This window comes from Pseudomonas sp. CCI4.2, from assembly GCF_034350045.1.
Lineage (GTDB): Bacteria > Pseudomonadota > Gammaproteobacteria > Pseudomonadales > Pseudomonadaceae > Aquipseudomonas.
Genome location: NZ_CP133781.1, coordinates 737,053 through 794,723 on the forward strand (window position 1 = coordinate 737,053; position 57,671 = coordinate 794,723).

44 protein-coding genes and 1 riboswitch (2 of these 45 only partly in view) are annotated in these 57,671 nt (G+C 56.6%); of the genes, 13 read left to right on the forward strand and 31 right to left on the reverse strand.

The window, feature by feature from the left end:
- Nucleotides 1-454: the 5' portion of a flagellar motor stator protein MotA gene (motA, locus tag RHM65_RS03285; RefSeq protein WP_322167370.1), read on the reverse strand. 398 nt of this gene lie to the left of the window's left edge; 454 of the gene's 852 nt are visible here — the first part of the coding sequence; its start codon is at nucleotides 452-454; the stop codon falls past the left edge of the window.
- Between the two features lie 207 nt (nucleotides 455-661).
- Between motA and RHM65_RS03290 the strand changes: the two genes are divergently transcribed.
- From RHM65_RS03290 to RHM65_RS03305, 4 genes are all read left to right on the forward strand, one after another.
- Nucleotides 662-2,197 carry an HDOD domain-containing protein gene (locus tag RHM65_RS03290; protein ID WP_322167369.1) on the forward strand — a complete coding sequence of 512 codons (1,536 nt, stop codon included), beginning with the start codon at nucleotides 662-664 and terminating at the stop codon, nucleotides 2,195-2,197.
- 183 nt (nucleotides 2,198-2,380) lie between these two features.
- Nucleotides 2,381-3,196 carry a thiosulfate sulfurtransferase gene (gene rhdA, locus RHM65_RS03295; protein ID WP_322167368.1) on the forward strand — a complete coding sequence of 272 codons (816 nt, stop codon included), beginning with the start codon at nucleotides 2,381-2,383 and terminating at the stop codon, nucleotides 3,194-3,196.
- A 50-nt stretch (nucleotides 3,197-3,246) separates the two neighbouring features.
- Nucleotides 3,247-4,110, forward strand: coding sequence for an archaetidylserine decarboxylase (gene asd, locus RHM65_RS03300; RefSeq protein ID WP_322167367.1), 864 nt, complete (start codon nucleotides 3,247-3,249; stop codon nucleotides 4,108-4,110).
- A 186-nt stretch (nucleotides 4,111-4,296) separates the two neighbouring features.
- A complete protein-coding gene (locus RHM65_RS03305; protein WP_322167366.1) occupies nucleotides 4,297-6,084 on the forward strand; it encodes a molecular chaperone in 1,788 nt (595 codons plus the stop codon).
- Nucleotides 6,085-6,121: 37 nt separating this feature from the next.
- On the opposite strand, the gene serB is transcribed toward RHM65_RS03305, so the two are convergent.
- Nucleotides 6,122-7,336, reverse strand: a complete 1,215-nt coding sequence (gene serB, locus RHM65_RS03310; RefSeq protein ID WP_322167364.1) for a phosphoserine phosphatase SerB — start codon at nucleotides 7,334-7,336, stop codon at nucleotides 6,122-6,124.
- A gap of 130 nt (nucleotides 7,337-7,466) precedes the next feature.
- On the opposite strand from serB, the gene RHM65_RS03315 reads away from it, so the two are divergent.
- A complete protein-coding gene (locus tag RHM65_RS03315) occupies nucleotides 7,467-9,026 on the forward strand; it encodes an AhpA/YtjB family protein (RefSeq protein ID WP_322167363.1) in 1,560 nt (519 codons plus the stop codon).
- A gap of 186 nt (nucleotides 9,027-9,212) precedes the next feature.
- Here the strand turns inward: RHM65_RS03315 and RHM65_RS03320 are convergent, their stop codons facing one another.
- From RHM65_RS03320 to RHM65_RS03375, 12 genes are all read right to left on the reverse strand, one after another.
- Complete coding sequence (locus RHM65_RS03320; RefSeq protein ID WP_322167362.1) at nucleotides 9,213-9,917, reverse strand: PqiC family protein; 705 nt, start codon at nucleotides 9,915-9,917, stop codon at nucleotides 9,213-9,215.
- Between the two features lie 181 nt (nucleotides 9,918-10,098).
- Nucleotides 10,099-12,357, reverse strand: a complete 2,259-nt coding sequence (gene parC, locus RHM65_RS03325) for a DNA topoisomerase IV subunit A (RefSeq protein WP_322167361.1) — start codon at nucleotides 12,355-12,357, stop codon at nucleotides 10,099-10,101.
- 7 nt (nucleotides 12,358-12,364) lie between these two features.
- Nucleotides 12,365-12,889: a retropepsin-like aspartic protease family protein gene (locus RHM65_RS03330; RefSeq protein ID WP_322167360.1), complete on the reverse strand. Its 525-nt coding sequence runs from the start codon at nucleotides 12,887-12,889 to the stop codon at nucleotides 12,365-12,367.
- Nucleotides 12,886-13,863, reverse strand: coding sequence for an esterase-like activity of phytase family protein (locus tag RHM65_RS03335; RefSeq protein ID WP_322167359.1), 978 nt, complete (start codon nucleotides 13,861-13,863; stop codon nucleotides 12,886-12,888). The genes RHM65_RS03330 and RHM65_RS03335 overlap by 4 nt, the downstream gene beginning before the upstream one ends.
- Complete coding sequence (gene parE / locus RHM65_RS03340; protein ID WP_322167358.1) at nucleotides 13,863-15,767, reverse strand: DNA topoisomerase IV subunit B; 1,905 nt, start codon at nucleotides 15,765-15,767, stop codon at nucleotides 13,863-13,865. The genes RHM65_RS03335 and parE overlap by 1 nt, the downstream gene beginning before the upstream one ends.
- Nucleotides 15,768-15,853: 86 nt before the next feature.
- The gene (locus tag RHM65_RS03345; RefSeq protein WP_322184241.1) at nucleotides 15,854-16,459 is read right to left on the reverse strand and encodes a YqiA/YcfP family alpha/beta fold hydrolase; all 606 of its coding nucleotides are present in this window, start codon (nucleotides 16,457-16,459) and stop codon (nucleotides 15,854-15,856) included.
- 106 nt (nucleotides 16,460-16,565) lie between these two features.
- Nucleotides 16,566-17,375 carry a 3',5'-cyclic-AMP phosphodiesterase gene (gene cpdA, locus RHM65_RS03350; protein ID WP_322167356.1) on the reverse strand — a complete coding sequence of 270 codons (810 nt, stop codon included), beginning with the start codon at nucleotides 17,373-17,375 and terminating at the stop codon, nucleotides 16,566-16,568.
- A gap of 1,634 nt (nucleotides 17,376-19,009) precedes the next feature.
- Complete coding sequence (locus RHM65_RS03355) at nucleotides 19,010-19,396, reverse strand: hypothetical protein (protein ID WP_322167354.1); 387 nt, start codon at nucleotides 19,394-19,396, stop codon at nucleotides 19,010-19,012.
- On the reverse strand, nucleotides 19,393-20,865 hold the full coding sequence (locus RHM65_RS03360) for a hypothetical protein (protein ID WP_322184243.1): 1,473 nt from the start codon (nucleotides 20,863-20,865) through the stop codon (nucleotides 19,393-19,395). Before RHM65_RS03360 ends, RHM65_RS03355 begins: the two co-directional genes overlap by 4 nt.
- A complete protein-coding gene (locus RHM65_RS03365; RefSeq protein ID WP_322167352.1) occupies nucleotides 20,862-21,347 on the reverse strand; it encodes an Hcp family type VI secretion system effector in 486 nt (161 codons plus the stop codon). The genes RHM65_RS03360 and RHM65_RS03365 overlap by 4 nt, the downstream gene beginning before the upstream one ends.
- 180 nt (nucleotides 21,348-21,527) lie before the next feature.
- Nucleotides 21,528-21,980, reverse strand: coding sequence for a DUF1249 domain-containing protein (locus RHM65_RS03370; protein ID WP_322167351.1), 453 nt, complete (start codon nucleotides 21,978-21,980; stop codon nucleotides 21,528-21,530).
- A complete protein-coding gene (locus tag RHM65_RS03375) occupies nucleotides 21,971-22,588 on the reverse strand; it encodes an NUDIX domain-containing protein (protein WP_322167350.1) in 618 nt (205 codons plus the stop codon). The genes RHM65_RS03370 and RHM65_RS03375 overlap by 10 nt, the downstream gene beginning before the upstream one ends.
- Nucleotides 22,589-22,794: 206 nt before the next feature.
- Between RHM65_RS03375 and RHM65_RS03380 the strand changes: the two genes are divergently transcribed.
- Complete coding sequence (locus RHM65_RS03380; RefSeq protein ID WP_322167349.1) at nucleotides 22,795-23,544, forward strand: RsiV family protein; 750 nt, start codon at nucleotides 22,795-22,797, stop codon at nucleotides 23,542-23,544.
- On the opposite strand, the gene cytX is transcribed toward RHM65_RS03380, so the two are convergent.
- Nucleotides 23,513-24,805 carry a putative hydroxymethylpyrimidine transporter CytX gene (gene cytX, locus RHM65_RS03385; RefSeq protein WP_322167348.1) on the reverse strand — a complete coding sequence of 431 codons (1,293 nt, stop codon included), beginning with the start codon at nucleotides 24,803-24,805 and terminating at the stop codon, nucleotides 23,513-23,515. The two genes, RHM65_RS03380 and cytX, sit on opposite strands and share 32 nt — an antisense overlap.
- A gap of 144 nt (nucleotides 24,806-24,949) precedes the next feature.
- Complete coding sequence (gene thiC / locus RHM65_RS03390; RefSeq protein WP_322167347.1) at nucleotides 24,950-26,839, reverse strand: phosphomethylpyrimidine synthase ThiC; 1,890 nt, start codon at nucleotides 26,837-26,839, stop codon at nucleotides 24,950-24,952.
- Between the two features lie 156 nt (nucleotides 26,840-26,995).
- A riboswitch (TPP riboswitch) is annotated at nucleotides 26,996-27,100 on the reverse strand.
- A 141-nt stretch (nucleotides 27,101-27,241) separates the two neighbouring features.
- Here thiC and RHM65_RS03395 point away from each other — a divergent pair.
- Nucleotides 27,242-28,681 (forward strand): TolC family outer membrane protein, encoded by a 1,440-nt coding sequence (locus tag RHM65_RS03395; RefSeq protein ID WP_322167346.1) that lies wholly within the window; start codon nucleotides 27,242-27,244, stop codon nucleotides 28,679-28,681.
- A 159-nt stretch (nucleotides 28,682-28,840) separates the two neighbouring features.
- On the opposite strand, the gene waaA is transcribed toward RHM65_RS03395, so the two are convergent.
- Both waaA and RHM65_RS03405 read right to left on the reverse strand, forming a co-directional pair.
- Nucleotides 28,841-30,118, reverse strand: a complete 1,278-nt coding sequence (gene waaA / locus RHM65_RS03400; RefSeq protein ID WP_322167345.1) for a lipid IV(A) 3-deoxy-D-manno-octulosonic acid transferase — start codon at nucleotides 30,116-30,118, stop codon at nucleotides 28,841-28,843.
- A gap of 14 nt (nucleotides 30,119-30,132) precedes the next feature.
- Nucleotides 30,133-31,017 (reverse strand): LysR family transcriptional regulator, encoded by an 885-nt coding sequence (locus RHM65_RS03405; RefSeq protein WP_322167344.1) that lies wholly within the window; start codon nucleotides 31,015-31,017, stop codon nucleotides 30,133-30,135.
- Nucleotides 31,018-31,110: 93 nt separating this feature from the next.
- Here RHM65_RS03405 and RHM65_RS03410 point away from each other — a divergent pair, with 93 nt between their 5' ends.
- Genes RHM65_RS03410 through RHM65_RS03425 form a run of 4 tightly spaced genes read left to right on the forward strand, consistent with a single transcriptional unit; the run spans nucleotide 31,111 to nucleotide 34,477 of the window.
- Nucleotides 31,111-31,443, forward strand: a complete 333-nt coding sequence (locus RHM65_RS03410; RefSeq protein WP_322184245.1) for a multidrug efflux SMR transporter — start codon at nucleotides 31,111-31,113, stop codon at nucleotides 31,441-31,443.
- Nucleotides 31,444-31,493: 50 nt separating this feature from the next.
- Nucleotides 31,494-32,684 carry an NAD(P)/FAD-dependent oxidoreductase gene (locus tag RHM65_RS03415; RefSeq protein WP_322167342.1) on the forward strand — a complete coding sequence of 397 codons (1,191 nt, stop codon included), beginning with the start codon at nucleotides 31,494-31,496 and terminating at the stop codon, nucleotides 32,682-32,684.
- Nucleotides 32,681-33,490: an aldo/keto reductase gene (locus tag RHM65_RS03420; RefSeq protein WP_322167341.1), complete on the forward strand. Its 810-nt coding sequence runs from the start codon at nucleotides 32,681-32,683 to the stop codon at nucleotides 33,488-33,490. Before RHM65_RS03415 ends, RHM65_RS03420 begins: the two co-directional genes overlap by 4 nt.
- A 39-nt stretch (nucleotides 33,491-33,529) precedes the next feature.
- The gene (locus RHM65_RS03425) at nucleotides 33,530-34,477 is read left to right on the forward strand and encodes a metal ABC transporter ATPase (RefSeq protein WP_322167340.1); all 948 of its coding nucleotides are present in this window, start codon (nucleotides 33,530-33,532) and stop codon (nucleotides 34,475-34,477) included.
- Between the two features lie 501 nt (nucleotides 34,478-34,978).
- Here RHM65_RS03425 and hldE read toward each other — a convergent pair.
- Entirely contained in the window at nucleotides 34,979-36,400 is a 1,422-nt protein-coding gene (hldE, locus tag RHM65_RS03430) for a bifunctional D-glycero-beta-D-manno-heptose-7-phosphate kinase/D-glycero-beta-D-manno-heptose 1-phosphate adenylyltransferase HldE (protein ID WP_322167339.1), read from the reverse strand.
- A 219-nt stretch (nucleotides 36,401-36,619) separates the two neighbouring features.
- Complete coding sequence (gene msbA, locus RHM65_RS03435; protein WP_322167338.1) at nucleotides 36,620-38,416, reverse strand: lipid A export permease/ATP-binding protein MsbA; 1,797 nt, start codon at nucleotides 38,414-38,416, stop codon at nucleotides 36,620-36,622.
- Nucleotides 38,417-38,522: 106 nt separating this feature from the next.
- Between msbA and RHM65_RS03440 the strand changes: the two genes are divergently transcribed.
- Entirely contained in the window at nucleotides 38,523-39,173 is a 651-nt protein-coding gene (locus tag RHM65_RS03440) for a toluene tolerance protein (protein WP_322167337.1), read from the forward strand.
- A 3-nt stretch (nucleotides 39,174-39,176) separates the two neighbouring features.
- Here the strand turns inward: RHM65_RS03440 and RHM65_RS03445 are convergent, their stop codons facing one another.
- The 7 genes from RHM65_RS03445 to RHM65_RS03475 all read right to left on the reverse strand — a co-directional run bounded on the left by RHM65_RS03445 (nucleotide 39,177) and on the right by RHM65_RS03475 (nucleotide 47,750).
- Nucleotides 39,177-40,403, reverse strand: a complete 1,227-nt coding sequence (locus tag RHM65_RS03445) for an O-antigen ligase family protein (protein WP_322167336.1) — start codon at nucleotides 40,401-40,403, stop codon at nucleotides 39,177-39,179.
- On the reverse strand, nucleotides 40,400-41,284 hold the full coding sequence (locus RHM65_RS03450; RefSeq protein ID WP_322167335.1) for a glycosyltransferase family A protein: 885 nt from the start codon (nucleotides 41,282-41,284) through the stop codon (nucleotides 40,400-40,402). The genes RHM65_RS03445 and RHM65_RS03450 overlap by 4 nt, the downstream gene beginning before the upstream one ends.
- Nucleotides 41,285-41,580: 296 nt before the next feature.
- A complete protein-coding gene (locus tag RHM65_RS03455; protein ID WP_322167334.1) occupies nucleotides 41,581-42,537 on the reverse strand; it encodes a glycosyltransferase in 957 nt (318 codons plus the stop codon).
- Nucleotides 42,538-42,567: 30 nt separating this feature from the next.
- Nucleotides 42,568-43,974, reverse strand: coding sequence for a PIG-L deacetylase family protein (locus RHM65_RS03460; RefSeq protein WP_322170681.1), 1,407 nt, complete (start codon nucleotides 43,972-43,974; stop codon nucleotides 42,568-42,570).
- Between the two features lie 8 nt (nucleotides 43,975-43,982).
- Entirely contained in the window at nucleotides 43,983-44,879 is an 897-nt protein-coding gene (locus RHM65_RS03465) for an antimicrobial resistance protein Mig-14 (RefSeq protein ID WP_322167333.1), read from the reverse strand.
- Nucleotides 44,879-46,009, reverse strand: a complete 1,131-nt coding sequence (locus RHM65_RS03470) for a glycosyltransferase (protein WP_322167332.1) — start codon at nucleotides 46,007-46,009, stop codon at nucleotides 44,879-44,881. The genes RHM65_RS03465 and RHM65_RS03470 overlap by 1 nt, the downstream gene beginning before the upstream one ends.
- A complete protein-coding gene (locus RHM65_RS03475) occupies nucleotides 45,993-47,750 on the reverse strand; it encodes a carbamoyltransferase (RefSeq protein WP_322167330.1) in 1,758 nt (585 codons plus the stop codon). Before RHM65_RS03475 ends, RHM65_RS03470 begins: the two co-directional genes overlap by 17 nt.
- 223 nt (nucleotides 47,751-47,973) lie before the next feature.
- Between RHM65_RS03475 and RHM65_RS03480 the strand changes: the two genes are divergently transcribed.
- Complete coding sequence (locus tag RHM65_RS03480; RefSeq protein ID WP_322184247.1) at nucleotides 47,974-54,018, forward strand: membrane-targeted effector domain-containing toxin; 6,045 nt, start codon at nucleotides 47,974-47,976, stop codon at nucleotides 54,016-54,018.
- Between the two features lie 64 nt (nucleotides 54,019-54,082).
- Here the strand turns inward: RHM65_RS03480 and RHM65_RS03485 are convergent, their stop codons facing one another.
- The 4 genes from RHM65_RS03485 to RHM65_RS03500 all read right to left on the reverse strand — a co-directional run.
- On the reverse strand, nucleotides 54,083-55,519 hold the full coding sequence (locus RHM65_RS03485; protein ID WP_322167328.1) for a lipopolysaccharide kinase InaA family protein: 1,437 nt from the start codon (nucleotides 55,517-55,519) through the stop codon (nucleotides 54,083-54,085).
- Nucleotides 55,519-56,271 carry a lipopolysaccharide kinase InaA family protein gene (locus tag RHM65_RS03490; protein ID WP_322167327.1) on the reverse strand — a complete coding sequence of 251 codons (753 nt, stop codon included), beginning with the start codon at nucleotides 56,269-56,271 and terminating at the stop codon, nucleotides 55,519-55,521. The genes RHM65_RS03485 and RHM65_RS03490 overlap by 1 nt, the downstream gene beginning before the upstream one ends.
- 63 nt (nucleotides 56,272-56,334) lie before the next feature.
- Nucleotides 56,335-57,141, reverse strand: a complete 807-nt coding sequence (gene rfaP / locus RHM65_RS03495) for a lipopolysaccharide core heptose(I) kinase RfaP (RefSeq protein WP_322167326.1) — start codon at nucleotides 57,139-57,141, stop codon at nucleotides 56,335-56,337.
- Nucleotides 57,138-57,671, reverse strand: the 3' end of a protein-coding gene (locus RHM65_RS03500; RefSeq protein ID WP_322167325.1) for a glycosyltransferase family 4 protein. The gene runs 591 nt beyond the window's last position; only the last 534 of its 1,125 coding nucleotides appear in the window; the start codon falls outside the window, past its right edge; it ends in the stop codon at nucleotides 57,138-57,140. The genes rfaP and RHM65_RS03500 overlap by 4 nt, the downstream gene beginning before the upstream one ends.

Genomic DNA, 57,671 nt, shown 5'->3' on the forward strand with positions numbered 1-57,671 from the left:
TTTGCAGTTCCATGTCGAACAAACCTTCAAGCTCGTGCGGCGCCATATTCCCTGACGACATGATCCGCAGGTAATCGCAGATGTAATCGGTCATACGCGCATCTTTGAGCACGGAGGGATATTTGGCGAAAATCGGACTGGCCGAAGCGTCTTCGATGTCACCTTCAATCGCCATCATGCCTTCGCGGCGGCTTTTGTTGAGAATTTCGTAGACCAGGCCCAGGATTTCCAGATAAAACGTGTGCGAGAAGCGAGAGCTGAACATCTTCAGCGACTTCTTGACCACATGCAGAGTCATGTAGCCGGGGTTGGCCTGGAGGAATGCGCCAAGGGCGGCGCCCCCGATGATCATGACCTCGAAAGGTTGGATCAATGCTCCGATCTTGCCGTGGGACATGACGTATCCGCCGAGAACGCTCGCGAAAACGACAATAATGCCGATAATTTTAGCCATATAGAGAGAGTTCTTACTGAGTCGGGTTCGAGATCATGAGTGGAAGTTCTTGAAACTCTTCTTCTACTTATCGGCGTAAGTGCGCCAGACTATAGCCAGTTCAGGCGAAAAGCCAGTTCGACCCTTGTAGCAGGGTGCTCGCGCTGACATGCCATGCATGCCGCATCCGATAATGTCCTAAACGATTAGCTGTACAGGCCGCCTGCAATGCCACCAGAAACTTCAGCACCGCTTCCCGTTCCGCGCACCCTTGATGCATGGCACAAACAGTTGGACGGGATTCGCCTGCCGGTACCCATTAATAGCCACACTCAAGTGCTGAGTGCGCTCGGTGATAGCCGCCGTTCGCTGCGCGATATCGCCGAGTTGATGCAGGAAAGCCCGTCGCTGGTTCTCAGCGTCTTGCGCGAGGTCAACCATCACAGCATTGGCTTGAGCGAGCCTGCGGAAAGCCTCGAGGTGGCTATTAATCGTCTAGGTCTGAAGCGCACTGAAGAACTGCTGCAACGTTTGCCTGCGCTGGAAATAGAGGATATCTCGCCGAGCTTGCGGCAATTCCAGATGATCAGTCAGCACGCGATGCAGCAAGCCAACGGGCTGTTCGCCGGTCGTCTGGCGCGGCTTTGGCAGGACATTCATTGGGGCAGCCTGCTGTTTTTATCGCCGCTCTGGCCAATGGCCGTTGCACACCCAAAGCTGCTTGAAGAATGGGAGCTGCGGGTGATTCACAAAGGTGAGTCGGCGCGCATTGTCGAAAACGCATTATTCGGCGTAAGCCTGCTCAAGCTGTGCCAAGTGCTCGCAGTGGCCTGGCGGCTGCCAATATGGGTAACTCAGGGCTACAGCGCGCTGATCAACGAACGCCGACTGTTGGTCAAGTCGCTGCATATTGCTCGCGACCACCTTAATCCACTGCGACAACGGCAACGCCTCGACGCTGACCCCGAACTGCGCCGCTGGCTCAACCAGCCTGCCAATACGATCCTGCTCGCCAATGGCATCGCATTGTCTGCACAACAAGCCTGGGACGGTCCGCACAGCCTGCGCTGGCAGATGCTGACCAGCCTGTACCTGCAAGTCTCGCTGGATGACGTGCAGCAACAAGTCCACCAACAAGCGGTACAAAGTGCTCGAAAACACTTCGCGACGGGGCTCTGGCACCCTGCCGAAGCACTCATATGGCCTGCGGACACACGGCGAATTCATCGCGGCCTGTTACCCGCACCGCCGCCTTCGGCCGAAGCGCTGCATTTGTGGCGAAAGTATTGCACTGAGTTACTGGAAGAGCCGAGCCGCTTCAACAATGCCATGCACCTCACAACGCTTGCCCGAGACGCACTGGTGGCCTGCGGCATGCAGCGCCTGATGCTGCTGATGATTGACCGCAATATGACGGTTTTGCGTGTTCAGCAAATTGCCGGCTTGGACAAGGACGCCATGCACCTGACCTTGGACATTGCTGAGAGCACGGTATTGCAACGCTTGCTGGCTCAACCGACCCAGTTGCGTCTGACGCCTGCCAACACCGCTCAATTTTCGGCGCTGCTGCCCGTCAGGCTAAAAAGCCTGTTCACCGGCGAACACTTACTGTTGCGCTCGCTCAGCAGTAATGAGCGGGTGGTCATGCTGGTGTTCGCGGATCAGGGCGGCGGGCCGTTCTCGGAAATCAGCGTCCAAGCATTCGGCAAAACCTCGCAATGCATTGAGCGGGCACTGAGCAGCTTCAGCAGCCGCAAGGCCTGATCGCTTAAATAGCTGACCCTCTGTAGGCGCGAATTTTTTCGCGATGCGGTTTACCTGACATACCGCGTGAACGCCTTCTTCAACACATTGGCTCAACAGGGATTTAGGTCGGCCCCGCGCGGCATCGCAGACGAAGCGGGATCTCGTACGCTACAATTCGCCTCTTTTTTCTGGAGACCTCACATGTCTGAATTCTCTAGCTTGCCGTTAGTCATTGAGCCCTGCGACTTGCTCTCCCGTCTTGACGCGCCAGAGTTGATCCTCGTCGACCTGACCAGCAGCGCTCGCTATGGCGCCGGACATATTCCAGGCGCACGTTTTGTCGACCCAAAACGAACCCAGCAGGGTCAAGCTCCAGCGCCGGGGTTGTTGCCGTCGCACGCCCAACTGGAAGTGTTGTTTGGCGAGCTAGGGCATAATCCCAACGCGGTCTATGTGGTCTACGACGACGAAGGCGGCGGATGGGCCGGACGTTTCATTTGGCTACTGGATGTCATTGGCCACTCGCAGTACCACTATGTGGATGGCGGGCTGCACGCTTGGCTGGGTGAACAACTGCCTCTGTCGACCGAGGTCCCGGCGAACGTCGGCGGCCCTGTCCCTCTGACCTTGCACAGCGAACCCACCGCAACCCGGGAATATTTGCAAAGCCGTTTGGGCGCGACTGATCTGGCTATCTGGGATGCGCGCGGACCCACCGAATACTCTGGCGAAAAAGTCCTTGCGGCCAAAGCTGGCCACGTCCCAGGGGCAGTGAACTTCGAGTGGACTGCTGGCATGGATACGTCGCGCAATTTGCGAATCCGCAAAGACATGCCGCAGATTCTCGAAAAGCTCGGCATTACTCCGGACAAAGAAGTAATTACCCACTGCCAGACCCACCATCGCTCGGGCTTTACCTATCTGGTGGCCAAGGCGCTGGGCTATCCACGCGTAAAAGGCTATGCCGGCTCTTGGGGCGAATGGGGCAACCATCCTGATACCCCGGTCGAGAAATAAAACACGCTGCAGACTGTGGCTATTCATTAAAGAACACGTTAGGAAATGTGATGAAACAGCGTTTGTTTATCTTCAGCCAATATTTGCTGCCGCACCACCTGCTGTCCCGCCTGGCCGGCTGCGTGGCCGAGTGCCGGGTCCGCTGGTTTAAAAATGCCTTCACCGCGTGGTTCGCTCGGCGCTATCAGGTAGACATGTCGCAAGCACTGGTTGAAGACCTGACCGCTTACGACCACTTCAACGACTTCTTCACTCGTGCCTTGAAGCCAGGCGCTCGACCGCTGGATCAAACCTGGGGCGCAATTCTCAGCCCTGCTGATGGTGCCATCAGTCAACTGGGGCCTATTGAGCATGGCCGGATTTTCCAGGCCAAGGGTCACAGCTTCAGCGTACTCGAGCTGTTGGGCGGCGATGCCAGTCTTTCTGCCCCTTTCATGGGCGGCGATTTCGCGACGGTCTATCTGTCACCAAAAGACTACCACCGCGTACACATGCCGCTGGCTGGCACGTTGCGTGAAATGGTTTACGTCCCTGGACGCATCTTCTCGGTCAATCAGACCACAGCCGAAAACGTTCCGGAGTTATTTGCCCGCAACGAGCGCGTCGTCTGCGTGTTCGATACCGAGTGTGGTCCGATGGCCGTCGTCCTGGTGGGCGCGATGATCGTTGCCTCGATCGAAACGGTATGGGCCGGTCTGGTCACACCGCCCAAGCGCGAACTGAAAACAGTGCGCTACGACGAAGCCGCTCGCGCTCCGATTCATTTGGAAAAAGGCGCAGAGCTTGGGCGCTTCAAGCTCGGCTCCACTGCCATCGTGTTGTTTGGGCCAAATCAAATGAAATGGGCCGACCGATTGGGCGCACTCAGTCCGGTGCAGATGGGTCAAGCGTTGGGTCAGGCTACTCAGGCGTGACATCAACTCACTCCCTTAGCGGCCTCACCCCGATAGGCTGGCAGGGCAACCCGCCAGCCGTCATGGATAAATGGCTATCGAAAGCTGTCAGCGCACGCCGATGCTGCTAGAGTCGGTCGTCGGACATGGCTTTGTTCAGAATGAGCAACCGCTCGAGCCATTGCGTGATTGGAGTTTCCCGAGCAAATGAGTAATTCAAGCCTTCATCTGTCGTTGCGCGCACCTACGCCGTCGCCTACGCAGTTGAGCCTGTCGTTTTGTGAACCGACCCCACGCGACTTGAAACGCTGGATTGCCGTCCTGCCCAAAGCCAACCTTGGTGAAACAGCTCGTTTGCTCTATCAGGCGCTGGGCGAACTTAACCATTTGCTAACACCCAGCGAAAATCGCCTGCAACTGCTCGAACTGCTGCGCCCAGAGGTCTATTACGTCTGCAAGAACCTTGAGCGGCACTTCCTCAGCCAGGCCATCGTGCTCGACGAGCGCCCGCGCAAAGTCGCCAACCTGTGCCAGGCACTGCAAAACCAGCTGGCGGCGGGCTACAAACAGATCATCGTACGCATCTCGCCGCGGTTCTCCAAAGACCGCACCACGCTGCTGGCCACAGCGACGCAACGTGCCTTGCACAGCCTCAATGGCACACTGATTCGAGCGAGCCAGTTGTATTGCCCCGTGCCGGAAGGCTTGTGGCTGGAGCTACATCAGATTTATCTGATAGCTCGCCATCATCATTTGCAAAACATTGCGATACCCGACCCTCTTGCCAGCCACACCAAAACGCTGAGCACCGAACAAACTTATGTAGTGGCTGTATTGCTGGGTTGCTCTCGCTGCAATCAAATGCGTCAGCTCAATATTGGTCGGCTCGCTGAGGTCCTGGAGCCTTGGAGCCGTCTGGTAAAACTGCAATCTCCCGCTGAGGCGACCAGCCTGTTCGCTGTGGCGCAGGATGTTGATGCCCCACCGCGCTATAAATCGTTGTATCTCGATCAGCAATTACCGAGTCTGCTGGGTATCAATCCACTGACACTGGCGGCAACCATCAAGGGTTACCTCGATTTACCGGTGGATAAGCGCGCAGGCTCAGAGCTACTGGTACCACACGGTTTCTCTCTCGACCTGCTGCAACACCTCTCGGCGGCGTGGGGCGACGTTTCGGAAAGAACGTTCCAGCGCACCGCGGGCCAAGGTCTTCTCACGCTGTGTATCGGCATGAGTGCGCTGCACTACTACCTTGGCGGACAAAAGTCGTTCAGCGAAATGCTTAAAATTCCTGCTGCCAACAAGGCGGCGCAGTTTCATACCCAACTCTCGATTACCGCGACGCCCGATGTTTGGTCAGCCGCTTTCGACGGCGCCCGCGAATCGTCCGCGCACCCCTACGAAGAAATTGAGTACGAATATGTCGAAGCGGACGGCGGTGATTTAGCATCGAACGCTCAGCATTCATTCCCGACTTTTGCGCTAAGCGTCATCAACCATAGTCCCGGCGGCTATTGTTTGGCGTGGCCTAAAGAAGTACCTAGCCAATTGCAGGCCGGAGAAATGGTCGGCATCCAGGATGGCAGCGGGCAAGGCTGGAGCATCGCCGTCGTGCGCTGGATTCGTCAGGTACGTAGCGGTGGTACGCAAATGGGCATTGAGTTGGTGGCACCCTTTGCCCAGCCCTGCGGCTTGCAATTGATGCGCAACACCGACCCCGCCAGCCCGTATTTGCGCGCGTTATTACTGCCGGAAGTGCGGGCAATCGATCAGCCAGCGACCTTGCTTGCGCCACGATTACCCTTTCAGGAAGGCCTGAGCGTCATGATCAATAACAGCGGCGACGAGCATCGCGCAGCCTTGGGCAAACGCCGCACAGGCACAGGCAGTTTCAACCAGTTCGAATATAAAACCATCGAACTGCCGCGCAAGCCTCAGTCGCTCGAAACCGCACAGGAAGAAGAGTTCGATTCGTTGTGGACATTACTTTGATCGATCATGCGGTGTCGCCAGAACACCGCTGTATTGATCAAACTCGGCCGTCACGATCCCGGAAACCCAGCAAGTAAAGAATCCCGTCCAGGCCCAGTGTCGAGATCGCCTGTTTGGCAGATTGCTTGACTAACGGCTTGGCCCTGAACGCCACGCCGAGACCGGCAATCGCCAGCATCGGCAGGTCATTGGCTCCATCTCCGACGGCAATGGTCTGCTCCAGACTCAAGCCTTCCTTTTGCGCCAATTCACGCAATAGGTCAGCTTTGCGCTGTGCATCGACAATAGGCTCAATGGCCACGCCAGTCACTTTGCCATCGACCACTTCCAGCTCATTTGCAAACACATAGTCGATGCCGAGCTTCGCTTGCAGCTGTTTTGCAAAGTACGTGAAACCACCCGATAAAATCGCCGTTTTGTAGCCCAGTCTTTTGAGCTCCGCGAACAATGTTTCGGCGCCTTCGGTCAGGCGCAACGAGGCGCCGATCTCATCCAGCACACTGACATCCAGCCCCTTGAGCAACGCCAGACGCTCTTTGAAACTGGCGCGAAAATCCAACTCGCCGCGCATCGCACGCTCCGTGATTTCGGACACCAACTCACCGATGCCGGCGGCCTTGGCCAGCTCGTCAATGACTTCGGCTTCGATCAGCGTCGAGTCCATATCAAACACTGCCAGACGCCGGTTACGTCGAAATAAAGAGTCCTGCTGAAAGGCGATGTCGACATTCAGCTCTTGGGCGACGCTCAGAAATTCAGCCTGCATGGCTTTCGGGTCGGCAGGCTCGCCGCGCACCGAAAACTCAATGCAGCCTTTGCCCTTGTCAGCGGGCGTGTCCAACGGCATCCGCCCAGACAGCCGATCGATCTGGTCGATATTCAAGCCGTATTTAGCCGTGATGGAGCTAACGCGCTGCAACTGCTCAGCCGTGACCTTACGTGTCAGCAACGTCACGATATGCCGCGCCTTGCCTTGGCCATCAACCCACTGCGCATAGTCGTCTTCGGACACGGCCGTGAACCGTACCTGCTGATCGAGTTTGTAGGCCGTGAATAAAATATCTTTAAGCACTGACGAACCTTGCTCGGTTCCCGGAATCTCAACCAAGATTCCAAACGACAACGTGTCGTGGATCACCGCCTGACCAATATCAAGAATGTTGACTCCACCCTGGGCAAGTACCCCAGTGATGGCCGCAGTGAGACCAGGACGGTCTTCACCCGTGATGTTTATCAGGACGATTTCGCGCAAGGCGCACCCCCGCAGTGGAAAAAAACCGCATTCTAACCACTTTCAGTGACCATCGGGCACAGCGAGCGCTTTGCCGCTCAAGGGTCGGTCGTTATACTGCCCGGCAACTTCACCAAAAGAGCCGTGCTCAGTGAACCGGCCCACGCCAGTTAAAACCGATAATTTTTTCCTACTGATCTTTCGGGCATTGCGCCACCGCCGTGTACCGCTTGCCTTGCGTATCGCCAGCCATAACGTGATCCTCGTCGCTTTGGCGCTGCTGATCTACGCCTGCGTCATGGGCCTGCAATTCAAGCAGGCCATGCACGAACAGGCGGACGCACTCGGCCAGGCCCTGACAACCCAGACAGCCACTTCCGCCACTGAGTTGCTGGTGTCCAACGACATCCTCAGCCTCAACGTGCTGCTAGGCAACCTGGTGAAAAACCCGCTAGTGGCTCATGCCGCTATTTATAGCGTGGATAACCGCATCCTTGCCGAAGCCGGAAATCGCCCGAAAAACGGACTCCTAGGTGAGTCAGAAGGGTTGTATGAAATCAAGATCACTTTCCAAGATGTGATGGCCGGGCACTTGCGCATCAGTCTGGACATGACTCAATTCCAGCAGCCGATGACCATCAGTTTGCAAAGCATGGGTATTCTCAGCGGAATTTTACTGGCGCTGGCACTGGCACTGAGCTTGCGTCTTGGCCGTTATATTTCCACCCCGCTGCTGCAACTGCGCGTGTGGTTGCGGGACATCGACGAACACACGCCCGCTACTGACCGTCAAGATGAAATCGGTGACTTGGCTCGTCAGCTGCAAGCGTCTTTCGCTCCAGAACCTGCGGAGCCTGAGCCCATACCCGAACCTGAGCACGATGAAAGCGAAGGCCACGATCCGTACATCGAGACGGAAGACGACATTGAGCCCATGTTTGCCAGCGACGATCCGCACGACCGGGACTTTGACGAAGCACCCAAACCGCGCGTGCCGGCCTTAGTGCCTCGGCGTATCGTCGCCGAAGAAGATGAAGAGGACGAAGAAGATCCGTTTGCGGATCTGCGCGACCACTCCACGCCGGCCCCGATGATCAGATCCGCAGTGAAAGCACCTGCTGCGCCGACTCAACCTCAGCACAGTGCGGTCCTGGCGGTGCAGCTTGGCGCTCAAGATCAATTGCGTCGCTTACCCCGCGCACGACTGACCGATTTGCTACAACGCTACCGCGACTGTATTGATCAGGCGGCCTCGCTCTATGAGGGCGAAGTGCAGACGTTGAATGACGGCAGCACACTGATGCTGTTTCACAGCCAAGAAAGCGGTGACGACTACCTGACCAACGCGATTTGCTGCGGCGAACTGCTTCGGGCGCTGAGTCACGCCCTGCAAATAGAAGTCGCTGACAGCGGCATCACACTGCAATTGCAATTGGGGCTGACACTGGGAGATGGCTTGTCCGGCCTCAGCCAAATCGACCTGCTGCTCACCGACACTGCACAAAGCGCGCTGGCCCTTTCGCAACACAGCCGTAATTTGCTGCTGGTTGAACGTAAGATCAATGATGACCCGCTGGTACGCCAGCGCGCCCGCATACGCCCTATCGCCAACCCTGAAGGCGCCTGCTGCGTCGAACGCCTGATGGAACCGTATCCGTCGATGCTCGAACGTCAACTGTCACGAATGCACGAGAGCCGTGGCAAGGTCTAACCGCTTCGTCCGCCTCGCCAACACGTTGGCTCCTACAGATTTGCGTCATGCCTATCCTTTCCCGTAGCGAAGAGGAGCATCTTTTGATTCAACAGGTTATGCGGTGGTTGCCGAAGCGGCAGTGAAAATACTCAGTAAAAAAGCCCGCATCGCTGCGGGCTTTTTTATGGTCATAAATCCGTTCGTTTAGAAGCGGAATATTTCCATGTCAGTACGAATCGGCGAAGCCATTGGCATCTTTGGTTTGTCTTGGTCTTTGTTGTTTCGGACTTGGGCGGGCGCTACTTTCTTCGGCTCGTCTATCGGCTGGTTTGCCAGCGGCTTGACTGCGACGGCCAGTTGATCGGCCAGACGCTGCAATAACACACCTTGAGCTTTCACTTGGGCGGCCGAGCTACCCAAATGCGGCTCTTCCATGTGAATCAGCTTGGTGTCACGAACCTGGCCCTTTCGATCCAGCAAGCGCCATTGAGCGTCGAGAATGGCCGGCTGGTTCACGCCTGAATCAAGCCGGGTGATAGACAGCACCACTTGCACGTCAGGGGTGAAACTGGTGGTGGCCGGGGCCAACACCACGCGCTGGCTGTCGAGTTTCCAAGCCAGTTGCCGCAGAAGCAGTTGATCAATGTCTGAAGACAGACTGCCTGCCCAGCGACCGTCGGTCGATGCGATCAGGCTGCCATCTGGCTGACGCTGCAACAGCGTTTCACGTTGCAGGTAATCGGCCACTGAAACGGGACCCAGTAAAACGGCCACTCCAGCACTTTGTTTAGGTTGACCCGGTTGCCCGGCGTCGAGCTGATAAAGAGACGTAGGTTGCTGAAGGCTGCAACCGACCAGGCCCAGCACGCCGGTCATTAACAATACAAAAGGAAGTCGCAAAAGATTCATCGTCACATCCAGATAGCCGCCACAAGGCGGGTCACAGCCTAAAAAATACTCACAAAAATATGAAGGCACTCAGCCACGCTGGTGACTCAAGACCGCATATCATCCGTGAATATTGACTGTGACTCCAGCGATTATGCGTCGATCTTCGCGTCAAAACGAAGACAAAGCGCCTAAATCGCTTTTATGGCGCGTTTTCTATCAATAACGCATCTACCCGCTGGAATCCGCGAGGCAGCTTGTTCCCGCGACGGCCGCGCTCACCTTTGTAGTGCTCCAGGTCATCAGCCTTGAGCGATAGCGTGCGTTTGCCTGCTTGCAGAACTAATGTTTTGCCTTCGGGTATGACCGCCAGATCCGTCACGTACTCTTCGCGGCTGGCCACACGCTCGCCGAGGATACCGATGATCTTGTTGCCTTTCCCTTTGCCTAACTGCGGCAAATCGGCAACTTTGAAGATCAGCAACCGTCCCTCGGTCGTTACGGCGGCAAGCCAATCCTGCTCGCGATTGGGGACTGGACGAGGAAGGATCACCTTCGCACCCTTCGGCAAACTGAGTAAGGCTTTGCCCGCTTTGTTCTTGGCCTGCAAGTCTTCGCCTTTCACGACGAAGCCATAACCGGCATCAGAAGCAATGACGTACAAGGCATCGTCGTCCGGTAGCAGCACGCACTCAAAGGTCGCGCCCGGTGGCGGCTGCAACTTTCCGGTCAGCGGTTCGCCCTGGCCACGCGCTGAAGGCAGTGTGTGAGCCGCCAACGAATAGCTGCGCCCCGTGGAGTCGATAAATACAGCAAATTGATTGGAGCGCCCAGCCGCAGAGGTTTTGAAACCATCGCCGGCTTTATAGGAAAGCCCTGTGGCATCGATATCGTGGCCTTTAGCGCAACGCACCCAGCCTTTTTCCGACAGCACAACCGTGACCTGCTCGGTCGGCATTAACTCGTTTTCGGACAACGCCTTGGCTTCGGTACGGGAGACAATCGGCGAGCGACGGTTATCGCCATAGGTTTCAGCATCGGCTATCAGTTCATTGCGGACCAGCTTGCGCAGCTTGGTTTCGCTGCCCAACAACGATTGCAGGCGCGCCTGCTCTTTGCGCAATTCGTCTTGCTCGGCCCGCAGCTTCATCTCTTCCAGACGAGCCAACTGACGCAAACGTGTATCAAGAATGTAATCGGCCTGAATTTCAGTCAGCCCAAACCGTGCGATCAACTCGGGCTTAGGATGCTCGGCCGTTCGAATGATGTGAATCACTTCATCCAGGTTCAGGTATGCCGTCAGCAAACCGTCCAACAGGTGCAAGCGACGTTCGACTTTGTCCAGGCGGAACTGTAAGCGCCGACGAACCGTGCCGATACGGAACACCAGCCACTCACTGAGCAACGCTTTCAGGTTTTTGAGCTGGGGTTTGCCGTCCAGGCCGATGATGTTGATGTTAACCCGGTAGCTGGACTCCAGCTCGGTGGTCGCAAACAAGTGCTGCATCAACTCATCGAGTTCGACGCGATTGGAGCGTGGAATGATCACGATCCGGCACGGATGCTCGTGGTCCGACTCGTCGCGCAAGTCGGCAACCATCGGCAGTTTCTTGGCCTGCATCTGCGCGGCGATTTGTTCCAGCACCTTGGCACCGGACACTTGATGCGGCAACGCAGTCACAACGATGTCGCCATCTTCGATGCGATACACCGCCCGCATACGCACCGAGCCTTTGCCGGTTTCGTACATTTTCAGCAGGTCGGCGCGGGGAGTGATGATTTCTGCTTCGGTCGGATAGTCCGGGCCCTTGATGTGCTCGCACAGCTCTTCGATGGTGGCTTTAGGTTCGTCGAGCAAATGGATACAGGCCGACGCGACCTCCCGCAGGTTATGCGGCGGCACGTCAGTGGCCATGCCTACCGCAATACCAGTGGTGCCATTGAGCAGAATATTTGGCAAACGTGCCGGCAACACTGCGGGCTCATCCAGAGTGCCGTCGAAGTTGGGCACCCAATCCGCAGTGCCTTGGCCCAATTCGCTGAGCAACACTTCCGAGTAACGCGACAGACGCGCTTCGGTGTAACGCATGGCGGCGAATGATTTGGGATCATCCGGCGCACCCCAGTTTCCTTGGCCATCAACCAGGGTATAGCGATAACTGAAAGGCTGAGCCATCAGCACCATGGCTTCATAACAAGCGGAGTCACCGTGGGGGTGAAACTTACCGAGTACGTCACCGACGGTACGCGCCGACTTCTTGTGCTTGGAGTCGGCATCAAGGCCCAACTCACTCATTGCGTAGATAATGCGCCGCTGTACGGGCTTCAGGCCGTCGCCGATATGCGGCAAGGCACGGTCCATGATCACGTACATGGAATAGTTGAGGTAGGCCTGTTCGGTGAAGTCGGCCAGTGATCGGCGTTCTACGCCATCCAGGCTGAGGTCAAGGGAATCGCTCATGCAAGCCTCATTTTTGTGTGGTCTGGCGCAGCAGCATGGTGCCGCCGCGCTGGGTAAATTCGAGTTGTTTCATTGCACTCATACCGAGCAGTATCTGTTCGCCGTCAAGGCCGGGCAACACCATGGCACGCACGTCATGCAGGACGATGTCGCCAAGCTGCAAACGTTCCAGCGAAGTCCGGAAGCCCTGAGCCATCCCGTTGGCGGTGCTGGTGGTCACTGGCATGCCGCGCTTCAGGTGCAAGGTGTCCGCCACCTCGGCAGGAATCGCAACGTCGGTGGCGCCGGTATCGAGCAAGAACTCCACGGTCTTGCCATTAATCTGGGCGTTGCCAACGAAGTGGCCCTGAGCATTGCTTTGCAATAAAACCTGGATATAGCCGTCACCATGTTGCGACGTCACGACCGGATTCGGGTTTTCCTGACGCTGTTCCCATACACCAAAATAACGAGTCGCCAAAAACAGCCCAGCGCACCATGCAAGGATCAACAGCACACGACCGGCACGTTTTCCCGGTGGCGACTGGCTCAAGGCTTGGCGCTCCAACCTTCCTTGGGCGCCGCGAACCGCCAGACAATCGGCCGTTTTTCACCGTCTGCCCGCGCACCAAAATTGTTATCGACGCCGATCCACGCGCCCTCTGCATCTATAACCAATGCTTCGGCCAAGCCAAATTTTTGCGCGTAGCGCTTTGCAGGCACCAGCGCGTCGTCAGCGAATGACCAACAGCGCTCGACTGCGCCGGTGTCGAGGTTGCGACGGCACACTTGGTAAGCAGCACGCTCCAGGGTAAATAGCTTCCCTTCGAACAGCGAAATATCAGAGAAATCTTTCGAAACGCTACGACTGCCCATTTGTGCAGGCATGATTTGCTTGCCGCCCTCGCTGAGCATTACGCAACTGCCTTTGCAATCCCAGGCGCCTTGCTCTCGACGAACCGACAGCAGCCCGCGTTTTTCACGCTCGGCTGCAAGCCACAGTTGATCGCCGGCAGGATTGATCGCAATGCCTTCGAAGATTGCATTGAAGTCCTGCAGCAGGCCGCTATCTCGGGCTTGTTGAACCACGCTCTTTGGAAGGTTCAACCAGTTCGGCGCGCCCGTGACCGGCACTTGCAACACAGAGGCATAGCCCTCGCTGACCAGGTATCGATTACCTGCGCCATCACAGGTCACGCCTTCAAAATCCAAACTGCCGCCACGAACCAGCGCCGAGGCTTTGGCCATCGAAACCAGAGTAAATGGCAGACCACTGTCTGGCACCGGCGGCACCAGAATCGCCTGACCTTCTGCTTTCCATACGGCAGCGGACGTGTCGAGGCGGTAGAGCAGCGCATCGTCGCGATCCGACACGGTCCACAACACACCACCGCAAGACGCCAGGCCTGAGAGGTTACCGCCGACCATGCCATCGACCGCATGCTCGGCCAGCATTTTCAGCTGTGGCACAGGGGCTGCAAATACCGGCGACGCGATCAACAGGAGTGCGCTCAACCAACGTCGCATCAAGTCAAAACCTCAGCCAGGTTGCCTTTGGATTCGAGCCAAGTCTTGCGATCACCCGCGCGTTTTTTCGCCAACAGCATGTCCATCATTTCAGACGTTGCCGCGTAGTCATCCAGCGTGAGCTGGACCAAACGACGCGTGTTCGGGTCCATGGTGGTTTCGCGCAATTGCGGCGGGTTCATTTCGCCCAGACCTTTAAAGCGTGTGACCTGAGGCTTGCCGCGCTTCTTCTCCGCCACCAGACGGTCAAGAATCCCGTCACGCTCGGCTTCGTCCAGTGCGTAATAGATTTCTTTGCCGAGGTCGATCCGGTACAGCGGCGGCATTGCCACGTAAACGTGACCGGCGTCGACCAGCGGACGGAAATGCTGAACGAACAACGCACAGAGCAAGGTGGCGATGTGCAGACCATCGGAGTCGGCGTCGGCGAGGATGCAGATTTTTCCGTAACGCAATTGGCTGATATCAGCGACGCCCGGATCGACGCCAATCGCGACGGCAATGTTATGCACTTCCTGGCTGGCCAGTACTTCGCCGCCATCGACTTCCCACGTGTTCAGAATCTTGCCGCGCAACGGCAAAATCGCCTGAAACTCTTTGTCCCGCGCTTGTTTGGCCGAACCGCCCGCAGAATCACCCTCAACCAGAAACAGCTCGGAGCGCATAGGGTCCTGCCCCGCGCAATCAGCCAGTTTGCCCGGCAATGCCGGCCCTTGGGTGACGCGCTTACGCTCGACCTTCTTGCTGGCCTTCAGGCGGCGCCCGGCGTTGTTGATCGCCAGTTCGGCCAGTTGCATGCCCAGCTCGGAGTTGGCGTTAAGCCACAGGCTGAACGCATCTTTGACGACACCGGAAACAAAGGCGGCAGCTTCACGGGACGACAACCGCTCTTTGGTCTGGCCGGAGAATTGCGGCTCCTGCATCTTCATCGACAGAACGAACGCAATCCGTTCCCACACGTCTTCCGGCGCAAGTTTGACGCCACGCGGCAACAGGCTACGAAACTCGCAAAATTCGCGCATCGCATCCAGCAGCCCCTGACGCAGACCGTTGACGTGGGTGCCGCCTTGCTGAGTCGGGATCAGGTTGACGTAGCTTTCTTGAACGCTGTCACCGCCCTCGGGCAACCACAGCAGCGCCCAATCGATGGCTTCTTTATTACCGGCAAAACTGCCGCAAAACGGCACGTCCGGCAGACGCAGGAAATCGCTGACAGCGTCCTCTAGATAGGAGCGCAAGCCGTCTTCGTAATGCCACTCGATTTTCTCGCCAGTGGCTTTGTCTTCGAAACTGACCAACAGGCCCGGACATAGCACCGCTTTCGCCTTGAGCACATGCTTGAGGCGGCTGACGGAAAATTTCGGCGTATCAAAATACTTAGGGTCCGGCGCGAAATAGACGCTGGTACCGGTATTGCGCTTGCCAACGGTCCCTATTACTGCGAGTTCGCTGGCCTTGTAGCCATCGGCGAAGGTCATTTCGTATTCGTTGCCGTCGCGCTTGACCCGCACCCGAACGTGATTCGAGAGCGCGTTGACCACCGAGATCCCTACACCGTGCAAACCGCCGGAGAACTGGTAGTTCTTGTTCGAGAACTTGCCGCCTGCGTGGAGTTTGGTGAGGATCAGCTCGACGCCCGAGACGCCTTCTTCCGGGTGAATGTCCACCGGCATGCCGCGGCCGTCATCGGAGACTTCCAGCGAATTGTCGGCGTGGAGGATGACTTGCACTGATTTTGCGTGCCCGGCGAGGGCTTCATCGACGCTGTTGTCGATGACTTCCTGGGCAAGGTGGTTCGGCCGCGTGGTGTCGGTGTACATGCCCGGACGCTTGCGAACCGGGTCGAGGCCCGAGAGGACTTCGATGGCGTCTGCGTTATAAGAGCTAGCGCTGGGATTGGCCATGGGGTCTCGTCGTCAGTTATTCATTAAAAGTCGGTCGCGTCATCGCGCAAAAACTGGATCTCCTGTAAGAGCCAACTTGTTGGCTCCTACAGGTTTACGTTTACAAGCTCCGGCGCGAAGCCGGCCATTGTCAGCAACACCGGCAAGCACTCGGCGAAGCCTTGAAAGCTGTGATCACCGCCCGCCTGGATACGCAAGGCACAAGCGCGGTAAAACGTCTGGGCGTGGCGGTAGTCGAGGGTCTCGTCACCCGTTTGCAGCCACACTTGAAAACGCTGCGGATCCTGCGGGGGCGGCACTTCCAGTTCGGCCAACGCCGTCACATGGTCGTGGGTCAGCTCCCAACTTTCGCCGCTGTACAGGTTCTGTTGAGTACCGAGGAACCCGTCGAACAACCGATGCGGATTGACCACCGGGTTGATCAGCACTGCCTTGAGACCGTGGCGCTCAGCCAAGTGAGTCGCATAGTAGCCGCCGAGTGAGCTGCCGACCAGCAGCGGCCTGCCCAGCTCGGCAATCGCGGCGTCGAGCTGAGCGATGGCCTGACGTGGATGATGATGCAGTGCAGGCACGCGTAACTGCGCGCCAAGCCCCAAGGACTGCATCAACGTCGATAACTGGCTGGCTTTTGTCGACAGCGGCGAGCTGTTCAAGCCGTGGATATACAGCAATGTTGAGGGTTCGCCAGTCATGTCCGCTCCCTTGCGTTCTTGATCGAAACAAAGACGCAGAGTTTACAGGGACTAACGCCGGATAACTTGCCTTCGGACGTTTCCCGCTAAAAACGGGACATGTCGCTCAATAACCTTCGCCGCCGTAGTCCACCTCAAAATCCAGCCCCTCGACCCGCGAGACTCCGGTTTCAAGCCGGCCGTCGGCGTACAGACGTAGCCAGCGATAGCCCGGCGCCGCAGTGTCGACCTTGAATTCGAGGCTGCCTGGGGCGAATTGAATACAGGTCGAAGGCGATGCCAGCAAACGCACGTTATGCCGCATCTGGTCGTATTCCTGATGCACGTGCCCCCACAGCACTGCCCGCACGTGGGGAAATTGATCAAGCACGGCAAACAGCTTCTCGGGATTACGCAGGCCTATCGGGTCCATCCACTGGCAGCCAATGGGAACCGGATTGTGGTGCAGGCACACCAGATGATGGCGCTCCGGGGCGGCGCTCAACGAGCGGGCCAGCAATTGCAACTGAGCGTCCTGCAAAAAACCGGGTACTGAACCGGGGACGGCGGAATCCAGCAAGGTAATGCGCCAATGGCCGAGATCGGTGATCGGCTCCAGATACTCACTGTGCCGGGCGGCTTCAGCCAACTCCGGTAGCTCGTCGTGATTACCGGGAATCCAGCGAGTGGGTGCCGAAATTTGCGCACTGACTTGGCGAAACGCCTCGTAAGACTCAACGCTACCGTCTTGGGACAAATCACCCGTTGCTATTAGCAAATCAATAGTCGGTTGTTCGGCCAAGACACGCTCGATCACCTTACTCAGGCTGTCGCGGGTGTTCATGCCCAGCAGTTTGCCGTCCGCGTTGGCAAAGAGGTGGCTGTCGGACAGCTGGACTACTAGCACCGACGATGCTTGATGGGATGCGCTCGGCAAAGGCCGTCTCCTTGGGCGGGATTGGGCGATTATGGTCGTAAGCGCGCGGACGGGCAAACCTTGGGGTGAGGAATGGGTCACATTGTGCGTGCGAATTCACTGTCATCGAAACCAACTCCCGCTACCGTTACTCAGCAGTAATCACTTTTTGATAACCTCTTATCCAATAATTATTTATCCTGCAACCACCTAAACCAAGGTATACGGTGCTCATGAATGACCCCGAGCCACCAGCTTTTATTGCACGTTATGGTTTATGCCAACCCAGTTTTTGTCCCGACATCACACTATTATCAAACACCGCACAACCTATTGAATGAAAACTAATGGTGTAGGAGCTATAAGGTTTTCAGCGCCTACCATTTCCCGTCTGTCAAAGTCTCTGTGGCTTGCCAACGAAAGCGTCAATGCAGGCGACCCAGGTTTCAGGTCAACATCAGGGGCGTGACTATGGGCCTCTTCGCAGGCAAGCCTGCTCCCACCGAACCTAAGAGTGCTCGTTTGCTGCGCGACATCGAAGACGTGGCAGCCCCTACAACAGGGTTTGCGTAGCCTTCGAATTGTTTCGATGAGTCGATCTTGCGGACGGCGAGTAAGCAACCGCAAAGCTAGCCACGACCAAACTTGGCATACGCTCCAAATCCAAACATAACCAATAGCAGCCCCCAACCAGCCCACTGCATAACAATCAGTTGGCGCTTCAGATTGGCGGGGAAATTCTTAAGATCCTCGGCGCTAACCGCCCCCCCGCCGAAGAGCCATACCAGGCGTGACCATCATTCCCATTATTAACCCAAAGACATAAAGCCGTCCCCAGAGACCTGTGTGTATGAAAAACACGCGAATCATAACTATTGAACTATTCCTCATATGACCCAGCATCAGGTCCATTTTGGTGTAGGCGAGATACAGCGCTATGGCGATCCAAATAAAAATACCTCCAAAATTTACTAGGCCTACACAAAGGAAAATTTTGTCAGCGGTACTCACATTCATTTATTGACCTCGTAAATCACTTTGCCTGCCGTTTCAACGCCTTTCCAGCAGATCTGTGCTGCAAAGCCCCCTCGCCAATAATTAAAACGCCACATACAAACGCTCCTACCCCGAAAACAAGCCGCGACTGGGTTTGACGCATACTGCAAGCCCTCACACTGCTTATTTTAAATACTAAACAAGATTGAGCTGGGCAACCACCCCTACACCAATCATTACTATTAAGACAACAATAGCGCAACAGTGAAACACTATTAGTCTCCATTTAATATTTGCGGGCAACCCACTGAGATCCTCCGCACTAATACTTCCTCTCTTAATATAAAAGTCGGAAAAGGTAACGAAGCCAGAAATCCCTCCAACTATTAATAGTCGCCCCCACGCCCCCACGCCCCTCCGAAACGTAGAGGCGTTAGAGCTTTGACAGCAGGGCTGTTTCTGAAGCAATCCAACAGCATATCCATTTTCGTATAGGCGATATGTAATGCAACCCCGATACAAATCACAGCTCCACTGAAATCTATTAACCCAACAGTGAGGAATATTTTGTCAGCAGTACCCAAGCTCATTCTGACCTCGTAAATCACTTCGCTTATCGCTTCAACGCGGTTGACGAGGGCGAGTAACTAACCGCAAAGCTAGGCATTACCGAATTTTGCATATGCTGCCAGTGCACACATAACCAAAAGCAGCCCCCAACCAACCCATTGCATCACAATCAGTTTGCGCTTCAGATCGGCAGGAAAATTCTTCAGATCCTCGGCGCTAACCGCCCCCCTCCGAAGAGCCATACCAGGCGTGACCATCATCCCCATTATTACCCCAAAGACATGCATCCGCCCCCAAGGACCCGCGTGTATCAAAAACCTGCGAATCATAACTATCGGACTATTCTTCATGTGGGCCAACATCAGGTCCATTTTGGTGTAGGCGAGATACATCGCTGCGCCAATCCAAGCAAGCATGCTTGCAAAATAAACTAACCAGACACAGAGGTAAATTTTATCGGCGGTACTAATGCTCATTTTCTGACCTCGTAAATCAACTCGCCTGCCTTTTCACCACCCATTCCCCCGAAATACCCTCCGGCGAAAGACCCTCCCCCCACTACCACAAGACCACATGCAAGTGTTCCCACCCCAGCAGTCGGAACCCCGATAGCAAAGCAGATCGCTCCAGTTCCGACGGCGCTTAAAATTCCGCCTGCGACAAAACCGCCTGCAGCCCCGCCGATAAAACCCCCTGTCTCCGTAAACTTCACCTTCTCACACGCCTCAACATCACCCGCCCGGCAAACATCCTGCACTTTCATATAAGAAGCCCCGCCGCTAATAGCAGTGCCCACCCAGCCACCATAATTTATGTACTTGGAGGCTTTGGACACTGCGGCTAAGTGGGTGGCGTATCCAGGGTTCATGTCGTGTGCACCGGCCCGGCCCCAGCGATGCACCAAGCTGCGGCTGGAAATGCCCAAGGCGGTTTTCAGTTTCGGGTGGTCGGGGTAGTCGATGGTATGTTTGGTCAGCGTGGTGAGGTGGGTGTCGAGTTGAGCAAACAGTTGTTTGCGTTCGGCAAAGAACTCGGGGGATCGCAGGTGCCCGTGTTGGTTGAAGGTGCGCTTGTGCAGGTCTTCAATGGCTTTCAGGATTTGTCCTACCGTGTCTATGTTGTCTTTGTAAACCGCCGCGGCCATGCTGGTCCCAATAGAGCCGTACTTGATGAAAGACTCGATTTCATCACGGTGGAGAACCATGAAGTCGGCTTCTTCCGGGCTAAGATCCTCCAATACCTTGTTCACCACGCGTGCCGTTGCCATCAGCCGCGCTTCTTCCTCGGTGCATCGCCCATTATCGGGATCGCTGAGCACAATCATTTGCCCGGCTTTTATCTGATTCAACCCAGGGTTCAGGATCCTGAACTTGGCAATGACCCTGGAACTGGCTGAGGTGAACAATTGCGCTTCCAGTCGTTCAACCGTAGTGCTTCTGGGAACGATGTAGAACCCTGGGTCATGCAGTTCGATGGGTTCCGGCTGCAGCTCTGGAGGAAAAAGCTGGTAACGCTCATATATTGACGTCGGAACCGGCAGGTGGAGGGTGGCCAGGGTCTTTTCATTGGTCACCTTAAGGTGTTGAGCAAAGACATAACGCAGTAAGCGCTCGGGATCAGGTCGCATAGCCGGTTGGGTGAGCCGTGGCACTGGAATGCGTTTGACGCTATTGCTTACGGCACGTTGGCGATCACGCGCCAACGCCTGCGATTGACTCGCAAGGCTGCGGTACTCTTTCAATATGGCGTCGATGCCCTGCGTGGGGGTTTTACGACCGAGTTCAACGTCATCAATAATACGTTTGGCGTAATAGGACACTTCCCGAATAAACAACACGCGCCCATGACCTTGATCAAGGTGTCGGGCGCTGACACTAAGGGCTTGTCCTTGCAGTTGACCTGCTGCTTGGTGGACATCCCAGATATCATCACTGCTGGCGCTCATCGTGGTTCACCCCAAAAGCCATAGCCGCTGGTGGCCGCTCTGAGGTTAGTGTAATTAATCTCACGGAAACGAAAAGCGACGTGCTCTCGCATTTCACCGTCAGATTGAAAGATCACATCAGGCATGTCCTGTGTCAGGTCGACAATGAGTCCACCCTTGATCGATATCGAATAAAACTTCTCCTGCGTACCCGAGGGCGTTGTTTGATAAAAATCAAACGTGCAGTCCAACTCTTCTCTTCGGGTCAGTGCTTGCTCTAATAAGGGAGACGATTTATCGATGTATTTGGAGATAATAATGGGGCCGTGGGTCGAGCTATTGTTATTCTCAAAATTGGCCAGGTTTCGAGTATAAGAAAGCATCATTATTTCGTCGGTATGCGCTGACTGGTATTTGTTGCCGATCGACTCTTTACTGGAGCAGCCTGCCGAAATCAATCCTTGAGCCTTGCCGGTAATTGTTACGTATCCAGGGTTAGCCATAACTACCTCTCCTTTTTGATGGAGGGTAGTTTATTGGAAAGTTTCCCCAGTTGGCTGTAGGACGTTTCTGAAAATCGCACGATGAAAAAATAATAAAGAGTCACTTTAATTGTTTGCTCGAACCCTGTTGCGCAACTTCTTGCGCAACTCAATCAACTATTCTAAACAATCGAAAAACCCTCAACGCACCACTTCAAACTCATGTCCACACGCCAAACAGTGACTCAGCCACTCACCCAAGAACAAATTAAGTTGAGCCTTTTCATCCGGCTGGTGCATGGCTTCGTTGGGGTATGGGTAGATGCCACGAAAACGGCGGGCGTGTTCGGCGCCGATGACTTCGGCCATGCGCGCGTCGTGGTACACCTGAACTTCGAGTTTGGGTACCGGGAGCCACGGCAGGCTGTGTTCCTGACGTACCTGCAAGGTGGTGGTGTAAGGACAGTCGAGGAGGACTTCGACCGCCAGTACGCCAAGCATTTGATCGCCTTGGGTCACGGCGACCCGGCGCGAACGCTGTTGATTGCGCATGTCCGGGAGCAGTCGCATCAAGCGCGCATAGTTTGCCTCGCAGGCAGCTTGCAGCCCGACGAGGTCAACCCTATAGCGCTCGCGCACAAGTCTCACGACCATAGCCCCCTGATTTCAGTTCGGTTCAATGCCAGCCATTGCAAAGCAATAAGCGTAGCGGCATTAAAAATTCGTCCATCGCTTATGGCTTTTAAGGCATCGTCAAACGCCCACACCGATACGCGAATATCCTCACCTTCCGATTCCAGACCGTGCAAACCACCCGCCCCCTCACTGTCGCAATGCCCCAGGTACAGGTGAACGTATTCACTGCTGCCGCCTGGGGATGGAAAGTATTTGGTGATTGGCACCATTTCGCTGAAAACAAGACCAGCTTCCTCTTCTGCCTCGCGGTGGGCAACCTCTTCCGGCTGCTCATCCTTGTCGATCAACCCGGCGACCAATTCAATCAGCCACGGATTGTCGATTTTGCCCAGCACACCGACTCGAAACTGCTCGATCAACACCACTTTGTCGCGCTTGGCGTCGTAGGGCAGCACGCACACCGCATCGTGGCGGACGAACAATTCACGACTGATTTCCTTGCTCATGCCCCCGTTAAAAAGCTCGTGGCGCAGGTGTACACGGTCCAGGCGATAAAACCCCTGATAGCAATTTTCGCGTCGCGTAATCTCTACCGCCGATGGGACGGAGTTGTTCGTGTCAGTCATACATTTCTCGCTACTGAGCCTGAACCGGCTTGGCAACATCCTAACGCGCTCTATCGCCAGATGCAGCCCCCAAACACTGCCATTGAAGCAACCACGGTAGACTAGCAGCCCGCAGACGACATCAAGTTAGCGTAGTGGCGAACTGATGGAGCTGTTTGCAGTCGAAGCACGTCGACCCGCCTTTTTTGTTTTTGCCAAGGATCACCATGTCATTGTTGAGGATCACTACCCTGGCTTGCTTCGCGCTGGCGCTGGGCGCCTGCCAAAGCTTGTTTCAACCCAATTTTCACTCACCGCTCGACGCTCAGCGTGACGCCTCGGAACAGATTAAACCGGGCTGCGCAACGCCGGACTGTCCCTTGGTGAACGTTGACACCGTGCATTTCCCAGACGAACCGAATCTGGACAGCCTGATCCAAAACACGCTGCTGCAGATGGCTCGGAATACGCCTGGGGCTACGCCATTACCGGCATCGCTCAACGCCTATGAACAGCAATTCCTGCAGCAAGCGCCGAACAGCACCAACAGCTATTTGCAGGCCAAAGTACGTGAGCAGCATGACGGTCTGGTGATCATTGAACTGTCCAGCTACCTGGAAAACGGCGGCGAACACGGCACGCCGGGGCGCGCGTTCATTAACTATTCTCGCCCGTTGCACAAGGCCCTGACGCTGCAAGACATGTTAGTGCCTGGTGAGGAAGATGCTTTCTGGCTGACGGCGCAACAAGCGCACAAAGAATGGATGATCAATACCAAAGTCGCTCAGGACCCGGCGTTCGTGCAGGCCTGGCCGTTCCAGAAAACCCCGAACGTCGCGTTGACGTATGGCGGAGTCATCCTGAAATACGGCGTGACGACGATTGCACCGTACGCCATGGGCCACATTGAGCTGAAGATGTCTTACCTTCAGCTCAATGGGATCCTCAAGCCAGAACTGTTCCCGAGCCGCGACTAAATACTCGGCCCAGTAGCAATTGCAACACGCCAGACACCACCAGCGCTGGCAGTGTTGCGCCCACATCCGGGTACAGATTCGCCAGCAGGTGATAAGTGCTGACGCCGCCCAACCACGCCAACAGGCTCATCCCGCGAAAACCGACGGTAGCGGCCTGAAGGCTGCGACGGCGCAGGATGAAGTGATCGACCAAAACCACGCCGAACAACGGCGCGAAGACCGAGCCGATCAGCAGCAAGAAGTTCTGGTATTGCGCCAATGGCGCCAAGCAGGCGATCAAGGTGCAAATCACACCGATACCCAAGGCCAGGTGCTCGACTTTGATCCGCAGCAGAATGCCACTGGAGACCGCTGCCGAGTGAATATCGGCGAAGGCGTTTTCCGATTCGTCGATCAAAATCAACAGCAGCGGAATACCCATCCCGGCACCGGCCAGCGCCAGCAACAGCGGGCTCATCTCACCACTTGGCGCGAATGCCAGGGTGTAGGCCACCCCCAGGCTCATCAGCCAGAAATTACCGATAAAGAAGCCCAACGCCGTACCGCCGAACACGCTTTTGGCGCGCTTGCCGAAGCGCGAATAGTCGGCAATCAACGGTAACCAAGACAATGGCATGGCGATGGCGATGTCGAAACCGACGGCAAACGGCATCGTGCCGTCGCCGGCGTGGGCCCACAACGCGGTCAGATCGGTCTTGGTCAACAAGTTCCAGGTCAGCCAAACGCAGGAGGCCAGCAACAGCCAAATGCCCCACTTGCGCAGGACCTTACGGACGAAGGTCAACGGGCCACTGACGGCCAGAAAGGTCGCCAGCGCGCCAAAAACCAGAGTCCAGAGCAACGGGTTCGCCCACAGGCTGCCGTCGGCAAATGCCCGTGCCCCCAACAAACTGGCGGCATCGCGCATCACGATGATCTCGAAAGCGCCCCAGCCAATCAGTTGCGCCAAGTTCAAAATCGCAGGCAGCGATGCACCGTGGGTGCCGAGGCTGAGCTTAAGCGCCGCCATGGCTGAAAGCCCGGTATCGCTGCCAATTACACCAACGGCAGCCAGCAGCAATACGCCCACTAGGGTGCCGAGAAAAATCGCCAGCATAGAACCTGACATCCCTAGCCCCGGTGCCAACAACGCGCCGGTCTGCAGAACCATCAGGCCAATGCCGAGGGAAAACCACAGGGAAAACAGATCTCGCCCGCCGAACACACGCTTGCCCAGAGGCACAGGAATGTCGGGAGAGTAGGTGTTGGATGCAATAGTCACGGGTGTGATCTCGGAGGAGCGGTTTATCCAAAACCTGTAGGAGCCAACTTGCTGGCGAAGCAAACGACGCGGTCAATTTGAAAAACCGCGCAGTCACCCTCGCCAACAAGTTGGCTGCTACAGGGGATTTTTCATCGGTTCAAATCAAACCTTCTTATACAACTGACTACCTTCCTGCTTGAAGCGCTCGGCCTGCTCACGCAAACCTTCCTGCACGGCAGCGTCCACGGTGTCGATTTTCTGGTTAGCCGCGTAGATGCGCACTTCCTGGGTGATCTTCATCGAGCAGAATTTCGGCCCGCACATGGAGCAGAAGTGCGCGACTTTTGCCGAGTCCTTTGGCAGGGTTTCATCGTGATACGAGCGTGCTGTGTCGGGATCGAGGCCTAGGTTGAACTGGTCTTCCCAACGGAATTCAAACCGGGCCTTGCTCAAGGCGTTGTCGCGGATTTGCGCGCCAGGATGCCCTTTTGCCAAGTCCGCCGCATGGGCCGCGATCTTGTAGGTGATGATCCCGGTCTTGACGTCATCCTTATTCGGCAGACCCAAGTGTTCCTTCGGCGTGACGTAGCAAAGCATCGCGCAACCGAACCAGCCAATCATGGCCGCGCCGATACCTGACGTAATGTGGTCGTAACCCGGAGCAATGTCGGTGGTCAGCGGACCGAGGGTGTAGAACGGCGCCTCGTCACAGCATTCCAACTGTTTGTCCATGTTCTCTTTGATCAACTGCATCGGCACGTGGCCTGGGCCTTCGATCATGGTTTGTACGTCGTGCTTCCAAGCGATTTTGGTCAGTTCGCCGAGGGTTTCCAGCTCGCCAAATTGCGCCGCATCGTTAGCGTCGGCAATGGAACCCGGACGCAGGCCATCGCCCAGCGAGAAGCTGACGTCGTAGGCCTTCATGATTTCGCAGATGTCTTCGAAATGCGTGTACAGGAAGTTTTCCTGGTGATGCGCCAGGCACCACTTGGCCATGATCGAACCACCACGGCTAACGATCCCGGTGACGCGCTTGGCGGTCAGCGGTACATAACGCAACAACACGCCAGCGTGGATGGTGAAGTAATCCACGCCCTGCTCGGCTTGTTCAATCAGCGTGTCGCGGAACAACTCCCAGGTCAGGTCTTCGGCCGCCCCGTCGACTTTTTCCAGCGCCTGATAAATCGGCACGGTGCCGATTGGCACCGGTGAGTTGCGGATGATCCACTCACGGGTTTCGTGAATGTGCTTGCCGGTGGACAAGTCCATGACCGTGTCCGAACCCCAGCGGATGCCCCAGGTCAGCTTGGCCACTTCTTCTTCGATGGAAGAGCCCAGTGCGCTGTTGCCGATGTTGCCGTTAATTTTCACCAGGAAGTTACGGCCGATGATCATCGGCTCCAACTCAACGTGGTTGATGTTGGCCGGAATGATGGCGCGACCACGGGCGATTTCGTCACGGACGAATTCAGCGGTGATGTGTTTTGGCACGCTGGCGCCGAAGCTGTGACCGGCATGTTGCTGAGTCAGCAGGCCGGCCGCGTGGGCTTCTTGCAGCTTCATGTTTTCGCGGATGGCGACGTATTCCATCTCGGCGGTGATGATGCCCTGACGCGCATAGTGCATCTGGCTGACGTTAGCACCTGCTTTGGCCCGACGCGGATTGCGCACATGGGCAAAGCGCAGCTTGGTCAGTTCGACATCGCTGAGACGCTGCTGGCCGAAGTTGGAACTCAACCCCGACAGGCGTTCGGTGTCGTTGCGCGAATCGATCCACGGCGAACGGATGTCAGCCAAGCCTTTGCGCACATCAATGATCACGTTCGGGTCGGTGTATGGGCCTGAGGTGTCATAAATAACCACAGGAGCATTGATCTCGCCGCCGAAATCGGTCGGTGTGACGTCCAGGCTGACTTCGCGCATTGGCACCAGAATGTCTGGGCGCGAGCCTTGAACGTAGATTTTTTGCGAACGGGTAAACGGCTGAACTGATCCTGAATCGACTTGGGCCGATTCACTCAAGTTAGCGGTGTTTTTAAATTTTGAACTCATCACGGGCACTCCAGACGTCATCCAGCGGCGGATTTATTGTCGGAGCAAACCTGAAACGGACGGGTGCACCAAGAACGGTGCTGAGCATAGAAAGGAAGCGCTACTGTTCACTTTATGAACAATCGACCCCGGACGACACTCAAGAGGACTCGCCGGGAGACGAGAAATCTTGTTCCCTACGCAGGCGCTAACCTGATCAGGTTCAACGGGATCCGGATTAACCGATCTCAGCCTCATAGCAAGGCACCCCGACAAGAACGACGCCAGTCTAGTGCAAGAGATGGGCATAACGCCAATAACGTTGAATATCACTCGATAAATGGCCGATATGCAGGATTGTTGCGAACTAAGCCGGGCACTACACTCGCTACGCGATTTATTACTCTCTTTAGGGAACGCCTCATGCTGCGCAAACTTTCACTGGCTCTTGCCGTGTCTTGTGCTTCCAATGGAATGGTCTGGGCTGCTGACGTGCCTTTGCCGACCAAGACGGGTTTGGTCAACGTCTACCAAGAGGCTGTGGATAACAACTCAGACCTGGCGGCCTCACGCGCTAACTACCAAGCGCAAAAAGAAGTGGTGCCCCAGGCTCGCGCCGGATTACTGCCCAACCTGTCTGCCGGCGCTGACGTGCAAACCACTCGCACCCAGATCGATCAGCCCTCGGCGAACTTCACTCGCAGTGGCACGGTGTATCAGGCCACGTTGAGCCAACCCATTTTCCGTGCAGACCGCTGGTACCAGTTTCAAGCCGCGAAAGACGTCAACGAAGAGGCGATCCTGCAGCTTTCCGCTACTGAGCAAAATCTGATTTTGCAAAGCGCTCAAGACTACTTCACGGTTTTGCGCACCGAAGACAATTTGGCCTCGACCAAGGCCGAAGAAGCTGCATTCAAACGTCAGCTTGACCAGTCCAACGAACGTTTCGATGTGGGTCTGTCAGACAAGACCGACGTGCTGCAAGCGCAAGCCAGCTACGACACGGCACGGGCTAATCGCATTGTTGCCAAGCGCCAGGTGGACGATGCGTTCCAGGCGTTGGCGACCTTGACCAATCGCGAATACAACTCCATCGAAGGCATTGTTCACACCTTACCGGTGCTGCCACCAACCCCCAATGACGCCAAGGCATGGGTGGACACGGCATCACAACAAAACTTGAACTTGCTCGCCAGTAACTACGCCGTGACGGCGGCAGAAAAAACCTTGAGCCAACGCAAGGCCGGTCACGCACCGACCGTGGATGCCGTTGCCAGCTACAAGCGTGGCGATAACGATGCGTTCGGTTTCAGCAACCCGAACTTCACCGGCCAAAACTATGGCGGCGACGTTGAGCAACGCAGTATTGCCATCGAGTTGAATGTTCCGATTTACAGCGGTGGCCTGACCAGCTCTCAAGTGCGCGAAGCTTATGCACGGCTGAACCAGAGCGAACAGCAGCGTGAAAGCCTGCGTCGCCAAGTGGTGGAAAACACCCGTAACCTGCACCGCGCGGTAAACACCGATGTTGAGCAGGTCCAGGCGCGCAAGCAGTCGATCATCTCTAACCAGAGCGCACTGGAAGCGACTGAGATTGGCTATCAGGTGGGCACCCGTAACATTGTCGACGTGCTCGACGCCCAACGTCAGCTCTACAGCTCAGTGCGCGATTACAACAACACGCGCTATGACTACATCCTCGACAACCTGCGTTTGAAGCAAGCAGCCGGGACATTGAATCCGGGGGACTTGCAGGACTTGTCCCGGTATTTGAAAGCTGATTACAACCCGGATAAAGACTTCCTGCCGCCGGACTTGGCTAAAGAGTCGGCGAAGAACTTCCAAAAGCCGTCAGAGAAGTGATTGCTGCCTACAACATCATCAACGTCGGACACAGCGCCTTCCCGGTATAGGTCCGACACAGGAACTCAATCTGAGCCAACTGGTTGGCGAGGCGTTTTACCTGACGAACTGCCTCCGTCCTCTCGCCAACAAGTTGGCTCTACAGATATTGGCATGAGCTTACAACCCAGCCACCCGCGCCAGCATGTCCAACAAACGCTGCAACGCGCCTTGGTTGGCATGCATTACCTTCAATCCGGCATCGGCCATTTGCTGGGCTTTCGTGGGTTGGTCGAATAGCTGTTGCACTGCTACTGCCAGCCCTTTCGCATCGCTCACTTCTTGCAACGCCCCGGCAGCGCGAAGCAGTGCGGCGATTTCCAGAAAGTTGAACAGGTGGGGACCGCTTAGCACCGGTTTGGCCAATGCTGCCGGTTCCAGCAGGTTATGCCCGCCATTGGCCACCAGGCTGCCGCCGACAAACGCACAATCAGCGATTGCGTAAAGAAACAGCAACTCGCCCATGGTGTCGCCCAGCAGCACCGAGGTGGTGGAGGTGACGGGCTGCGCGGTCGAGCGACGAACCGTTTCGAACCCTTGCTGCTGACACAAATCGTAAACGCTGTTGAAGCGCTCAAGGTGGCGCGGCACCAGAATCAATAACGCGTCGGGATGGCTGATCAGCAGTTGCCGATGGGCCGCCAACACGGTTTCGTCTTCGCCCGCATGGGTGCTGGCCGCGATCCACGTCGGACGCTGAACGGACTGCCACTGCTCACGCAAATCTGCCGCCCGGATCAACAACTGCGGGTCGATGCTCAAGTCGAACTTGATCGACCCGGTGACTTCAACACACTCCGGTCGTGCGCCTAGATCACGAAAGCGCTGCGCTTCTATTTCAGTCTGCACCGCGAGACCACTCATCTCAGCCAGCATCGGCCGCGTCAACTTGGCGAAACGCCCGTAGCCACGCGCTGAACGCTCGGACAACCGGGCATTAGCCAGCACCACCGGGATTGCGCGCTTGGCACATTGGTGAATATGGTTAGGCCACAGCTCAGTTTCCATGATCACCCCTAACCGAGGCTGGACATGATTCAAAAAGCGCCCCGCAGCCCACGGCAAATCGTAGGGTAAATAACAATGTTGAATCCGGGATTCGCCCGCGAACAAGGCTTTGATCCGCTCCGAGCCAGTGGGCGTCATGCAGGTCACGGTAACCGGCAACTGCGGGTAGCGGGCCAACAGGCTTCGAATCATCGGCGCCGCCGCGATGCTCTCGCCGACGGAAACGGCGTGCACCCAAATTCCGCCGCGCTGCATGGCTGGCAGGCCAAACGAGAAACGCTCGCCGATCCGTTGCGCATAAGCAGGGGCTTTGCGCGCCCGCAGCCAAAGACGCAGGGCTAGCAGCGGCAAGCCTAGGTGAAACAACACGCTATAAAGGACTCTATTCATGGCGGCGGAGTTTATCAGCCAATCGCTTGCAGATGCTGGGCAAAGCTATCGGCCAACCACCTCGCCGCCGGGCCCAGCGGTTCATCCCGGCGCCAGACCATTTCCACCACCAAGGCGGGCGGCGTCCAGTCGCTGATTAGCTCAACCATCAGGTTTTGATAGGCCGGATACTGCACCACATGTCGCGGCAGCCAGGCCCAACCGAGGCCGCGCATGAGCAGCTCGGCCATCACGTAGAAACTGTCAGCGCGCCAGACCTGCGCACTGATCTGTTCGCCGCCGGGGTAGCCGCTTTGCTGGGGCGCGATCAATAGCTGACGGTGGCGACCTAATAGCTGGCGACTCACCCGAGGCTCGCCCGCCAACGGATGCCCCACCGCACACACCGTGACCATCTCGACGCTGCCCAAGACCCGGCGCTCCAGGGCCTGGGGCATCTGTTCGTGGTGAAACAGCAAACCCAAATCCGCTCGACGCTCAACCAGCTTGCGCGCCACATCGCCCTGAGCGCCGCTGGCCAGTTGCATTTCCAGCGTCGGAAATCGTTCGGCCAAGGCTTCGAGACTGTCCAGCACCGGCTGATAAGGCATGGCTTCGTCATGGGCCAAGCGCAAGCGCGCCTCTTGACCGCGCATCAATGCCAGCGCCCGGCCATCGAGGCGCTCGCACTGACGCAGCAACTCTCGCGCCTCTTCCAGCAACGCACCACCGGCCTCGGTCAATCGGGGTTGCCGACCGCTGCTGCGTTCAAATAGAACCACCCCCAAATCGGCTTCCAGCAGCGCGATGGCGCTACTGACCGCTGACTGAGCGCGCTTCATGTCACGGGCTACGGCCGAAAACGAACGCTGCTCGGCGACGCTGACGAACAGACGCATTTGCTCAAGGTTCCATTGCATCGGCGGGCTACCTATCGATTTAGGATATGGGTAATGACTTTACCCCATCTGTTGAACCGCTAGAATGCGCAGCTTATGAAAAGGAGTAACACCATGACCGCCTACTACTATCTGGCCATCGCCATCTGCGCTGAAGTCATAGCCACCGTTTCCATGAAAGCGGTCAAAGGGTTCAGCACGCCTGTGCCGCTGCTATTGGTCATCGTGGGTTATGGCATCGCGTTCTGGATGTTGACGCTAGTGGTTCGCAGCATCCCGGTGGGTGTTGCTTACGCGGTCTGGGCCGGCATGGGAATTGTCATGGTGAGCATCGCGGCGCTGTTCGTTTACGGGCAAAAACTCGATGTGCCGGCGATGTTCGGCATGGGCCTGATTGTGGCCGGTGTGGTGGTGATTCAGCTGTTCTCAAAAACCGCCGGGCATTGAAAACGCGATCCTCTATAATGGCCAGATTCGTCTAGCCACTGAGGTCGCTCATGCCATCTGTGCCCACTCCCTCCATCCTGACCACTGACGTACTGATTGTCGGCGCCGGCGTTGCCGGTCTTTGGCTCAATGCGCGTTTGCGCCGTCAGGGGTTCTCGACTGTTTTGGTGGAAAACGCCAGCCTCGGCGGCGGGCAAAGCACAAAATCCCAAGGGATTATCCACGGCGGTGCCAAATACGCGCTGCATGGCGCCCTGAGTGGCGCATCGGAAGCCATCGCTGACATGCCTCGCCGCTGGCGTGACGCATTGTCGGGAAAAGGCGAGCTTGACCTGTCCAGCGTGCGCCTGCTATCCGATGCCCATTACTTGTGGTCGCCGGGCACTATCGCGGGCAACCTCACCAGCTTCTTCGCCAGCAAAGCCGTGCGGGGTCGCGTTGATCAAGTCACCGGCACTGACTTGCCGCCCGCGCTGCAAAATCCCGCATTTAAAGGCAAGGTCTATCGGCTGGCTGAGCTTGTGATCGACGTGCCCAGCTTGATTGAGCGCCTCGCCGAGTTGTCGGGCGAGAGTTTGCTGGCAGGCGAAAAAATCGAACCGCTGTATGCCGGGCAAGAGTTGACCGGTCTGCGGGTCGATGGCCGTGAGATTCATGCTCAGCGAGTGGTCTTGAGCGCAGGCGCAGGCAATGCCGAGTTGCTCAAGTCGATGGGCGTTACCTTCCCAATCATGCAACGTCGCCCGCTGCACATGGTAATGGTCAAAGGTCCGACGCTGAAACCGCTGTACGCCCACTGCCTCGGCGCCGGACCAAAACCTCGGGTCACGGTCACGACTCATCCAGCAGCTGACGGCCAGTGGGTCTGGTACCTCGGCGGCGACTTGTCGGAAGCTGACGGTGTAGCCCGCGATCCTGCGGCACAAATTGCGGCAGCGAAAAAAGAACTTGGTAATTTGCTGCCGTGGGTCGATTTGAGCCAGGCACAGTGGGCGACCTTGCGTATTGATCGCGCAGAGCCCGCGCAGTCAGGCCTGGTCCGACCAGACAACGCGTACTTGTCTGTGCAGAAAAGCCTGCTGGTGGGTTGGCCCACCAAACTCGCCTTGGCTCCCGATTTTGCAGATCGGGTTTTGGCGGCTTTGGCACGGGACGGGGTTCATCCGACACCGCAGTTACCATTGGTCGGACTGCCAAAACCGCCGATGGCGGTACCGGAGTGGGATCGGCTGCTGCCATGAAAACCTTGCACCCATTCCATCGCCCATTGGGCAGCACGGGGTTGAGTGTTTCTCCTCTGGGTCTGGGCACCGTCAAGCTGGGCCGTAATGAAGGGGTCAAATACCCCAACGGCTTCAAAATTCCGGACGACCGTGAAGCAGAAATGCTGCTTAAACTGGCGCGAGACTTAGGGGTAAACCTGATTGATACGGCCCCGGCCTATGGCACCAGCGAAGAACGGCTCGGTCCGTTGTTGCGTGGGCAGCGTCATGAGTGGGTCATCGTCAGCAAAGTCGGGGAAGAATTCGAAGGTGGTCAGTCACGCCATGATTTCAGCGCCGCCCACACCCGCCTGTCAGTTGAGCGCAGCCTTAAACGCCTTGAAACCGACTTCATCGATTTAGTGCTCGTGCATTCTGACGGCAACGATCTGGCCGTACTCAATGAATCCGGGGTTTATGAAGCACTGGCCGAATTGAAACAACAGGGCAAAATCCGCGGTTATGGGTTCTCCGGCAAAACCGTTGAAGGCGGCTTACTCGCGTTGCGCGAAGGCGATTGCGCCATGGTCACCTACAATCTCAACGAGCAAACTGAAAGGCCGGTTCTGGACTACGCCGCCAGCCATGGAAAAGCCGTTCTGGTGAAGAAAGCGCTGGCCAGCGGGCATGTCTGTCTAAGCCCTGGAATTGACCCGATTCACGCCAGCTTCCAACTGCTGTTTGCGCATCCTGGTGTTGCCAGTGCTATTGTCGGAACGATTAATCCGCTGCACCTGGCCCATAACGTGGCAATTGCTGCCGCCGTGATTCTTGGCCAAACCTGAATCTGGCGACGGCTGACCCCAACGAACGAAGGAGCCGCAATGCCGCGAACGTTGATTCGGAAAAACCCCAGCAACTTTAAAACCCTGCCATTGATTGTCGATGCCACGCCTGAAGGTTTGAGTTACCAGAGCGTCGGCATGCCGTTGAATTTTTCCCAAACACTGCAACGTCGTCGCAAGATCGACGTACCCGATGCCGAACGATTTTCGGTTGAGTTGGCCAATCTCGGGGTCTCAGTGCGGCTGACCCTGAACTGGCAAAACCGTGATTACTGGGTACTGGTCCGCCAGCGTCGGCAAGACCGTGGTGATGTGGTGTTAAAACTGATCTCTGGTTATGTGCCCGCCCACGAGCTTAATCTACCGCTGCACACGGCTATTCAGGAAGTTGCCGAAGAATGCCTGATCGAAACGCCACAAGGCTGGCTAAGCGGACGCTTCGGCGACACGTGGCTGCCAGCGCCCTACGCGTCGGCGCTGCACTACCGTGAGGCCCTGCCCTTTCGGTTGAGTCCGTTGTCTGGGGCGGCAAGACCGGTGCGCTGCGGCAACATGATGTTGATGGAACGCCCGCGCGCCTACGTGCATTTGCCCACTTCATCGCTGCAGCTGATCTATGACATGCGCCTGGAAGTGCCGAAAGACGCTCGCCCGCTCAGCCTATTCCATGTCGATGAAAGCCTGGAAAACGATGAACTGGTAGCGCGCTTGAACCGCAGCAAACCGGACTTGTATTTGATGCCGCTGGAAGACGGCGTGCCCAAAGCAGAGCTGTACACCCTCAAGCGCGACAAACTGCAACCGGCGGGAACTCGTGGTCTGTACCTGGCGGAAAGCTTTGCAGCACAAGAGGGCTGGGTCGTACGGGAAGAGCGGATTCGCTGGAAGGACTGGCTACGACAGCAAGGCATGACCCCGCCGCCGAAAAAGACCGGGCTCAAACGCTTGACCGGTAAATTGATGCAGCTCGCCCGCGGGCATCTGTAATTTGCGCGCCTCTGTGTGCCCCCCCCTGTGGGATCGAATTCATTCATGCCCTGAGGTGGTCCGTCAACGCGTTGTCGAAGCAAACACGGACAACTGTAGGACCTGGCGAAGGCTGCGAAGCCGGTACGACTCGGGGGTTTCATTGACGCGGTTGATAGCAAGCAGCCGCCGATACTGTGGGGAGGCCTGCCTGCGAAGAGGCCCATAATCACGCCGCTAATGTCGACCTGAAACCTGGGTCGCCGGCATTAACGCTTTCGTTGGCAAGCCATCTCCCACAGAGACTTTTGGCAGACACGGAATAGTAGGCACTGAAAATCTGATCGCAGCCTTCGGCAGCTCCTACAGAAAGTTCTGTGTCGCCAGAATCGGTGGGACCGAATTCATCCGGGAAGGCGTCGTGTCAGACACGTACGAGGTCGGATTGAAAATCCACTCCCGAATAAATTCGGTCCCACAGAGCCTCAGTCAAACCACACCAGACCACTAGGAGCCTTCACATCACTGATTGCGGATTTTCTCGACGATTGCCGTGGTTGAGCTGTTGGCAACCAGCCCCAGCACTTTGACCGTACCGCCGTACGCCTGAACGATCTCGGCACCGACGACCTGATCGATGCCGTAATCCCCGCCTTTAACCAACACATCTGGCTTGACCTGAGACAGCAGATGTTCCGGCGTGCCTTCAGGGAAGCTGATCACCCAATCCACCGCGCCCAAGCCTGCCAGCACGGCCATGCGCCGATCGACACTGTTGATTGGTCGGCCCGGCCCTTTCAGGCGGCTGACAGACGCGTCATCGTTGACTGCTACGATCAACCGATCACCCTGAGCGCGTGCTTGCTCGAGATAGGTTACATGCCCTGCATGGAGGATGTCGAAGCAGCCGTTGGTGAACACAATCGACTCTTTGTGCGCGCGCGCATCATCAATCGCAAGCAGCAGTTGCTCGAGGCTGAGAACGCCACGCTCCGACCCTTCTTCACGCTGAATGGCACGACGCAGTTCCGGTGCACTGATGGCCGCTGTACCGAGCTTGCCGACCACGATCCCTGCTGCCAAATTAGCCAGCGCGACGGCGTGAGGCAGATCTTCACCTGCGGCGATGGCAGCCGCCAGGGTCGAAATGACCGTATCGCCGGCACCGGTGACATCGAACACTTCACGGGCACGGGCTGGTAGGTGCAACGCAGGCTGGTCGGGACGTAGCAGGGTCATGCCGTGCTCGCCACGGGTAACCAACAGTGCGCCCAAGTCCAACTCGCTCATCAACTGCGCGCCTTTGGCGACCAATTCAGCCTCGTCAGCGCAATGACCCACGATGGCTTCAAACTCACTGAGGTTCGGCGTGAGTACGCTGGCACCGCGATAAATAGAGAAGTCTTTGCCTTTTGGGTCAGCCAACACCGGAATGCCACGCGCCCGTGCGGCCTGAATCAGCACTTGGTGGTTTTGCAACGCACCTTTGCCGTAGTCGGACAGCACCATGACTTTGATGCCGTCGAGCATGTCTTCGACATCGGCACTCAGCGCCAGCGAGTCAGTGGCGAACGATTCTTCAAAGTCGATCCGCAGCAGTTGCTGGTGACGGCTCATGACCCGCAACTTGACGATGGTCGGCTGATGGGCGATGCGTTGGAAGCGCGCATTCACGCCTGCGCCTTTCAGGCTGTTGGCCAAGCTGTCGGCAGCCTCATCTTCCCCGGTCACGCCAACCAAAGAAGCTGGCGCGCCCAAGGCGGCGATGTTCAGGGCAACGTTGGCGGCACCGCCCGGGCGGTCCTCGATTTGCTCGACTTTGACCACTGGCACGGGCGCCTCAGGTGAAATTCTTGAGGTACCGCCATGCCAATAACGGTCGAGCATGACATCGCCAACCACCAAGACAGGCGCCTGATCAAAACGCGGCATGGACAACTTCATCAAACAACCCGTTACTAGAATGAACAAGAGCGGAATCTTAGCACAGGGTTGGAGAGGGAACTCTAGGTGGCTGAACAGCCGAGGATTCAGGAGACTTAAGGTGTAAGACAATATATCTGTAGGCGCCAACGTGTTGGCGAGGCTGCACACCTGACAACCAAATCGTGAGTCCTTTAGCCAACACGTTGGCTCCTACAGACAAATAGAACCGTTTGAATGCTACGCGATACCCGCAACCACCGGTTCATCAAGCCCCAGAGCATTCAGACGAGCGTAATAGCCGTTCTGAGCCAATAGCTGCGCGTGAGTGCCACGCTCGACGATGCTGCCCTGATCCATGACCAGAATCAGATCGGCCTTCTCGATGGTCGACAAGCGGTGGGCTATGACGAGCGTGGTCCGGCCTTTCATGACCTGATCCAATGCCGCCTGGATATGACGCTCCGATTCGGTATCGAGTGCAGAGGTCGCTTCATCCAGAATCAGCAGCGGTGCATTTTTGAGCAAGGCCCGGGCGATCGCCAAGCGCTGACGCTGCCCACCGGACAGCAACACACCGTTCTCACCCACCTGAGTGTCGAAACCTTCCGGCAGTTGCTCGACAAATTCCAACGCATAAGCATCGGCTGCGGCGGCTTCAATGTCGGCGCGAGGCGCACCTGCCAGATCACCGTAAGCGATGTTATTGGCAATGCTGTCGTTGAACAGCGTGACGTGTTGAGTGACTTGGGCAATGTGCCGACGCAGATTACGCAAGCGATACTCTTCGATTTCTACACCGTCCAGAAAAATTCCGCCGCCACCATGGTGGTAGAAACGTGGAATCAGGCTTGCCAACGTCGACTTGCCGCTGCCCGAACGGCCAACCAGTGCAACCATCTGCCCCGGCGCTGCAGTGAAACTGATGTTGTTCAACACCTGCCGCTCTGTACCGGGATAGGTGAAGCTCAAGTTACGCACTTCAAGGTGGCCGGTCACGCGATCACGCTCGACAGTGCCGAGGTCCACTTCTGGCTCAACGTCCAACTGCTCGAAAATACTTTCTGCGCCGGACAAGCCCTTCTGGATAGTCGAACTGACTTCTGACAACTGGCGAATCGGCTTGGGCAACAAGCCCGCCGCTGTAATGTAAGCCACCAGATCGCCGGGGGTCGCATCGCCACGCAGCAACAACACCAGAAACATCAGCGCCGCCATGGCGGAATAGATGACCAATTGCAGCATCGGCGTATAGATCGCGCTGGTTTTGTTCATTCTCAGTTGCTTATCGGTGTTGCCTTGGCTGGCCTCCCGAAAACGCTCTTCTTCATAACTTTCGCCGCCGAAGCTGCGCACGACGCGGTAACCCTGGATGGTTTCCGAAGCAACGTGGGTAACATCGCCCATCGCAACTTGGATCTTTTTGCTTTGCCGGCGAAATTTCTTGCTAGCGCTGCCAACCATCAATCCAATCACCGGCAAAATCGCCAGCATGACCAAGGTCAGGTGCCAGTTCATCCACAGCAAATAGATGAACAGGAACACCACCGTCAAGCCTTCACGAATCACGGTTTTAATCGCGTCGGTCGCAGCGCCAGTGACCATGGTGACGTTGAAAGTAATGCGTGAAATCAGATGACCCGAGTTATGCGTATCAAAATAGCGATTGGGCAAAACTAACAGCTTATTGAACAACTCGACGCGCAAGTCATGCACCAGACCCAGCGAGACCTTGGCCAGAAAATAGTTACCCAGGTACGAGCCCAAGCCCTGCCAGGCTGCGATCAACACGATCAGCAACGGCACCGCTTGCAACAGCTGTAAGTCACGCAGGTAGGGAACATTGGGAAACAGTGCGGCTTCCGGGTTACTCAGTCCATCGACGAAGTATTTGAGGATGCCCGCCAGCATTGGCTGGGTTGATGCGAATATCACGAAACCGATGATGCTGAGGAAAAAGATGCCGATATAAGGCATGACATAGGTCAGCAGTCGGAAATAGATTTTCATACTGGAGCTTTGTTCTGGCTTGCTCATAGTCATCGGTACAGAAAAGAGAGCCGGAATACTATCACAGCCCGGAGCCATTAAACCCTAGGCCGCCGGCTGGGGTATGATGGCGGCCATTTTTGAAGGAGCCCGCATGCTCGCACTCGCTTACGCTGACTACCAAGCCTTACGCAAAGATGCGGAGGTGATCGAGGCCGATTTCTTCGGAGACAAGGTGCTGCGCCTCGAGGACGGCAACTTCATGAAATTGTTTCGGCGCAAACGGCTGATTTCGTCGGCAGCATTCTTTCCTTATGCCCAACGTTTTTCCGATAACGCAGTGGAGTTAAAGAAGCGCGGCGTGCGCTGCCCGGACATCCTGGCCACCTACCGGGTCGCCACTATTTCCCGTGATGTGGTGCATTACGAACCGTTGCCAGGCTTGACGTTACGGCAAGTCATCGCTGATCCCACAAACTTCAGCGATCCTGTTTTGCTCCAGGCATTTGGACGCTTCGTTGCAAACCTGCACAATCTGGGGATTTATTTTCGCTCGTTGCATCTGGGCAATGTCGTGATGACACCCGACAACGAACTGGGGCTGATCGACATTGCCGACATGCGCACCCTGCGCGGTCCGTTGCGCAAGAGCATGTGCTTGCGCAACTTCCAACATATGCGCCGCTATCGGAACGACCATGAGTGGCTGCTTCAAGAACAAGGCACACATTTCTTTAACAGCTACAGCGCCCACAGCACTCATGGCTGGGAGCGCAGCACCCTTATAGAAAAGCTGGCGTTGTAAGATTCAGACGCGGTCAATCAATGGCCGCTCGCTGACCGGGGTTTTACTCAGGCACAAACTGAGCAGGAACGGCACCCAAACCACCATCCACATCGCTCGCGCCCGCCCGAACAGGGTAAACACATCAAACTGCAAGGCCACCGAGGCGAAGACCCACGCCAGCAGCACGGCCATGCCCAGCGTTTGATCGCGGCAGCGCCAAGCGCGCAACCCGACCCAGCCCCAGAGAAACACCCACAGCGCGGTAAATATCACGCCGTATTGCAACGCGGTATCGAGCACAAAATTATGGCAGTGGTCGAAAATCGCACCGCCGGCCGACACCGCATAGTTAGCGCTCAGGCCGATGCCGAGCCACGGATGCTGCGGTATAAGCTCCAGCGCGTTTTTTATCAACCCCAGCCGTTCGGAATCACCCCGCTGCAACAACGAGGGTTCAAACATGAACAGGCAAACAGCAGCGATAACCAATGTCACCGCCAACATCCTGTAGAGCGGTCTTCCTCCCACCAACATAACCACGCCGGCCACCGCCACCAATGAAACAAGCGGGCCACGACTGCCGGTCATGATGACAAACGACAATGAGCACGCTTGCAATGCCGCCCACGCCAGCCTTGCCCAAAGGCGTTGAGGCCACCAAGTGCAGCTGAGCACCAGCAAAAACCCGATGGTATAACCGGCTGGATTCGGGTTATCCATGAAACTGCCAAACCCATAAATCCTCGGCAGATCGCGCATTGGAAACGCAATGATGGAAACCAGCGCATACACGCCAGCCATCGCGCCCCAAATAATCAGCATGCTTTGCAGTTGTCGATTGAATATCCGGCCCCACACGACCCAGCCCAGCACCAGCGACAGGAAAAACAGTTCGCGCTTGATCAGCGTTAAATAATTTTCATCCGTGCCGCTCCAGCTCAGGGATATAACCGACCAACTGAATAACACCAGAAACAGCCACAGCTCTCGCCGTCCCTGGACCATTTCCCGAAAATCCCCGAACCGTTTGATCAGCAGATAGATGCACGGTAAATACACAAACGCCGTCATTAACCAGGTATAAAACTTCATCGAGGGCGTCAGCAGCACCCCGGCAACGCTCCAGAACAACCCAAAGCCAAGCAACTGGCCCGCCATTCCGAAATGACTGCGCAATGCGCTCAATTGAGTTCGTATATCGTGGAAGCCATCGATGAAGTTACTGGACTGCTGAAGATTACGACTCACCGAACACCTTTATTCTTGTTGGATTTGAAGATGAAATGCCTGAAGCGTTTCCACGTCAGTCTGTTCCAACGGTATACCGGAATGCTGATGAACAGTCCGCGAGCAAAGTCTTTGTCGGCGACCACTGACTCTTTCAGCGCCTTATTGACGATGGCCAATTTAGCTGACGCATAAGCAGGGTTGTCTTTGTACGATTCGATGACCTGCAAGTCATAAATAAGCTGACTTTTGTAGGCAACCTTGGAAATGTTTGTATCGTGTCGGCGGTACAAGGTGACGAAGTCAGGCAAGATATCGACGCGATAATCCAAGCGAGCAATTTTCAAGGTCATCTGAAAATCCTGGACCTTGATCGTTGGATCGTAACCCCCAACCCTGTCGATTGCTTCCCGGCGGTACATCGCAACAGGCGCACCCACCGCATGGGCACTCGCGAGCAGTTGATCAAATGTCCAGCTTTGCACCGAGTTCTTGGTAGGCTCGCTGTGTTTGAGCTGCGTCCCTTCAGCATCTATATAAATGACTCTTGCACCGAGTAAGCCAACGCCAGGATGCTCTTGCAGATAACTGACCTGACGACGCACGCGGCCTTCGAGCATCACATCATCGGAATCGTGGGTGATGATGAATTCGCCGACAGCATGACTCAGGGCCGTATTCAGCGCAGCACTCACGCCCTCGTTTTCTTGTTGATAGAACTGAAAACCGTAGATCTGGCGCAACGCCTCGATTTTTTCGGCGCTGGCGTCGGTCGATCCGTCGTTAACGACAATCAACTCAAAGTTGTCATAGTCCTGCCGAAGGATACTCAGCAAGCACTCTTCGATGTAGCGCTCGTGGTTGAAACACGGCACCAGAATCGAGACCAAAGGCCATTTCATGTTCGAGTCCAATCCGTCCCTTCCTGCCGTTGCATCCATTGCCGTAGTGGTTTGCTACTGCTTGATGCCTGCGGATCATCCCACCTGCCAAAAAAAAACAGGTGAGCATCCTTACGCAATGTAGGTTTCATAGCCATCACTGTTTACTGCCGATTTTTTTAAAGTAGAAGTGTTGTTTTCCAACGCCTGCCCTCTCATGTCCACGTACTGAATTTTCGTTCGGGGCACATCAATCCGAGCAGCATCGTCCTCGGAGAGCATACCCGTCAAACTCAATAGCTGAGTCCAACCACCGATCAAATTCCAACGGTTCCTCGAAGACGGTCGAACCAGCTCAATTTTGCCTGGACCCGAAGTTTAGGCTCAAGCTCTTGGACAACGCGTTTACCAATTGCCGCGAAACTGAATTGTGATACCGCAAGATTTCTTCCGTTGATGGCTATTCGCGATGCCAGTTCGGGGTCGGTACGTAGCAGCGCGAGCTTTTCCTGCAACTGGGGAATGCTGCTGTAGAACACCACGTTCTGCATATCTATCAAACCCAGCGCACTATTCTCGGCGGCCCCTTGATCGAATGCCAACAATACGCAGCCACAGGCCATGGCTTCGAAATTTTTGATCATGTATTCGCCCATGCCGACATCCGCGCTTACAAAAAACTGAATCCGATTCAACGTGTCGCGATATTCCTCGCCGGATTTGGTCCGGGTCACGACTAGCGTTTCCACCCGGCCTAGCTCTTCAAGCAACGCCTTACGACCGCTATAGGCAACGCTGTTGGTGCTGCCGACGAAGGCCAGTTCGATGTCCCGCTTGCGGCCTTGGTCCTGTAACAAATTCTGGTCGTAGCCTTTGGGTACAAACACCGCGTCGACACCTTCTTCGCGCAGACGCTCGCTGACCATGAACCCTGAACTGATCACCCGCACCCACGGCAGTTTGCGATAGTGCGCGCTGAATTTGCCGGTGTATTTGCAGGGGATGTAATTTTGGTAGGCGTCGTGTTCGAGAATGACCAGATTGGGAACCGTGCGAATAAACGGTACCTGACGAATTTCTTGTTTGAAGCGAAGAAAGAAAACGATGCGGTCGTAACGTGTGACGTCCACTTCACGCCGGAAGTAGCCTCGCAGGTTCCGCTGTTGCGCCGAAGTCAGCCAGCGCAAATCACATTCGCAATGCTCCGCGACGCCCTCATACAGGCGATCCAGAATGGCACGCTGTTCCTTTTGCACCAGAAATAGAACCTTCATCGTTTTCCTCAAGGCGCAGTGCCGGTTAAATCAACTGTCCTTGCGCCAGAACAACTCGTGTCGGCGGACGGCTTTTCTGAAAAATTCGTTTTCACCTTCTGCCGGCCAACGTCGCCCCGCCAGCAGCTGTTGCAACCAACGACGGACCCGGCGCTTGAAAGGCGCTGGCGGTTGCAGGTCGTGCATCATGCCCAGCGCCATGGCCTTGTCACGTTGTGTCGAGGCCGACAGTTCAAGGCTGTAAGGGATCAAATCATCGCCTGCAAAATAGGGCGGCAAACTTACGCCGGTGTAGGCGTTGCCCATGGGCCAGCGGTCGTTGTCATGGAGGTGATTGGCATAGCCGAGAATCGTTTGCGGCTGCCATTCCAAGCCTTGCAATGCCTCAAGCACGGCGGCCTGTGCGCAGATGTGATCTGGGTGAGGGTCAATCGACGGATGCGGCATGACCAACACTTGAGGACGGGCCTTCAACAACACAGCACGCAGATCCGCCAACAGATTGTTCCAGGTCGGCGCACCGTCCGAATCGCCGGGTAACAGCATCGGATTGAACTGACGAAACAGTCGGGTATCACTCAATTCTGCTTCTCGGGATGCAATGGGCTGATCCGGCGAGGCCTGCATTGCAGTTAGTTGCAGACAGAAATACCCGAGCTGTACGCAATGGGCTTCCGGCACCCCACCCCAACGCGGCACCGCGATGCTGTCCCAAGCACGCAAACGGCCTTTGACTCGCGCCGCTTCAGCAGGCGGCATGCCCATCTGCTGATAATGTTCGGCTTCGATTTCACCGGCGGTCAGGGTCACGATCCAGGCTTCATCCGCTTGGCTGTATAAGCCGAACGCTGCCAACTCGGCGTCATCGGCGTGGGGCGCAATCACCATGACCCGCTGACGGCGGGCATCAGTGTGGCGAAATACCCACAACCTCGGTGGCCCTAACACCCGACAAAACCGTCCGCGCACACGCAGCGAGCTGTCGGCCAATGAGGCGCCCAGGCCGGTCAAATTCAGGTAACGCAAACCGTCGACGCCGCGTTCGAAGGCCTGCTGATCGCTGGCGTCGGTGCTCAGCAAATCAATGACGGGGTCCAGAAAACGTCCAAGCCACGAGCTTTTGATTCGCAGCTCAACGATCAATGTTTCATCGCCGGTCAGCGTCAGCGGGTGATCACATCGCAAAGACTCGCCCTCCAGACGGACATTCAGCTGTTCGTTGTCCTCCGGGAGGCGGTAACAATAATCATCTTTCGGGGAGTAAAACAAATGGTCGGCAAACCAGGCTTCATGGGCTACCCATCCCACAACCGCCAACAGCAGCGGCAACCACCACGCCACCAGCACACCGATCACAACCAGCAGCAGTAGGCCGATCAGCAACACCGCGCGCTTGTTGCGCCGGTGGCGCTTGAGCAACTGCTGCTTTCGGCTCAGCCCTGAGGTCATACCTGAAACACCGGCACGGGATTGCACCAACGGTCCTTGTACTCGCGATCAGCACGCCCAAACGAGAACCGCAGTGGCTTATTAACGGCGCGCGCCTGTTCCCAAGCACTTTGGGTATTAAGGAAGCTGAGGACGCTACCAGGGCTAAAGCCTCGACTTTCAGGATCAACGCCACCGTTGATGTATTCGACGCTGATCCATTCCGGCGCTTCGACTCGGTATACCAACTGGATGGCAATCGGTGCATCGTTCAGAAACAGCACCGAGCCGATCATCAGCTCACGCATCAATTCGACCACGTCTGCCATTCGTTCAGCGCCCGTGGCCGGGAACCCCCAGCGTCGCTGGAACAGGTTGCAATACATGCCGGCCAATTCAGCGCTGGTGAAATCAGTGACGGGGCGCACTACGCCGCCCGCCTCTTCCAGCAGCCGCAACTCACGCCGTTGGTTGTAGCGAAATTTTTTTGACAGCTCTTCCGGCGCACGGGACATTGCCAGCGCTTCCGGCTGAGGCTTCAGGGTACTGACGCGGCCTTCATTCAGCGCCGAGAGATAGCGTCCTCGGTGCCGTAGCGCAACCTGCGCGCCGCTGGCCACCGGCAAAATCAGCTCGGCATTGCCCAAATCGAACAAACCTTTTTTGCCTTTACGCTTGAGCACGTCTTTTGACAGCGCCAATGAGCGACCCCAGGTCGGGATCGCGGCCTGCAATTCGCCGCCCTGTTCCCAACCCAGGTAACGCACAGGGATGTCGGCCAGCGCGGCCAAGCGTTCGATCACCAGGGGATGAGTTGCGACGCTGCCACCAAAGCGTTGCCAGGCCTGGGCGTAGGTCGGGGCATCGATAGGGGTCCAGCCACGTTCACGCCAGCGTTGAAATCGGTTGAGCATTACGACTCCGCGATCAGGCTGATGACTTGCGGCAAGCGCCAGAACACATCGCGCACAGATTGATCAGAGAACCGCTCTTGCAATCGCAGCAGCATTAACTCGGCGCAGGCCGCGCGCTGTGATTCATCCAGGGTCGCCAGATGAATAAGGCCTTGGGCCAAACGCTGATCATCACCCAATGGAAACAGAATGCCGACGCCTTCAACCACTTCCTTGGCGCCACCCGCCGCCGTTGCCAGCAATGGAACACCCGCGACCATGGCTTCCAGCAGCACCATACCGAACGGTTCGTGGTCCGAACTCAGCGCAAACACATCGAACGCTTTGTAGTAGCGGCGGGCTTCAGGAATCTGGCCGAGAAACAGCACCTGTGAACCAATGCCCAATTCCAGCGCCAAGGCTTTGAGATCGTGTTCCAGCCGACCGGTGCCAAGAATTACCAACTGGCTCTCAGTGGGCAAATTCGGCAGCGCCAAGGCGAAACCGCGCAGCAGCGTTGCTTGATCTTTATCCGGGTGCAGACGACCGACATTGCCGACGATCCATGCGGACGCTGAAAGCCCTAACTCTTGACGGGCTTGGGCAGGCGGCAACTGAGTGGCCTGCAATTGCTCGACGTCGATCCGGTTGTACAGGGTTTGAATGCGACCCGTCGGCCACTTCGGCAGGCTTTTACGCATGTCATCGCGCACTGCGTCGGACACGCCCAGCAGGCTCAGGCGCCAACGAAAGAGATGCGCGAACAGTTTGCGGGTACGGCGATGGTAGTCGCCAAACGCGTGGTGCACACCGATCACCGGCAAGCGAGTCGCCAACAAGGCGATGTAAACCGGCTTGAAACGATGAGCGATGCAGAAACTGAAAGAACGCGTGGCGGCGATTTTGCGCAGATCGCGAATCGCCCCCAGCTTCAGGCCACGGATGGCCTTGGAACTGTATTCAAGGAACAACACTTCATCAGAGGCGCACGCAGCGGCCACCTCCGGATCAGCGGCGCCGGTCAGGAATACCGTAGTGACCCGATACCCTTTACCGGCAAACAAGCTGGCGTATTGCCGGGCGCAGTCGAGAAACGGCCCGTCATAGCCGTGACAAAACTGCAGCACATGGCGATCAGCCGAACGTGTCATAAGCGTCTACGCCGTCTTTGAGGACCAAAATGTCTTCCATGATCAGGTATTCCAGATCGGAGCCGAAGAACATGTTCAGCGCGTCGGTCGGCGAACAAATCATCGCCTCACCACGTCGGTTGAGCGACGTATTAAGCGACACGCCGTTGCCGGTCAGTTCTTCCAGCGCTTTCATCATGTCGTAGTAGCGCGGATTGAACCGGCGCTCCAGCACCTGAGCGCGGGAAGTGCCATCCTCATGGACCACTTCCGGCACCCGGGTTTTCCACTCTTCAGCCACTTCGAAGGTGAAGGTCATGAACGGCGCGGGGTGATCAATCTTGATCATCTGCGGGCCGACCGTATCCAGCATAGACGGGCAGAAAGGCCTCCAGCGCTCGCGGAACTTGATTTGTTCGTTGATCCGGTTAGCCACGCCAGGAATGCTCGGGCAACCAATGATTGAACGACCGCCCAGTGCGCGCGGACCAAACTCCATCCGCCCCTGGAACCACGCCACAGGATTGCCTTCGACCATGATTTTGGCAATGCGCTGCGGGGTATTGTCGATCTGGCGCCAGACCGGTTTGCTCGGGTGACGAGCGCACGCGGCGATCACGTCTTCGTTGCTGTATTCCGGGCCGAGGTAGACGTGTTCCATCTTCTCGACCGGTACGCCACGGGAGTGGGACACATACGCGGCAGCACCCACTGCGGTGCCGGCATCGCCGGACGCCGGTTGCACGAACAACTCTTTGACCTCCGGGCGAGCGATGATTTTTTGGTTAAGTTTGACGTTTAACGCACAGCCGCCAGCGAACGCTAGCTTGCCGGTTTCCTTGAGGATGTCGCCCAGATAAAAGTCCATCATCTGCAATGACAGCTTCTCGAACAGCGCTTGTATGCTGGCCGCGTAATGGATGTACGGCTCGTCAGCAACGTCGCCTTGACGACGCGGGCCCAGCCATTCGATCAATTTCGGCGAGAAGTAAAAACCCTTGCCTTTCTCTTTATAGCGACGCAAACCGACGACGTTGGCGTAGTCGGTGTTAATCACCAGTTCGCCATTTTCAAAAGTCGCCAGACGCGAGAAGTCATATTTGCTGGCATCGCCATACGGCGCCATGCCCATCACTTTGAATTCGCCGTCGAGCATTTCGAAGCCGAGGAATTCAGTGATCGCGCCATACAAGCCGCCGAGGGAGTCCGGATCGAAGAACTCTTTGATCTTGTGAATTTTGCCGTTTTCGCCATAACCGAAGAACGTGGTGGCGTATTCACCCTTGCCGTCGATGCCCATGATCGCGGTTTTTTCTTTGAAACCGGAGCAATGGTAAGCGCTGGAGGCGTGAGCCAAATGGTGTTCAACCGGTTCGATCTTGATCTTTTTCGGATCAAAGCCCAGCTGTTCCAGGCAGAAGACGATCTTGTTGCGGTAGCGTTTGTAGCGACGGTTGCCCATCAACAGCGCATCAAGGGCGCGATCCGGTGCATACCAGTAACGCTTGGCGTAATGCCAACGAGCCTTGCCAAACAGGCTGACTGGCGCGAATGGAATCGCCACCACGTCAACATCAGAAGGCTTGATACCCGCTTGTTCCAGACAGAACTTTGCCGATTCGTACGGCATGCGGTTCTTTGCATGTTTATCGCGAACGAAGCGTTCTTCTTCAGCGGCCGCTACCAGCTTGCCGTCGATATACAGGGCTGCGGAAGGATCATGGCTAAGGGCGCCGGACAGGCCAAGAATCGTCAATGCCACAGGGGTCTAGCCTCTTTAGTCTGTATGCAGGCGGCGTGCGCCTGAAAAAATGTGCCCTCGCAACAGGCGCGAGGAACAGCTAAAGCGCGGGATTATAGCGTAATGAGGCTACCTGTGGTCGGGTTGCCGCCGCCACACTTCAATAACTATCTAACACTCCGCCTTCTGGATTTTTTGGTTCGATTGACGTGAAACACCCCACGCCTCCACTAAAGAGTCCTGCATGCAGACATTATTGAATAACACCTCAGTTTTACTCAGCCGCCTGACAGCACTTAGCACCACGCTGACCAACGAACTCGCGCACTTGCCAGAGCCTGAGGGCCTGACACTGCAAGAAATACATAACCGAATCGATTTTTTCTGGAGCGCACCCAGCGCCCAAAACACACCACGGCGTGAGCTGTTCATTGCCGGCATTGGGCAAGCCATGCGCGATGAAGTCGCGCTGAAAATCGCCGACGGTTCCTTGCACTCTATCTACAACGAATGCCTGCCACTGTCGGCCACAGACAGTGGCGCTTACCTCGCACCTGAACTCTATAGCCTGCAACTGAAGCTCAATGATCAAAACACCGTTGAGTTGGCCGGTGCGCTGGTAATCATCGCTCACCAAGGGCCGACGTTACTGGCGCTGCCGGGTTATGGCGTGGAGGGGTTTAGCTCCCGGGCGTTGCTGCTTGAGTCCCTTACCCATTGGGTCAACAACTCGGCCCTGCGCAGCCTGTTGCTAAACAATGTCGAACAACGGTTCCAGGCCCTGCTCCTCGAGATCGAAACCGACCCTGACCTGTTTCTTGAGCCCTTCGATACGCTTGATTGGCAGTTGACGCCCATTGCGGATACGCCGTTCGAACACGTTTTCGACAGGCAACTGGACAAACAACGCGCGGATATCAGCCATGCGTTCGAAGGCGGAGCACATCTGCTCAATCAGTCCATCCGCATGACCGGACTTTTTGGCCCAGCGGCGATGCTTGCACTGCGTGACATCAGCAGCAACTCAAGCAAGCAACGCAAAGCCCTGCCGGACTGGTTCACGCTCGCGAGCCGGGAAGAACTCTTGCACTACGGCGAAAGCCTGAAACAGTACGAGCAAGCACGTGCTGCATTATCGAGCCTGCTCGGCGGCGCTTCGTCACCAGAGCAGTTTGCCACCGAGCGCCTGCGCGCTCGAATCGAAAACGATCTGGGCCATGATCTGAACCCGCAACACCTGATGATTTCCACATGGCGCACGTTACCGCTGAGCAACGAGCCCTATAAAGTCACCCGTTCACTGACTCAACTGGCGCTCTACGGTCTGCATCCCGGCGACATGGACGCGGGTTCGGCTTTCCTGACGTGGAGCACCGTCACTCTTCAGGGGCAGCCGCTTGGCTCGGCCTACCCAGGACTGACCAACGGCTATATTGGCGAACTGATCCAGACGCTGGACTTACGCAGCGCTTTCGCCCCAGTGCAACGAGAAGCATACGGATCGCCAAACGTCCAGCGGGTCATGCGCGACGTGACCCGCCAGCAGGTGACGGCCATGGCCTACGCGGCGAAGCTGCAAGGTCATATCCTGCCACGGGACTTCAACTTGATCGAAGCCTTCAATCAAGCCGCCGGTGAAGCAACGGGCGGGGCGATAGGCGTGCAGCAGGTGAAGCTGAACAACCACGACGTATTGAGCAACCTGCTGCTGTTCCGCCAAGAAGACGCGCAAGGCCAGCTCGAACGCCTGGTGATGTTCATGGCCGAAAACCCGCGAGGCCGTCAATTCCAAGGGTTCGACAACGAAAATCAGCTGCGTCAGGAATTGACGAGTTGGAGCGCGTTCCCGGACATGAGCGAATACCTGCTCAAGCAGGTGCCCGCTACCCAACGTATCGCCCTCGAAAAGCAGTTGTCCGGACTGAAACAAAAACCCCAGCCACCGGCCGACTTCATCACCTTCACCCAGGCCCAGGCTTATGACGAAGGGCTACGCGCACTGGTGAACAAGCGCATTGGGGTGATGCTCGCCGAACAGGAACAACACACTCCACATTGGTACCTGAACGCCAGCGCAAGCCAACGTCAGGAGTTGGTTGCACTCGAGGACGCCATCAATGCCGCCCACGTGCACTACGAGGCCAAAGCCCATGCGCAGATTCAGACGTTTGATGACTACGTGCATCGGCGAGCCACACAGAAAATCAATGAACTGCTCGGGACCGCTGAGGGCGAGGTCGACCCCGACGAAATCATGATCATTTCGAGCCGCGAAACCCTGAATTACACTCAGATGTTGCGCAACGGCTACGACGACAGCGTCAACCCGATCACCACCAACGCTTTGACCGACGCTCGATTCAAGGGCCCCGACGGTATCGACCTGACGCCGCTAACGGCCGAGAAAGTGGCGCGTTCGGTACACGGTGCGTGGCTCAGCGATCAGTACGTGGCTCACATCAAAAGCACGCTGCTCAATGCGCACGGCACGGGCTATACGTACCGTCGCCGTACCAGCCTGCTCATCACCCAATTACAGATGAAAGCTGCCGCCTTGCGTAGCCATCTAAAAAACGAAATCAACGCACACCAATATCAGTGGCTCAAGGCATCCATTGAGCAGATGCACGTCAGCGAACCAGATACTCGTCGTCGCCATCCCCTTTACCCGTTGCAGTTCAAATTGAATAACCCGCTGATCGCAACTGACGTGCCTGAACTCGGCAACTTGCTGGATTTCCTGCCACTGCCCGGCGCCCGAACCGAAACCGCGCTTGGCTGCCATGTGCTGACCCCGGACCACACCGGCAACGCCCGAGACGCGTTGCTCTATACCCCTAACGCGCCCGACGGACTGGATTTCCGCCTGCTCGGCAGTTTTGTTGACACGCTCAAACACCACGGTATGAGTGACTACTACAAGGATCGCTGCCGCATCAGCGCCAACCGCAAGTTGGCGTTCTTTCTGGCGGACATGAAAGCAGGCGGGAACAGTCAGCCCCCGATACTGCCCGACTCGCCACTGACGGACCTCTACGATCAGCACTTCAACCAGATCATCCAACGTAAAGTCCACGACGTCGAAGACACCATCAGCGGACGCAACGACCTGCTCAGAAAACTGATCTGGACCAGCGTCGAACTGATCGCCACCGCCGTCACCCTGCCCTTTCCCCCTGCCAGTTTCGCGGTCGGTGCTTTATTGGCGATGCGTGACAGCTTGCAAGCGCTCGAAGCTTTCAGCGACGGCGACAGGGAAGCCGCCAGTGGCTACCTTCTCAGCTCGCTGTTCAATGGCCTCGGCGCCGCGGGCGACCTGCATTCGGGGCTCAAGGGGTTTGGCCATGTCCTGCGCAATGTGGCCGGCAATGGCGGAAAAAAACAGGTGCTCAACGCCGCTAAACACCTCCAACGAATGTCACCGCCCGTTGAACAGCTTCGCCCAATGCAGGTTCACGGTGAGCAGTTTTGGGCAGGAAGTCCAACCCCGAACGCTCACGCGCCGCTGTTCAGGATGAATGTTCGCCACCCCGATGAGCTGATCCCCACCGGTCAATTTGCGGAAAAAAATAGCGCTGGGGTCTGGCAGCCGTTGCGCCGAGAAACCGATCCGGCCATTCCCCAGGGCACGCTCAATCAAGCCTATGCCGTAAGTGTGTCATTGCGAGAGACAACGCCTATCGCCAGCGGGCATGCCAAAGGCGTCACTCTGGTTCAGGGCCAACACTACATCGAGCTGCAGGGCCTGACGTTCAGGGTCCAATTCGACGCACGAATGCGTTGCTGGCATATCATCGATGGCAATAACCCCTTCGCCTTTTTCGGCAAGCAACCGGTTTACTTCGATAGCAACGACCAATGGCAGCTGGTCGACCTGAACCTGCGCGGCGGCGGGCGTCCGAACTTTCATCCACTGGAGGAAGAAGCTGCCAACCCACCTTCAGCAGCCAGCGAATTGAACAGCTACGAACTGCCCCCAAATATGCGGCCTTACACGCACGGCATCATCGACCCCTCGGCAGCACAGCTGGGCCTTAGCGGCCTTGGAATCGAGCAATGGATGGAGCAGATTTACGCGGACCTGCGTAAAGCGTACTCAGGATTCAGGGAGGCTCTTTACCGGGACGCAAGCGCCTTTTTTGAACAGGTCAGACTTCCAGTCCGACCCGACCTTCCGCTGTTTGACGTGGCGGCGCGGCCAGAGACGTTGCTCAACGGGATCTTCGGAAAAACCAATGGTTTGGTGATCAGCGAAGCGCCCCGTTCGGTAGTCAGTAAGCAATGGCTGATCGACAACATGCCGCTGCTCGTCGAGCAAAAAGTCGAAGTGTTGTACATCGAGCACCTGTTCACCGACCTCCACCCGAGGAAGTTGGCCAAGTACAAAAAACTGGGCAGCAAGACGAAATCGGGATCCCATGAGATCAAATACCACCTTAAACAGCTCGACGGTGGCGCCCTGGATAATCAGAGTAAGGAATACGACTACTACCACCTCATAAAGGCCGCGCATAAACACGGTATTGAGGTCAAACCGTTCAACTCGGCGGTCAGCTACCCGTCCAATAACAACCCTGTAGCCATTGCCGCAGATGACCCTGCAGCCGCCCAAAAAATGAGCAATTTTTTTGGCAGCAACGTAATTGCCGCAGACACGACGGCACTGCCGCAACGGCGCTGGATCGCGTTGCTCGACCAAAAAATGGCGAACACTTGGCGGCAGGTCCCGGGGATCGCTGAACTCAATGGTGCGATCAGTGTGCGATTCGAAGGCCTCCCCGCTGGCAGCGCGTCGCGAGTGAGTCGCGATGCAGCGGGATCGATTGCCGGCGATCCGTTTGCCAAGGCCGACTTCACGCTACAAATGGCTGATTTCCGGATTGCAACCCTCACGGTAACCCCCCCTACAGCCCCAACTAAACACTTGGACGATGCGTTGTATCGACTGTTCGAGGGCAACGCCCATTCAGCTGCGGACAGCGTTACTTTCGCGGGCAGCCATGGTTTTCAGCTAGATGAAACTGGCCTTTGGCAGCGAGTCGATCCGGATGCCTGGCCGGCGGAACATTCACTCACGGCCATCCAGCAATCCCTCCTCGACGCCAATTACGATCTGCCCATCGACCTGCGACCGACGATGCATGAACTGGCGAACTTCCGTGACGGCGGGCTGCATGACGACTATGCCTTCAACGACGAACACCTGACCCAAGTCCGCGACGCGTTTTTCGACCTGCGCAGGCAACTGCAACAAGATGCGCAACAGGTCATTGCCGTTGCTCTACCGCCGCGTCCAACGCTACCCAACGTTGAACCAGGGACAACGATTCCAGACTTCATCGACACGCTGTACGGACACACCTCGGGCGCAGTTGTGGGCGAAGCGCATGGCTCCATCGCCAGCAAACAATTCATTATCGACAACCTGCCGCACCTCTCGCGCAAGCAGGTAAAAACCTTGTACATGGAACACCTGCAGACGGACCTGCATCAAGCCGATCTCGACCGCTTCGCCGACACCGGGCAGATGAGCAAGACCCTGTTGCATGATTTGAAGAAACTCGACCGGGATTACGCCACGGACCCCAACAAGGTCTACACCTTCGAAAACCTGGTGATTCGGGCACGGGAACAAGGACTGGAAGTCAGGGCCATTGATTGCTCAGCCAGTTATCACCTGGAAGGCCTCAAAAACAAGGCGCCCACCACGCGCCAGCAAATGATGAACTTCTTTGCCTCGCGTACGATTCGCAAGCACCAAGAAGTCATGGGGTCACACAACTGGATTGCCTTGGTGGGCAACACCCACGCCAATACTTTCCAGAAAATTGTTCCCGGCGTTGCGGAGCTTGAAGGGGCTATAGGAATTCGAGTCATTGATGTCGGCCCGAGCTCGGTGCGGGGACCATTCAGGGATCCGGGCGAACATCTGGTGGAAAACCATGCCCGCGAAAGCATCTATTTGCAGAGCGATTACCGCCTTGAAATGCAAACGCTGGATTACGTCACCGAATCAGCAGTCGTCGATAGAACACCCCTGGTCTTGTCGACCGAGACAGAGCTGACCGAGCCTGGAATGTTCCTGATCGATGAGTCCATACCGGACCATTCGGTGATCGTGCATCGATCAAAAGACACCGGCCTTGAGCGCATTGTTATTAGCCGGGATGAGCAAGGCCTGTTGTACGTCGAACACCCGGCATGGGAATCGATCCATCGGCAGCCATACGATGATCTGTGGGATCTGGTTCAAGCACTTGAGGACCTGAATTTGATCCGCGTCGGCTGATTGACCTGGAAATATCTGTAGGAGCCAACTGGTTGGCTCCTACAGATGGCCGCACAAGAGCATCTCAACCCCGAGGCAAGCGCTGCTCCAGCAATTGGTGCAGCGCGCTTTCGACTGGCCAGTTGCGCATGAACCGTGCTCGGTCCCGCGCAAACGCGCAGGCGAACGATGAAGCCGAGGTGTGCTGGCACATGGCGTCGAGGTCGATCAGTGCCCAGCGGTCTTGATGCCAGAACACGTTATGTCCTTTTAGATCACCGTGGCTGATGCGTTCGTCAATCAGACGAGCAAACAAGTGATCAAGCGCCAGCAACTCCGCTTCCGGCGCAATGCCCGAGACCACATGCGACGCAAACCGCTCGATGATGTCCGGCCCCGGCAAATACTCAGTCACCAGATACGCCTTGCGCCGCAGCCAGAAGAATCGCAGCTCCAGCAACGCCAGCGGCTTAGGCGTCGCTATCCCTAGAAACGCCAGTCGATTACCTTCACGCCAGGAGTGCCAGGCGCGGCTTGGGCGCCAGAAGCGCTTGAGCCAATGGGCGAAATTTTTGATGTTGTAGCGCTTGATCACCAGTGGACGGCCCGCCACCTCGACACGGCCCACACTGGCCGCGCCCCCGGTCTTGTATAAATGACCGCGATCAAGCAACGCATCGGCGTCAGTCAACACCGGCGACATCGCCGTCACTTCTTCGCGACGAATCGCGCGCAGACTGAAAGGGCCGTCGTTGACGCTGAACAGGCTGCAATCGCGCCCAACTTTGCTGAGGAAGTCTTTCAGACGCCAGCCGCGAGTTTTGTTGATCTGTTTTTTCAGGGCTTCCATCGGCAGGGCGTGTTCGGCGTTACTCAACAGGTAATGCACCAACAGCTCTTCAGTGAACGGCTCCAAAGTCTTCGGCAACTGAGCAAAAAAAACGCCGAGGTTTTGCAGCACCTGTTGCCGCGACAACGGCTTACCCGCCTGTTCAGCGCGAATGCCCGCGCCGTCGATCAAATACAACTGACCGTCGTGGCGCAGCAGGTTGTCGAGGTGCAGGTCTTCTTGCCACAGACCTTTGCTGTGCAGCGTCGCGATTGCCGACAGTGCTTCGCCCAATACCGTTTGCTGCTCGTGCGCCAGTGCCGGCAATGCTTCGACGTCTGCCCAGGCATCGCCAAGGCTTTGCGCGTTCTCCAGAAACTCGAACAGCAGCCAGCCACCCTCGCCTTCTTTGAGGCCTTCGACCAGCAACAAAGGAGTGTTCATGCCTTGTTCGGACAGCAGATGAACGCCGTCGCGCTCACGCTGAAAGTGCCGAGCCGCCTTGGGCCCAACCAACAATTTCGCCAACACCGCACGCCCGCGCCAGATGCCAGCACCGACATAGCGTTGCCCCGGCAGCACGCGCAACAAGGTCAACAATTGCAATTCAGCCGGGCCGGCAGCGTCGGCCAGCGCCAGGTTAATAGGCAGCGTCGGCGTCCGCCCGGCGGATTTCAGTTCTGACAACTGCATCAGAGTGCCTCTTTATAGCTGCTGCGCTTCGCCAGACGCTGCCACCAGAGACCGACTAACTCACTGTCGGTAGCCGCTTGCAGGTACGTCGCTAGCAGTTCGCGCACTTCAACTTCGGTCCAGAACGGCGCCCGACGCAGCAATGGCTCCAGGTCTTTGATCCGGTCACGCCAGCCAAAAAACGCCGGGCGGGTTTTCTCCAGATCGATCAGTTGCGCCAGATACGCATTGGCACGCGAGCGCAGGAAAATATGCTTGGGATAGAAACAACCATGAACTTGATTGGCCGCGTGCAGCGTACGCGCCAGCTGACCACACGCCTGCAAAATCGCCAAACGCTGATGGGCGCTCAAGGTTGGCCACTGCTGTAACAGCGAGTCCAAGTCAGTCCAGCTGTCCAATGCCCGGGTCATCAGAATGGCCCGGCGTTCGTCTTCAATCAGGCGTTCGCCAAAGAACACTGCCTGCAGGGACGGGATGCCTAACGATTGATAACGAGTAATGTTGCGAAACTCGCGGGAGAACGACGGCTCGCCGAACGGCCGATGCAAGGTTCGCGTCAGGTAATTATTTTGGCGCTTGAGGTAGAAACCCGCCCCTTCGAGCTCCAGACGAAACACGCTGCTCCACCCGCCGCGCCCGATATTGGGCTCATCCACCGCGTCCAGTTGCACGTCCCACAGCGAATTGAAATCAGCCAGGCCATGTCGCTCAAGCAGCCCGCGCTCGGTTGCTGCGATGAAGTCACTCATTGCCGTTCCCACGAATTAGCCGAGATGCCATGGTTGTCGAAACTGTCCGTTTGCCAGCCACCATCACAGCGCATCCCCGTAGCGTTGCTTGCGCTCATACAGTTTGCTGGCTTTAGTTTCCAGCCACGCGAGCAGTGCCGACTCTTGTGCGACCACTTGGCGCAACGGAAGTTGGAAGTATCCACACATGAAGCGCAATTTATCGCGTTGAGTCAGGCCGATGTCCAGCGCCGAGAAAAACAGCGCCGCCAAGTCTTTGTTGCGCCAGCGCAAGGTGATTGTCTTGCGGGTCTGAGCACGGTGCAGGTCGATCAGCGACAGCTTGAAGTCCTCGGCGGTCACCGGTTTGTCGGTGTGCAACAGAAAGTGGCAGATGTAGCAGTCACGGTGATTGACCCCGGCGCGGTGCATCGTGCCGGTCATGCGCGCGACTTCAGCGATCAACGCGCGCTTGAGGCGCGGTGCCGGTGGTTCCTGGCGCCAGTGAATACTGAAGTCTTCCAGGCTAACGGTGGGCGCCAGTTCTTCGGTGACGATAAACGAATGCTGGGCGGCCGGATTATTCCCGCGCTCGCCGTAGGCCACGGCGGTCATGGTCGGTACGCCGACCTCGTGCAGGCGGTTGATCGCCCGCCACTCCTGACCAGCGCCGAGTACCGGCAGCTTGGCAGTCACCAGATTCTTGGCCACCTCGCCCCAACCAATACCCCGGTGAATCTTGACGAAGTAACCGCGCCCTTCCACTTCAGTGCGCAAGGTGCGCCGCCCTTCGAGTTCACGATAAACCTGACCGTCCAACGCCTCGACTTCGGTGAACGCATCACGTCCATTCCAGAGGTTTTTGAATGGTTCAGCGAGAATCAGTTTCATCGGTGGTGCTCCGCCAGAATCACATCGGCCGCGTGCTGCGGCATGCTGTAAAGGTCCGCTGTATCGGCAAAGACCAAACCGTGTCGGCTCCAGGCTACCCGTGCCGAATCATCAGCCAGCATGGTAGCGAGGTATTGATTGAGTTGCGCCTGTTCGAACGGATAGGTCAACACTCTCCCGCAGTCGGCTTCGGCAATGTAATGCGCATAACCACAGACAGCGCTGACCAGTACTGGCAGGCCCGCGACCAAGGCTTCAAGCAAGACTGTGCCGGTGTTTTCGTTGTACGCCGGGTGAATCAGCAGATCGGCACCCATCAAGAAGCGCGGTATGTCACTGCGCCCCTTGAGGAACTGCACCTGTTCGCTGACTCCCAACGTGGCACTTTGCACCTGGAATACTTTGGGATCGTCTTGGCCGATTACAAACAGTCGCGTGCGTTTTTTCAGCTCAGATGGCAAGGCGGCCAGCGCCTTGAGGCTACGGTCCACGCCCTTGGTCTTGAACCCGGAGCCAATTTGCACCACCAA

Coding starts and splice junctions, on each gene's coding strand:
- hldE (WP_322167339.1), bottom strand. CDS start 36,400: ATGAAGTTGTCCATGCCGCGTTTTGATCAGGCGCCTGTCTTGGTGGTT.
- RHM65_RS03480 (WP_322184247.1), top strand. CDS start 47,974: ATGCAGACATTATTGAATAACACCTCAGTTTTACTCAGCCGCCTGACA.
- RHM65_RS03440 (WP_322167337.1), top strand. CDS start 38,523: ATGCTCGCACTCGCTTACGCTGACTACCAAGCCTTACGCAAAGATGCG.
- rfaP (WP_322167326.1), bottom strand. CDS start 57,141: ATGAAACTGATTCTCGCTGAACCATTCAAAAACCTCTGGAATGGACGT.
- RHM65_RS03335 (WP_322167359.1), bottom strand. CDS start 13,863: ATGCGACGTTGGTTGAGCGCACTCCTGTTGATCGCGTCGCCGGTATTT.
- RHM65_RS03370 (WP_322167351.1), bottom strand. CDS start 21,980: ATGGTCGTGAGACTTGTGCGCGAGCGCTATAGGGTTGACCTCGTCGGG.
- waaA (WP_322167345.1), bottom strand. CDS start 30,118: ATGAATAGAGTCCTTTATAGCGTGTTGTTTCACCTAGGCTTGCCGCTG.
- RHM65_RS03450 (WP_322167335.1), bottom strand. CDS start 41,284: ATGAAATGGCCTTTGGTCTCGATTCTGGTGCCGTGTTTCAACCACGAG.
- RHM65_RS03415 (WP_322167342.1), top strand. CDS start 31,494: ATGCCATCTGTGCCCACTCCCTCCATCCTGACCACTGACGTACTGATT.
- RHM65_RS03345 (WP_322184241.1), bottom strand. CDS start 16,459: ATGACTGGCGAACCCTCAACATTGCTGTATATCCACGGCTTGAACAGC.
- RHM65_RS03365 (WP_322167352.1), bottom strand. CDS start 21,347: ATGGCTAACCCTGGATACGTAACAATTACCGGCAAGGCTCAAGGATTG.
- rhdA (WP_322167368.1), top strand. CDS start 2,381: ATGTCTGAATTCTCTAGCTTGCCGTTAGTCATTGAGCCCTGCGACTTG.
- RHM65_RS03290 (WP_322167369.1), top strand. CDS start 662: ATGCCACCAGAAACTTCAGCACCGCTTCCCGTTCCGCGCACCCTTGAT.
- RHM65_RS03355 (WP_322167354.1), bottom strand. CDS start 19,396: ATGAGCATTAGTACCGCCGATAAAATTTACCTCTGTGTCTGGTTAGTT.
- RHM65_RS03485 (WP_322167328.1), bottom strand. CDS start 55,519: ATGCAGTTGTCAGAACTGAAATCCGCCGGGCGGACGCCGACGCTGCCT.
- RHM65_RS03360 (WP_322184243.1), bottom strand. CDS start 20,865: ATGAGCGCCAGCAGTGATGATATCTGGGATGTCCACCAAGCAGCAGGT.
- RHM65_RS03320 (WP_322167362.1), bottom strand. CDS start 9,917: ATGAATCTTTTGCGACTTCCTTTTGTATTGTTAATGACCGGCGTGCTG.
- RHM65_RS03305 (WP_322167366.1), top strand. CDS start 4,297: ATGAGTAATTCAAGCCTTCATCTGTCGTTGCGCGCACCTACGCCGTCG.
- RHM65_RS03375 (WP_322167350.1), bottom strand. CDS start 22,588: ATGACTGACACGAACAACTCCGTCCCATCGGCGGTAGAGATTACGCGA.
- RHM65_RS03405 (WP_322167344.1), bottom strand. CDS start 31,017: ATGCAATGGAACCTTGAGCAAATGCGTCTGTTCGTCAGCGTCGCCGAG.
- parE (WP_322167358.1), bottom strand. CDS start 15,767: ATGGCCAATCCCAGCGCTAGCTCTTATAACGCAGACGCCATCGAAGTC.
- parC (WP_322167361.1), bottom strand. CDS start 12,357: ATGAGCGATTCCCTTGACCTCAGCCTGGATGGCGTAGAACGCCGATCA.
- RHM65_RS03410 (WP_322184245.1), top strand. CDS start 31,111: ATGACCGCCTACTACTATCTGGCCATCGCCATCTGCGCTGAAGTCATA.
- RHM65_RS03420 (WP_322167341.1), top strand. CDS start 32,681: ATGAAAACCTTGCACCCATTCCATCGCCCATTGGGCAGCACGGGGTTG.
- RHM65_RS03425 (WP_322167340.1), top strand. CDS start 33,530: ATGCCGCGAACGTTGATTCGGAAAAACCCCAGCAACTTTAAAACCCTG.
- RHM65_RS03455 (WP_322167334.1), bottom strand. CDS start 42,537: ATGAAGGTTCTATTTCTGGTGCAAAAGGAACAGCGTGCCATTCTGGAT.
- RHM65_RS03470 (WP_322167332.1), bottom strand. CDS start 46,009: ATGACACGTTCGGCTGATCGCCATGTGCTGCAGTTTTGTCACGGCTAT.
- RHM65_RS03465 (WP_322167333.1), bottom strand. CDS start 44,879: ATGCTCAACCGATTTCAACGCTGGCGTGAACGTGGCTGGACCCCTATC.
- RHM65_RS03395 (WP_322167346.1), top strand. CDS start 27,242: ATGCTGCGCAAACTTTCACTGGCTCTTGCCGTGTCTTGTGCTTCCAAT.
- RHM65_RS03490 (WP_322167327.1), bottom strand. CDS start 56,271: ATGAGTGACTTCATCGCAGCAACCGAGCGCGGGCTGCTTGAGCGACAT.
- RHM65_RS03380 (WP_322167349.1), top strand. CDS start 22,795: ATGTCATTGTTGAGGATCACTACCCTGGCTTGCTTCGCGCTGGCGCTG.
- msbA (WP_322167338.1), bottom strand. CDS start 38,416: ATGAGCAAGCCAGAACAAAGCTCCAGTATGAAAATCTATTTCCGACTG.
- thiC (WP_322167347.1), bottom strand. CDS start 26,839: ATGAGTTCAAAATTTAAAAACACCGCTAACTTGAGTGAATCGGCCCAA.
- asd (WP_322167367.1), top strand. CDS start 3,247: ATGAAACAGCGTTTGTTTATCTTCAGCCAATATTTGCTGCCGCACCAC.